The organism is Mycolicibacterium canariasense (assembly GCF_002101555.1).
In the GTDB taxonomy this organism is placed as follows: Bacteria; Actinomycetota; Actinomycetes; order Mycobacteriales; family Mycobacteriaceae; genus Mycobacterium; species Mycobacterium canariasense.
Genome location: NZ_LQOL01000066.1, coordinates 1 through 45,033, shown reverse-complemented (window position 1 = coordinate 45,033; position 45,033 = coordinate 1). Strand labels below are relative to the sequence as shown.

Annotated in this window: 37 protein-coding genes and 2 pseudogenes; 18 read left to right on the top strand and 21 right to left on the bottom strand. The window is 63.8% G+C overall.

The features are described 5' to 3' along the window. Positions 1–487: 487 nt before the first annotated feature. Positions 488–1,183 (bottom strand): TetR/AcrR family transcriptional regulator, encoded by a 696-nt coding sequence (locus AWB94_RS23710; RefSeq protein ID WP_062655116.1) that lies wholly within the window; start codon positions 1,181–1,183, stop codon positions 488–490. Between the two features lie 155 nt (positions 1,184–1,338). Between AWB94_RS23710 and AWB94_RS23705 the strand changes: the two genes are divergently transcribed. The 3 genes from AWB94_RS23705 to AWB94_RS23695 all read left to right on the top strand — a co-directional run bounded on the left by AWB94_RS23705 (position 1,339) and on the right by AWB94_RS23695 (position 3,005). Continuing rightward, positions 1,339–1,797: a PaaI family thioesterase gene (locus AWB94_RS23705; RefSeq protein ID WP_275991490.1), complete on the top strand. Its 459-nt coding sequence runs from the start codon at positions 1,339–1,341 to the stop codon at positions 1,795–1,797. Next, entirely contained in the window at positions 1,794–2,465 is a 672-nt protein-coding gene (locus tag AWB94_RS23700; RefSeq protein WP_062655117.1) for a TetR/AcrR family transcriptional regulator, read from the top strand. The genes AWB94_RS23705 and AWB94_RS23700 overlap by 4 nt, the downstream gene beginning before the upstream one ends. Before the next feature lie 75 nt (positions 2,466–2,540). Further along, entirely contained in the window at positions 2,541–3,005 is a 465-nt protein-coding gene (locus AWB94_RS23695; RefSeq protein ID WP_062655118.1) for a DUF6188 family protein, read from the top strand. Positions 3,006–3,052: 47 nt separating this feature from the next. Here AWB94_RS23695 and AWB94_RS23690 read toward each other — a convergent pair whose 3' ends face one another. Both AWB94_RS23690 and AWB94_RS23685 read right to left on the bottom strand, forming a co-directional pair. After that, entirely contained in the window at positions 3,053–4,102 is a 1,050-nt protein-coding gene (locus AWB94_RS23690; RefSeq protein ID WP_062655119.1) for an LLM class flavin-dependent oxidoreductase, read from the bottom strand. A 181-nt stretch (positions 4,103–4,283) separates the two neighbouring features. Next, on the bottom strand, positions 4,284–4,667 hold the full coding sequence (locus tag AWB94_RS23685) for a PaaI family thioesterase (protein ID WP_078281697.1): 384 nt from the start codon (positions 4,665–4,667) through the stop codon (positions 4,284–4,286). Between AWB94_RS23685 and AWB94_RS35230 the strand changes: the two genes are divergently transcribed. Next, positions 4,635–4,868, top strand: coding sequence for a hypothetical protein (locus tag AWB94_RS35230; protein WP_162291742.1), 234 nt, complete (start codon positions 4,635–4,637; stop codon positions 4,866–4,868). The genes AWB94_RS23685 and AWB94_RS35230 overlap by 33 nt on opposite strands. Positions 4,869–5,092: 224 nt before the next feature. Here the strand turns inward: AWB94_RS35230 and AWB94_RS23680 are convergent, their stop codons facing one another. From AWB94_RS23680 to AWB94_RS23645, 8 genes are all read right to left on the bottom strand, one after another. Next, entirely contained in the window at positions 5,093–5,761 is a 669-nt protein-coding gene (locus AWB94_RS23680) for a transglutaminase-like domain-containing protein (RefSeq protein ID WP_043985051.1), read from the bottom strand. After that, positions 5,758–6,858 (bottom strand): BtrH N-terminal domain-containing protein, encoded by a 1,101-nt coding sequence (locus AWB94_RS23675; protein WP_043985049.1) that lies wholly within the window; start codon positions 6,856–6,858, stop codon positions 5,758–5,760. The genes AWB94_RS23680 and AWB94_RS23675 overlap by 4 nt, the downstream gene beginning before the upstream one ends. 271 nt (positions 6,859–7,129) lie before the next feature. Further along, positions 7,130–8,236, bottom strand: a complete 1,107-nt coding sequence (locus tag AWB94_RS23670) for an NDMA-dependent alcohol dehydrogenase (RefSeq protein WP_043985048.1) — start codon at positions 8,234–8,236, stop codon at positions 7,130–7,132. Between the two features lie 46 nt (positions 8,237–8,282). Continuing rightward, a complete protein-coding gene (locus tag AWB94_RS23665; RefSeq protein WP_043985047.1) occupies positions 8,283–9,911 on the bottom strand; it encodes a fatty acid--CoA ligase in 1,629 nt (542 codons plus the stop codon). 36 nt (positions 9,912–9,947) lie between these two features. Continuing rightward, the gene (locus AWB94_RS23660; protein ID WP_043985046.1) at positions 9,948–10,358 is read right to left on the bottom strand and encodes an SCP2 sterol-binding domain-containing protein; all 411 of its coding nucleotides are present in this window, start codon (positions 10,356–10,358) and stop codon (positions 9,948–9,950) included. A 199-nt stretch (positions 10,359–10,557) separates the two neighbouring features. Continuing rightward, the gene (locus AWB94_RS23655) at positions 10,558–11,760 is read right to left on the bottom strand and encodes an NAD(P)/FAD-dependent oxidoreductase (protein WP_043985045.1); all 1,203 of its coding nucleotides are present in this window, start codon (positions 11,758–11,760) and stop codon (positions 10,558–10,560) included. Further along, complete coding sequence (locus tag AWB94_RS23650) at positions 11,757–13,145, bottom strand: cytochrome P450 (protein ID WP_062655120.1); 1,389 nt, start codon at positions 13,143–13,145, stop codon at positions 11,757–11,759. The genes AWB94_RS23655 and AWB94_RS23650 overlap by 4 nt, the downstream gene beginning before the upstream one ends. 26 nt (positions 13,146–13,171) lie before the next feature. Then, positions 13,172–13,492: a 2Fe-2S iron-sulfur cluster-binding protein gene (locus tag AWB94_RS23645; protein ID WP_043985043.1), complete on the bottom strand. Its 321-nt coding sequence runs from the start codon at positions 13,490–13,492 to the stop codon at positions 13,172–13,174. Positions 13,493–13,614: 122 nt separating this feature from the next. Here AWB94_RS23645 and AWB94_RS23640 point away from each other — a divergent pair, with 122 nt between their 5' ends. The 7 genes and pseudogenes from AWB94_RS23640 (at position 13,615) to AWB94_RS36340 (ending at position 22,290) form a co-directional block, all read left to right on the top strand. Next, entirely contained in the window at positions 13,615–14,628 is a 1,014-nt protein-coding gene (locus AWB94_RS23640; protein ID WP_165605269.1) for a helix-turn-helix domain-containing protein, read from the top strand. A 221-nt stretch (positions 14,629–14,849) separates the two neighbouring features. Beyond that, complete coding sequence (locus AWB94_RS23635; protein ID WP_043985041.1) at positions 14,850–16,358, top strand: carboxylesterase/lipase family protein; 1,509 nt, start codon at positions 14,850–14,852, stop codon at positions 16,356–16,358. Positions 16,359–16,744: 386 nt separating this feature from the next. Further along, on the top strand, positions 16,745–17,512 hold the full coding sequence (locus AWB94_RS23630) for an enoyl-CoA hydratase/isomerase family protein (RefSeq protein WP_011895438.1): 768 nt from the start codon (positions 16,745–16,747) through the stop codon (positions 17,510–17,512). A gap of 2 nt (positions 17,513–17,514) precedes the next feature. Further along, complete coding sequence (locus AWB94_RS23625) at positions 17,515–18,327, top strand: TIGR03084 family metal-binding protein (RefSeq protein ID WP_062655121.1); 813 nt, start codon at positions 17,515–17,517, stop codon at positions 18,325–18,327. Next, entirely contained in the window at positions 18,324–20,060 is a 1,737-nt protein-coding gene (locus tag AWB94_RS23620) for an acyclic terpene utilization AtuA family protein (RefSeq protein ID WP_011895440.1), read from the top strand. Before AWB94_RS23625 ends, AWB94_RS23620 begins: the two co-directional genes overlap by 4 nt. Positions 20,061–20,473: 413 nt before the next feature. After that, entirely contained in the window at positions 20,474–21,136 is a 663-nt protein-coding gene (locus AWB94_RS23615; RefSeq protein ID WP_062655122.1) for a TetR/AcrR family transcriptional regulator, read from the top strand. A gap of 7 nt (positions 21,137–21,143) precedes the next feature. After that, positions 21,144–22,290: pseudogene (locus tag AWB94_RS36340) on the top strand (adenylate/guanylate cyclase domain-containing protein). A gap of 109 nt (positions 22,291–22,399) precedes the next feature. Here the strand turns inward: AWB94_RS36340 and AWB94_RS23605 are convergent. Beyond that, complete coding sequence (locus tag AWB94_RS23605; protein WP_043985036.1) at positions 22,400–23,545, bottom strand: acyl-CoA dehydrogenase family protein; 1,146 nt, start codon at positions 23,543–23,545, stop codon at positions 22,400–22,402. A gap of 138 nt (positions 23,546–23,683) precedes the next feature. Here AWB94_RS23605 and AWB94_RS23600 point away from each other — a divergent pair, with 138 nt between their 5' ends. After that, positions 23,684–24,400, top strand: a complete 717-nt coding sequence (locus AWB94_RS23600; RefSeq protein WP_234711386.1) for a TetR/AcrR family transcriptional regulator — start codon at positions 23,684–23,686, stop codon at positions 24,398–24,400. Positions 24,401–24,423: 23 nt separating this feature from the next. Here AWB94_RS23600 and AWB94_RS23595 read toward each other — a convergent pair whose 3' ends face one another. From AWB94_RS23595 to AWB94_RS23560, 8 genes are all read right to left on the bottom strand, one after another. Then, positions 24,424–25,224 carry an SDR family NAD(P)-dependent oxidoreductase gene (locus AWB94_RS23595; protein WP_234711385.1) on the bottom strand — a complete coding sequence of 267 codons (801 nt, stop codon included), beginning with the start codon at positions 25,222–25,224 and terminating at the stop codon, positions 24,424–24,426. 163 nt (positions 25,225–25,387) lie between these two features. Beyond that, complete coding sequence (locus AWB94_RS23590; RefSeq protein WP_043985034.1) at positions 25,388–26,845, bottom strand: cytochrome P450; 1,458 nt, start codon at positions 26,843–26,845, stop codon at positions 25,388–25,390. 154 nt (positions 26,846–26,999) lie between these two features. After that, positions 27,000–28,589 carry a flavin-containing monooxygenase gene (locus AWB94_RS23585; RefSeq protein WP_043985033.1) on the bottom strand — a complete coding sequence of 530 codons (1,590 nt, stop codon included), beginning with the start codon at positions 28,587–28,589 and terminating at the stop codon, positions 27,000–27,002. 62 nt (positions 28,590–28,651) lie between these two features. Then, positions 28,652–29,614 carry an alpha/beta hydrolase gene (locus tag AWB94_RS23580; RefSeq protein ID WP_062655123.1) on the bottom strand — a complete coding sequence of 321 codons (963 nt, stop codon included), beginning with the start codon at positions 29,612–29,614 and terminating at the stop codon, positions 28,652–28,654. Next, the gene (locus tag AWB94_RS23575; protein ID WP_043985121.1) at positions 29,611–31,125 is read right to left on the bottom strand and encodes a flavin-containing monooxygenase; all 1,515 of its coding nucleotides are present in this window, start codon (positions 31,123–31,125) and stop codon (positions 29,611–29,613) included. Before AWB94_RS23575 ends, AWB94_RS23580 begins: the two co-directional genes overlap by 4 nt. 86 nt (positions 31,126–31,211) lie before the next feature. After that, positions 31,212–32,879 (bottom strand): flavin-containing monooxygenase, encoded by a 1,668-nt coding sequence (locus AWB94_RS23570; RefSeq protein ID WP_062655124.1) that lies wholly within the window; start codon positions 32,877–32,879, stop codon positions 31,212–31,214. Then, on the bottom strand, positions 32,876–33,799 hold the full coding sequence (locus AWB94_RS23565; protein ID WP_011895451.1) for a hypothetical protein: 924 nt from the start codon (positions 33,797–33,799) through the stop codon (positions 32,876–32,878). Before AWB94_RS23565 ends, AWB94_RS23570 begins: the two co-directional genes overlap by 4 nt. 31 nt (positions 33,800–33,830) lie before the next feature. Further along, positions 33,831–34,667, bottom strand: coding sequence for an SDR family NAD(P)-dependent oxidoreductase (locus AWB94_RS23560; RefSeq protein WP_011895452.1), 837 nt, complete (start codon positions 34,665–34,667; stop codon positions 33,831–33,833). Between the two features lie 141 nt (positions 34,668–34,808). On the opposite strand from AWB94_RS23560, the gene AWB94_RS23555 reads away from it, so the two are divergent. Beyond that, a complete protein-coding gene (locus AWB94_RS23555; protein WP_105386749.1) occupies positions 34,809–35,450 on the top strand; it encodes a TetR/AcrR family transcriptional regulator in 642 nt (213 codons plus the stop codon). Between the two features lie 147 nt (positions 35,451–35,597). Here the strand turns inward: AWB94_RS23555 and AWB94_RS23550 are convergent, their stop codons facing one another. Continuing rightward, positions 35,598–36,797 carry an acyl-CoA dehydrogenase family protein gene (locus AWB94_RS23550; RefSeq protein WP_372508921.1) on the bottom strand — a complete coding sequence of 400 codons (1,200 nt, stop codon included), beginning with the start codon at positions 36,795–36,797 and terminating at the stop codon, positions 35,598–35,600. Positions 36,798–36,903: 106 nt separating this feature from the next. Here AWB94_RS23550 and AWB94_RS23545 point away from each other — a divergent pair, with 106 nt between their 5' ends. The 5 genes and pseudogenes from AWB94_RS23545 to AWB94_RS23525 form a co-directional block, all read left to right on the top strand. Next, positions 36,904–38,505 (top strand): acyl-CoA carboxylase subunit beta, encoded by a 1,602-nt coding sequence (locus AWB94_RS23545; RefSeq protein ID WP_043985027.1) that lies wholly within the window; start codon positions 36,904–36,906, stop codon positions 38,503–38,505. Between the two features lie 5 nt (positions 38,506–38,510). Next, positions 38,511–40,526: an ATP-binding protein gene (locus tag AWB94_RS23540; protein ID WP_011895456.1), complete on the top strand. Its 2,016-nt coding sequence runs from the start codon at positions 38,511–38,513 to the stop codon at positions 40,524–40,526. Positions 40,527–40,584: 58 nt separating this feature from the next. After that, a complete protein-coding gene (locus AWB94_RS23535; protein ID WP_043985026.1) occupies positions 40,585–41,739 on the top strand; it encodes an acyl-CoA dehydrogenase family protein in 1,155 nt (384 codons plus the stop codon). A 127-nt stretch (positions 41,740–41,866) separates the two neighbouring features. Next, positions 41,867–43,423 (top strand): acyl-CoA synthetase, encoded by a 1,557-nt coding sequence (locus tag AWB94_RS23530; RefSeq protein ID WP_062655125.1) that lies wholly within the window; start codon positions 41,867–41,869, stop codon positions 43,421–43,423. 267 nt (positions 43,424–43,690) lie between these two features. Continuing rightward, positions 43,691–44,967: pseudogene (locus AWB94_RS23525) on the top strand (IS1380 family transposase); the annotation flags it as partial. Between the last annotated feature and the right edge of the window lie 66 nt (positions 44,968–45,033).

Genomic DNA, 45,033 nt, shown 5'->3' with positions numbered 1-45,033 from the left:
CCGACCTCAGACGGCGATCAGCATGCCGGAACGGAGGTCGCCTGAAACACCCGATCCACAGGTCTTGACAATTTCTCCTTGCCACCAAGCCACCCCCTGCCAGCCACTTCCTCCATTTCCCACACACCTCTTGCACTAAGGACCCCGAACTGTCCCTTTTCGACGGACGGAATGCGTCTACGCGTCCGCGCGCCGAGACAGCCAGACTCCCAAGAAGTACCAACCCGTGCATGCGAGGTCCCGCCGAAAGATAGGTGGTCGAGGCGGGGACGACTACTTCCCGATGCGGTCACCGGCGGTTAGAAGCCTGAAGTGGTTTGGTCGTTTTTGCCGGGCCTAGTCGTCAGCCGAATGCCCATGCAATGTACGCACCCGCCGACCGTTGATGATGGCAAACGGTCCGTTGCTGCCACCGCCGACACGACTTGGAGCACCGAGAAAGCGGGTCGCAGATCAGCCGGGCTGGGTGCTTTGAGATTCGTGGCGACTAAAGAGATAGACGCGGGGGTTGCGACGTCTGGGGGGTAGCGGCGTTTGTCTTATTGCTGGCGTCGTCGTCGGTCCTACGATGGGCGGCGAGAAAGCCATCGACGAGGTTCTCGCAGTCGTCGTGAGTGATGCCGCGAATCCCGGTCATCCGGGCAAACGCCACTGGGCCGACCAGTTGGCACAGCGCCAGTTCTCGGTCGAAGTTCTCCAACTCGGCTTGCGCCGTCGGGCTAGAGAGTATGGCGTCGAACGGTTGCCGGTACTGCTCGACGACTCGGGCCCGCAACGCGCCGGATGTGTGTCGATCATCGGCTTCGTTCGTCGGGCCGGTGGGACCAAGGGACAGCCATGCCAGCGTCGTGACATGCAGTGGCGCGTCGTTGAAAAGAGCGGCTTGGCGGCTTAGCAATTCGATCAACTGGTCACGCAGAGGGCCGCTGGTCGGTACCGGAGTCGTCACCTGGGGAAGCAAGCGTTCGAACGTGGCTGCGAGCAGGTGCGACGAACTTTGGAAATGGCGGTAAAGCGTGGTTCTGGCCACTTTGGACGCTTTGGTGACGGCATCGATCGTGACGGCTTCCACGCCGCCAGTGCTCAGAAGGGTCGCGGCTGCATCCAGCAGTCGATTTCGAGACCGGATTCGCCGCGGGTCCACGTCATCGTCAGGGACCGGCGCTGGCTGACTGTCGCTCACTCATTCACCTCGGCGGTCGATTTCACGCGATGCTGTCCTGGCAGTCTAGCAGTGTGGTACTAACGGTATCGAAGCGAAACCGATAGTATTGGAGCGTGATTGTGCCGGAAAGCGCGTCGCTGCCGAAGCGGTTACCTTCGCACACGACAACGTGCATGGGTTGCGGCCCCGACAATCCCCACGGACTGCAGTTGGTGGTGCACCGCCGCGGCGACGCGGTGTACTCCGACGTGATTTTCGACGAGCGCCACATTGGGGCTCCTGGGCTGGCCCATGGCGGAGCAGTTGCGGCGGCGTGCGATGACGTCTTGGGATTCACATTGTGGATCGCCGGCACACCAGCGGTGACTCGCAGCCTGACAGTGGAGTATCTGCGGCCGGTACCTCTGCATCAACCCCACAGGATCACCGCCCACATCCGGTCCCGCGAAGGACGGGCTCTGCACGTCATGGCGACGGGCACTGATTCCGATGGGGCCAACCGCTTCACCGCCACTGCGGTATTTGTCGCAGTCAGCACGGATCACTTCGCTGCGCACGGCGACGTCAGTGCTTTTGGCGGCCTTCTCGAGCAGTTCTCACGTCACGGCGGCCTCGACGACGGGCGATTATGACGCACGCTCTTTCTCGCAGCCATGGCAAAACCCGACCGCTGGAAGCAAATTCGGCTGGCGGTCAGACGCGGACCGCTGTAGCGCCCGCCTCGCGTTCATCCGCCCAGCGCCGGGAAGCGATTCTGGACGCGGCCCTGCTCGTGGCCACGTCAGGTGGCTATGAGGCGGTTCAGATGCGGTCGGTTGCCGAGCGGGCCGGTATCGCCGTCGGCACGCTCTACCGCCACTTCCCGGCGAAGACCAACTTGTTGGTGGCGGCGCTATCGCGCGAGTTTCGCCGACTCGACTCGGCTGACGACTGGGCTAGCGGTGACGGCACGCCATTGGAACGGCTCGAACGTCTCACCACACACCTACATGACCGCTGGCAGCGCGATCCCTGGCTGACATCAGCCATGACACGAGCGTTCGCCGTTGCAGACACCCGGGCAGCCGCAGAACTAGACTGCGCCGCCGCCGAAATTCAGACCCTGCTGGCCCGCACGCTCAGGGGCGGCGAACCGACTCCCGCCGATTTACACATCGCCGCGATCATCTCCGACGTGTGGCTGGCCAACCTCGTGGCCTTTTGTGGCCACCGAGCGTCGGCCGCCGATACTCGCGAACGCATCGACCTGGCCACTCGGCGCGTGGTGACCAGCCGCGCACGACCCGCGGAAACCGCATAACGCTACTAGTAGTATCGCAGCGCTACCTAAAGTACCCTTAGGGCGAGGCTCGATGACGCGGCGAAGGAGAGTGCCATGTATACCCAATGGATCGAAAATTGTGTCGTGCAACGCGTCTCCGTGCGCGACGGCCTGGTCCTGGACCTGGACGACTACAACGAGATTGTCATCTCGTGCCCCTTGCTGCTGACACTGCCTGCGGTCGACCCGTATCCCGCAGAAGCGGTACGCATCGATCCACTCAAGATCGCGACTGACGAACGCCCGTTGTTGAACCTCGCCGGCGCGGTGTGCACTCAGGCCTGGTCCGGCGACGATGGAGGGCTACACCTGAGGTTCTCGCGTGGACACAGCATCGACGTCGACCCCGATTCCGAGGAAACGGCATGGGAGTTGTACGGCAAGCGCCACGGCTACATGGCATGCCTACCCCGGGGGCGGGTACGCGTGGTCCGCCACGACCTCCCCGACAGCGACGACGCCAACATCCTCAACAACGCCGCACAACCGTCGGCGGGGTCGGCGCGACAGACGCACTAAATGCGACCGCGGACGGGGACGGGTCAACTTCGGCGGCAATGCGTGGATCAGATTGAACGTGGACCGGACTGCCCTGGCGACATCGAGGCGGGCGAGCATTCCCGAATGATGCTGTCGAGGTTTTGCTGCACGCGCTCGGGAGCGATGCCAACCGATGGTGAATACAGCATGATGTGGTCGAGGACGCCGTCGTAGCGTCTCAGCTGTTCACGGACCTCGTGTGCCGTCCCCGCGACGCCCATGGTGTCGATCATCTCCTCGGACACCGCGGCGAACATCGCCGGGAAATCGCGCTGGGCGAATGCTTCCCGGATGGTTCGGCCTTCGCTGGCGAAGCCGTTCACATCAAGTACCGTCTCGTAGGATTTGACCGAGGAGTAGAACGCAATCTGCTGCGCCAGTTCGCGCCTGGCGACCTCGGCGTCGTCGTGGATGGCGCACATCACCATGGAAATGATTTCCACGTCATTGGGGTCGCGGCCGGTGTGCGCGGCACCCCTGGCGATAGCGGGCCGGACGATCTCCTCGACGTAGGTGGTGGTGAACAGGGGATGTCCGGCCAGCCCGTCGGCCACCCGCCCGGCCGCCTCGCACATCCGAGGCCGGACACCGGCGGTGACGATCGGGATCGGCCGGCTGGAGGGTCCCACGTCGCCGGTCGGCGTGAGATTCATTCTGTAAAAACGACCCTCGTGATGGATCGGGCCTTCATGCAGGTTCCATATCCGGCGCAGCAGCATCACGAGTTCTTCCATCCGCAGCGCGGGCGCGGAGGTGTCGGGCACGCCGTGCCAGTCGCTCATCATCCGCTTGGTGCCGTTGCCGATGCCCAGCACCAGCCGTCCGTTGGAGAGTTCGTCGAGATCACGCGCCTCGGTGGCCAGCACCAGGGGGCTTCGGCCGACGCCGTAGAGAATGGAGGAACCGATCCGGCAGTTCTGTGTGCAGTTGGCCATCGCGGCCATGGAGATCGAACCCGACCGGGAGTAGAACTCCGAGGCCCATACGGCGTCGAACCCGGCCGCATCGGCGGCGTGTGCGGTCTGGGCCAGTGACTTCAAATCCGCGCCGAGAACCGACAGGCCGTAGGTGCTCATGACCGGTCTCCTGTGCGCGGGCGCGGGCCGTCGAATACGACGGCGCTGACCCGTGGCCGCCGTCTGGTGGAGGTGATCCTCGGCGACCAGGTACATGAGTGCGTTGATGATGTTTGCGTCGAGCGGGGTAAGAGACGTGGAACGCGCGCGGCCAGCCGTGCGCCACCTCCAAGGCTGGTGCTCAGCATCTTCCCTCCCTGGGTGACCGCACAATGCAGGGTGTCGAAGTCGCCTTCTGTATGGAACTAGTGAAGTGCGCCATCGTGACGACGACGAATAACCCTGAGGCGGACGCGACTAGCTGACCGGTAGTCTCCTCGCGCAATTCTGTCCGGACTTCGAGTTTCCGGCCGGTCTTGGACACCAGCTCCGCGCTGACCTCGTAGGGGACCCCCAGCAACACCGGCGCGTAGAACTCGGTATCGAACCTGCGGGTGACGGCCATCTCACCGACGACGTACAGCAACATGCCCACCATGTCGTCGAGTACGGTCATGACTGCGCCGCCATGTGCGATACCGGGTGCGCCGCGATGTCTGCCGTCGAAGATATGCCTGGCACCCACCCCGTCGCCATGCCGACGCGCTCGCAGGCGATGACCGTGCGGATTGTCTGTGCCGCAACCAAGGCACCACGGGTGGTGCGCATCAAGGTAGTCGCCGTCGGCGGCGACAGCACGATCCTGAAAGCTATGCCACCATGCGATGGCCGAATCTTCTTCCGCTTGCTCTTCGATGACGAAACCCTCCTAAATAGACCCTCGTAGCGCGTGGTTCACCACACGACTGAAGAATTGCGCCGGCGTCGACTGGGCTGATCGCCGGTAGATATGTATGTAGGACTCGTTAGCCCGCCGAGATCATCGCTGCGACACACCTTCCGATTAGGACACTGTCGGCTATCTGGTCCTGCCCGTAATCCCTTGGACTGCAGTGTATTCATAGCCGGCCAGATCGCGTCACAATGAACTGGCACACAGTCCGCAGCGCCTCACAACTCCTGGGAGAAGGCGTCACGCTGGGCTCCAGCACCAGCCATGAGCGGGCCGTACCGGTGATGCAACTCTGTAACGATGTCGGTGAAGGGGAGATCGTGGTACCAACCGCGGTCGTTGAGGTACTCCATGTGTTGGCTTCCCCCACCGTCGTAGGCATGGAGGAGCGCATCGGTGTGGCCGTCGAAGTCGATCGGAGGTACACCGAATCGCGCGCAGAGCTCGGCATTGAACGCCGGAGTAGCCTTCACCCAGCGGTTGTTGAGTTGTAATTCGCTATATCCGTGGTAGACGAACACGTCGGTACCTCCCATCCGGGCACGCAATGTGGTGGTCTGCAGATGGTTGCGCACGTCCGCGAATCCGAGCCGGGCCGGAATGCCCGCCGCACGAGCTGCCGCGGTCAGCAGCACCGCCTTCGGTATGCAATACGCCCTCGACGCTGTCGCTACATAGCTCGCCCGATAATGCTCGGGATCGTCGTCGGTGCTATAGGGATCGTACCAAATCCTGTCCCGCACAGCGGTGAAGATCAACCTCGCCTTCTGCACAGGGTCACGAACGTCACCGACCGCGTCCTCGGTGAAGCGCTGTACATCGTCGTGCTGCCAATCGAGGAACCCAGTTGTCTCCAGGAAACTCGATTCGTTTGAAGTGTCGCTCACAGATAGCCTTTCAGATAAGCCTCGAGGCCGGTATCGACAGTGCCAACGGATCGACTGGCCGTTTCGAGGGCTTCGACGAGGCGTGTTTCGGAGTCCGGGATCGTCGCGGCGATTTTGGCCGCAGCGAGACTACGACTCCGTAGCGATGTGCCGGCATCGGTGGCTGCGGCCGCAAGCTCAGACCACGCTTGGGAAGCGTGTCGGGCCGCGGCCGCCGCTTCGGCTGCGGCGGCGTCCCCGAGGAGATCGGCGATATTCTGGCAACCTTGTGCTTGCAGCATACGAAAGAGCCCGCCACCGGTTCCGGCTTTCTCGATGAACGCCCCGAGCCCGAACAATGCCGCGGTCAGGGCGTCGTCATCAAACACCGTTGGCCAATGCCGTACGTCATCGGCGAACTCCTGCACACCCTTCAAACCGGAAGCCTCGACTTCAGCTGCCTCGATGCGCAGTAGCGGCGCACCTACGGCACCGCCGCGCATGAAAGCTGCGCTCGCGGCTAATGCAGTGGCGGCAATCGGCCCAAGGTCGGGCACTCGCTCCGGCCAGTCGACGTGATATGTGGTGTGCCGGGTCGGTGTAGGGAACCCTACCGAGGACCGCGCCCGGCGCAGGTCATCATAAGCCACCGTTTGGGTGGTCTCGCGGTCATTATCGACCACATAGGCAACCCCTTGTTCGTCATCATATCCGGTGATGACGATGTCGTGACGGCTCATGTGCAATCGGACGCGCAGGTAAGGAAGTTCGCCGATGTCAGCCCAGACCATGACGGGTCGGCCCTTGTCGACTTCGTCGGTAACAAATGACCATCCCACGTCTGCGTCATCGGTCGATCGCACGACGCAGTTTGCACCAACTCGGGAGAGGTAGTCTTTTTCCAGGTCGCTTCCTCGTCCTACCAGGTAGATCTGGGGAAACAATTGCGTAGAGCGGACGTACGAGAAGTCCAAGGCTCCGCCGAGGGTGAAGACCAATCCTTCACTGAGTGTTTCTGTCCCCCATCCTAGTTGTGCCCATTCAGTAAGGTCACGCAGCGCACCGGAACCACAGTGCCCTCCTCTCCTATGGAGATAGGGAATTTCAATCCTCGCCATCGCCGCTTCCTCTCTTATCCAATAGCACTGTTAACACTCATCGAAAGCTACATACCATCAAGGCGTCCCGGCTGGCGGTAGGTGCCAGAACTGTTCGACCGCAGCCAATCTCACCCGCGCAGCTCGAGCGCCTATGACTATGGGAAACATTGCTTTCGATCGCTATCCCGCATCGAAGCGTCAACGGTGAGAGCCCCTGACCCGCAGCATCGCCATCGTTGTACTGAGCTCGCTTGGTGCCGTTTTGCGCTTCCCTGCTTTGGGTGCTCTGTCAGAATCGGATGAGTCCTCGGATGTTGCGGCCTGACCGCATGTCGTCGTAGCCCTCGTTGATCTGATCGAGGGTGTACTCACGGGTGATCAGCTCGTCGAGTTTGAGGTGTCCGGAGTTGTAGAGTTCGACGAGCCGCGGGATGTCGTGGGCGGCGTTGGACGAGCCGTAGAGGGCGCCGCGGATCTGCTTTTCATACAGCGTTAATTCCAGCAGTGAACCCGACATCGATGTGTCTTCGGGGTGCCCGATCGCGGTAACGACCACACGACCGCGTTTACCGACCAAGGACAGCGCCTCACCGATGTAGGACCCTTCGGCGACATCGGTGGTCAACACGCAGACATCGGCGAGTTTGCCGCGGGTGATGTCACTGATCAGTGACCAGGCCTCGTCGACCGTGCCAACGGCATGCGTCGCACCGAAACCACCGGCTTGTTCACGCTTGAACGCCACCGGATCGACAGCCACGATGTTCAACGCGCCCGCGATGCGGGCACCCTGAATCGCATTCATACCGATGCCACCGGCTCCGATCACCACCACGGTGTCCCCGGCACGCACCTCACCGGTGCGCACCGCCGACCCGTACCCGGTCGTCACACCACACCCGATCAACGCCGCCTTGTCCAGCGGTGTCCCCTGGTCGATTTTGACCAGAGACGCCTTGGGGACCACGGTGTATTCCGAGAACGTGCCCAGCAGGCACATCTGGCCGACGTCCTCACCGCGGGCATGGAAACGGTACGTCCCGTCGATCTGGGGTCCCATCATGAGCGCCGCACCCAAGTCGCACATGTTGCCCATCCCCCGCGCGCAATAGGAACAGTGCCCACACGACGGCAGGAACGTCAGGATCACCGAATCGCCCTCGGCGACGTTCTCGACACCCGCACCCACTTCGACCACGGTGCCGGCACCCTCGTGGCCACCGACGACGGGCAGCGGAATGGGCAGGTCACCGGTCACGAGGTGCTCATCTGAATGGCACAACCCGGTCGCGGTCAACCGGACCAGCACCTCATCGGGGCCGGGCGGATCCAACTCGACCTCCTCGACCTCCCACTTCTCTCCCAGGCCCCAGAGCACTGCAGCGCGTGTCTTCATATGTGTCTCCTTAACATCGATGTTTCGGTCGCAGTGGATTGATGATTCACGCCAGTGTCTCGACGGTGAGATCACCGTCGGCGTACTGGCGGCGCAGCTTCTTCTTGTCGAACTTGCCGGTCGAGGTCAGCGGAATGTCGGTGACGAACGCCCACCGTTCCGGTAGCCACCACTTGGCCACCCGCGGACGGAGGAACTCGGTCAATTCCGCGGCGGTGGCGGTGCGGTCGGCAGCCAGGACGACCACCGCCAGCGGTCGTTCCTGCCACTTGTCATCGGGAACCCCGATCACGGTGGCGGTGCGCACCGCAGGGTGAGCGGCCAAATCGTTCTCCAGCTCCACCGAGGAGATCCATTCGCCCCCGGACTTGATGACGTCCTTGGAACGGTCGGTCAGCGTGATGAACGCATCCGGGCTGATCGTCCCGACGTCTCCGGTGCGCAACCACCCGTCCGGCGACACCGCCGAAGTGTCATGCTCGTAATACGACCCGGTGATCCACGGGCCGCGGATCTGAATCTCCCCCACCGACTTTCCGTCCCAGGGCTGCTCGGCGCCGGCGTCGTCGACGATGCGGGCTTGCACACCGGCCACCACTCGGCCCTGGGTTCCGCGCAGGTAAAGGGACCTCTCCGGGGTGTCGCTGTTCCGCGGCAATGCGACCGCGGCCAGCGGGGACGTCTCGGTCATCCCCCAGGCCTGCACAATGCGGACGCCCAGCTCGTCATAGGCGGTCATCAACGACCGCGGAACCGCCGAACCACCGCAGGCCACCATCTTCAGCGAACTCACGTCGTGGCCGGGATTGTCGCGAAGATAGTGCAGAACGTCGGTCCAGATCGTCGGCACAGCGCCCGCCATCGTCGGGCGCGCGGCCTCGATCATCTCCACCAAGGGCGCCGCCTGCAGGAAACGGTCGGGCAGCAGAAGCTGCGCGCCCGCCATCATCGCCGCGTACGGGAGCCCCCACGCGTTGGCGTGGAACATCGGAACGATCGCCAACACCGTGTCGTCAGGACCGATGCCCAAGGCATTCGTGGTGCACGCCGCCTGAGAGTGCAACCACGTCGAACGATGACTGTAGACAACGCCCTTCGGGTGCCCGGTGGTACCGCTGGTGTAGCACATCGCGGCGGCCGACTGCTCGTCGACGTCGGGCCAGTCGAACGTGCTCGGCTGGTCGGCCACCACGTCGTCGTACCGAAGGACGTCCTTGCCGCACCCCTGGACCGCGGCGAGGTCACCCGTGCCGGTCACCAGCACCGTGCGGACCGAGGTCATCGACGGCAACGCCGTCGCCAACAGGCCCAGCACCGTACCGTCGACGATGATCACCCGATCATCGGCGTGATTGGCGATCCACGTCAGCTGGTCCGGCGGCAGCCGCAGGTTCAACGTGTGCAGCACCGCGCCCATCGACGGCACCGCCGCGTAGGCATCCAGATGCTCCTGGTTGCTCCACTGCAGCGTCGCGACACGCTCGTCTCCACGAATGCCGATCTCGCGCAACGCATTCGCCAGCCGTGCCGCGCGCTCCCCCACCTCGCGGTAGGACACCCGAGAGATCTGTCCGGGCCCTCGCGCCGTCAGCACATCGCGATCGCCGTGGATCGTCGAGGCGTGGCGCACGATCCCGGCCACCGTCAACGGAACATCCTGCATGGTGCTCTTCATCGCACGCCCGTCCTGCAGCCCGCGGTGAAGCGTCGTTCACGCATCGATGAGGTCCTGCCGATTCTCGTTCTGCAACAGCAACCGGTACTCCGGGAACAGGTTCTTGGCCTGCGGGATCATTTTGATCAGCTTCGCCGCCGGGCCCTTTGCGCGCACCGTTCCCCTGGCCATCGCCATCGTCAGGTTCACCTTGCCCAACCAGAACTTGTTCCCGGTGTCTGCCGACATGAACAGCTCGACATTGGGCACCGCGGTGCTGTCCGCACCCGTCTCCACCACCTTGTTCGCCATGTCCACTGTCACCACTGCGTCCGGATCGGTGTAGTGCACCCGCAACACCACACCCGAACTCACGAGCTTATCGGCCAGCCCTTCCTTCTCCAGGCCCCGCCGAAAGATTCCAGCCAGAAAGGTATAGACCTCGTCCTCATCCTTGAAAACCGCCATCGTCAACCTCCACCAATCTCGTTGTCAGCATTAAAATATCGCGAGCATCGACTCCATCACGATGCCCTCACTGGATAGTAAACCGTCACACCGCTTCGCAAACCCCACTCGGTCCTCATGCCGGACGCCGCCCAGAACGCGGGCGTACGACCGGGGTCCGCACGAGGCGGGGCGGCCGCGCAGCGGCGGGGTCTTCGCCTCAGGCCGAGCCGGCGAGCACCAGTTCGGCCCGGTCGACGGGGACCTGCTGCGTGATGACCCGCTTGCTGAACATGAAGTCGCGGGGGCGGTTGACGCAGTCGGCGGCGATGAGCTCGCCGGCGCGCAGGTAGAAGCAGGTGAAGTCGCGGTCCCGGGTCGGGTCGCCGCTGAGGACGACCTCGTCGTAGCCGGTGTTAAGACCGGCGATCTGGAGCTTGAGGTCGTATTGATCTGACCAGAACCAGGGCAGCGCCGCTATCGTCTTGGACTTCCCGCAGATGGTCGCCGCGGCGACTTTGGCCTGCTCGGCCGCGCTGGGCACGGACTCCAGGCGTATGCGGCGCCCGTAACGGGCCATGTCGTGGCTGACGCAGTCCCCGGCGGCCACGATCGCGGGGTCGCTGGTCCGGGCCTGGTCGTCGATCACGACGCCGTTGTCGACGACCAAGCCCGCGGCGGCGGCGAGCTCAGTGTTCGGCTCGACGCCGATGCCGACGATGACGAGGTCGGCGGGAATCGATTCACCACCGGCCAGGACTACTTCGCGGACCCTGCCGTCGCCGGACAGAGCCTCGACCAGCGCACCCGTCCGGATGTTGACGCCCTCCTCCCGGTGGATCCGGTCGAAGAACGCCGATACCTCCGGGGCGGTGACCCGTTCGAGGACACGCTCGGTCGCCTCGAGCACGGTGACCTCCAGGCCCAACGCACGCAACGAGGCGGCCGTCTCCAGTCCGATGTAGCCGCCGCCGACGATCACGGCTCGACGCCCCGGTCTGGTGGCGTCTCGGATCTTCTCGACGTCCGCCGCGGTGCGTAGGTAGAAGACTCCGGCCAGGTCGGCTCCCGGGGTGGGGAGCCGACGAGGGCGGGCGCCCGTGCACAGCGCGAGCCTGTCGTAGGGCAGCGACTCGCCGGTGCTCAGCGAGAGGTGGCCCGCCGCACGGTCGACCGCCTCCACCGTCGCATCCAGGAGTTGGATTCGCTGCTTGGTGTAGAACTCGGCGCTGCGGATCGCGAGCTCCTCGAGGGTGCACTTGCCGGCCAGGTATGCCTTCGACAGCGGAGGGCGTTGGTAGGGCAGCGCCGACTCGTCGCCGACGAGGACGATCTCACCGGTCCACCCTTCCTGGCGCAGACTGGCCGAGAGTTGGGCCCCGGCATGGCTGGCCCCGACGATGAGCGCCCGCTCCAATGTCATGCGTCGGATTTCGGGGTGAGGCGGACCATCAGCTTGCTGATACCCCTCACGAAGTTGGACTGCACGTACTCGGGTTCGCCGACGACCTCGATGTTCTCGAAGCGAGGAAGCAGCTCCTCCCAGAGAATCCGCAGCTGCAGCTCGGCCAGCCGGTTGCCCATGCAACGGTGGACACCGAAGCCGAAGGAGATGTGGTTGCGGGCGTTGGCCCGGTCGATGATGAAGTCGTCGGGCTGATCGAATACGCGCTCGTCGCGGTTGCCCGAGGCGTACCACATCACCACCTTGTCGCCCTTGCGAATGAACTGCCCGTTGAGCATGGTGTCGGCCGTGGCGATCCGGCGCATATAGGCCAGCGGCGTCTGCCACCGAATGATCTCCGAGTTCATGTTGGGGATCAGGTCGGGGTTGGCCTTCAGCTTCTCGAACTGGTCCGGGTACCGGTTCAACGCGAGAACACCGCCGCTCATCGAGTTCCGGGTGGTGTCGTTGCCTCCGACGATCAGCAGCACGAGGTTGCCCAAGAACTCCATCGGTCGTTTGATCAGATCCTTGGTGCTCTCGTTGCTCTGCAACATGGTGATCAGATCGAAGCCGGGTTCCTCCCCGGCAGCGGTCCGGGCCGCCTTGTCGTGCCAGTGCTCGCTGAGACCCCGCGCCATATCGCGCATGCCTGCGAACGTCTCGTCAAGGTCCGAGGGACCGCCATTGGCCTGCTCCATCGAGGTTGCCAGATCTGACCACTCGACGAGCTTGCGACGCTGCTCGTACGGGAAGTCCAGGAGGGTCGCAAGCATCCGAGCGGTCAGCTCGATCGAGACATTCTGCACCCAGTCGAACGGCTGATCCAGGGGCAGATCGTCCAGCACCTCCTGGACGCGCGAGCGGATCAGCCCCTCCATCTCACGCAGGTTCTTGGGCGCGACCACCCCTTGGACGGCGGCCCGCTGCCTGTCGTGGCGTGGCGGATCCATCGCGATGAACATCGCGACATCCAGGAAACGAGGGGGGGACCCGATGACGATGAACGGCTCGGAGGAGAAGACCTCATGGTTCTTCTCGACGGTCACGATGTCGGCATGCCGCGTGACCGACCAGAACGGACCGAACGGACTGTTGGGCTGGTAGTGGACCGGAGCTTCGTTGCGCAGGCGCTCGTAGTACGACTGCCAGAGCCCCTGACGATAGAGGAAAGGGTTGCTGAGGTCGATGTCGGCGAGTTCGACGTCCTCGACCGGCGGGAGGGGGCTCTCGACGAAGATCTTCTTGCCGTTCGTTCCGGTCACCAAACGCCGGGTCTTGTCATACAGGTGTGCACCTTGAATCTGCAGGTCGATCGGGATGGTCGCCTGAACTTTCTCGGTGATTGCTTCAGAAACCTTCATTACGTCTTATTCCTTTTCGCTCGTCATTACATCTGGAACTCGGGCAGTTGGACGATCAAGCCGTCCCACTCCTCGGAGACCGGCATCTGACAGGACAGCCGGGAGGTCGGGTGACGCTCCGGGTTCATCGCGAGCATCTCTTCTTCAGCGGGGCCGGAGAGGCCGACCTTGTCGGTCCATTGCGGATCGACGATCACATGGCAGGTGCCGCACGCGGCTTCGCCTCCGCAGTCGCCGTCGATGCCGGGTACCGCATTGTTGGTCGCGACCTGCATCAGTGACTGGCCTTCATCGAGAGGCACCTGGTGCTTGTCGCCGTCGTGGGAGACAAAAGTGACAACGGCCATTACCGACTCCTCTTAAGTTGCCCTGAATGTGAATACTTGTTAACAGGATTGTCCAATCCGAGCGCTTCCGCTATGTTTGCGCGGATCAGGAACTTGTGGATTGGGCTCAGGGGGCACGATCGGTGAAGTTCAGCAACGCCGGTGTGCCTCCGGTCGCGTTCGTGCAAATGCTGGAGAGCCAGGCACTCGACCCGGACGCCGTCGCGCGGCTTCGCACCATCATGGCGCGCGAGGGAACCGACGAGGCGACGCTGATGCAGCACGATGTCCAGGCGCCACTGCGGTGGTTTCGCGATCTGTACCCCGATCTAGACGTCGACCGGGCAACCCTGCTCGGCTTCTCGTTTGCAGGACAGGCACAGTTGACATCTTTCGGCCCGTTGAGCGTCCCGCTGGTCAGCGCAGGCTCGGTAGCCGAGATCGTCGAGCTGCTCACCTATCTACCGTTGATCACCACGGCGATCAATGCACAATTCCGTCCAAACGACCAAGGTCTCACCGTCGGGCTCTGGGGGCACACAGGCGATCGGGCCCTGGACTGCTTAGCAGTCACATATACCGGCTTGGCGTTGTTACGACTGCTGGACATGCTCGTCAGTGACGCGCTGACCGTCACGCTCCACTTGAGTTGGTCAGCGCCGGTCTCCCTGAACAAACTCGCGGCAGAGATGGTACTAGCCGGGCGCCTGTTCTTTGACGCACCGATGTCCTACCTTCATGTTCCCGTCAACGCGCTCAATGAAGTGTGCCGGTTCTCCGATCCCCTTGCGTATCGACTCGCCGTCGCCGAGCTGAGGCGGACCCTCGACGAGCAGAGCGGAGCCACGTCCTTCTCCAAGAAGGTGAGACGGTTGTTGGACGAGGATCCCGGACAGCGAAGTTGCCAGCGGGTCGCAGACGAACTCTCGGTATCCACCAGCACACTCAAACGCCGGCTCGCCGAAGAGGGCACCACCTTTCGCGAGTTGCGCCAGTCGTGTCTGCGGGAGAGCGCGATGATGCTGTTAATCACCCGATCAATGTCGGCAAGCCAGATCGCGACCGAGCTCGGATACGGCGATCTTGCTAACTTCTCACACGCCTTCAAGCGATGGACCGGCCGCTCTCCGAGCGAGTACCGACGCTCACAACGCTGAGGATGTCCCCGCACGCCCGGAGATAGCCGGTCATGGGTAGCTTCTTCTTCTGAAAAGATGTAACCGGTGCTTAAGAATCAGCCACGACGTCACCGAACGGCCGTGGAGGCCGCTGACCGAAGTCGAGTGAGTCATCAGTAGCAGGCCAAACCGTGCCCGACACGGCGACTGAACGGCAGAGCCGGGCGCTGGTGTGAATAGTCATTCGCTATTGTCGATACATGCCAGCGAAGACAGTCCGCACCGAACTCACCTCGGGCGCCATCGAAGGATTCACGCGGGACGGCGTCAATCGCTGGCGTTCCATTCCCTACGCCAAGCCACCAGTCGGCGCGCTGCGGTTCAAGGCTCCCCAGCCGGTCGAAGCGTGGGACGGCGTCCGACCCTGCCACCGATTCCGCTACTGCGCTCCACAGCCCCGCCGATACACCATCGTCGGTCCGGGCAAGTTCCAGCCCATGAGCGAGGACTGCCTCACCCTCAATGTCGTTGCACCCGACGGCGGCTCGGACCGACCTCTGCCCGTGATGTTCTTCATTCACGGCGGGGCGTACTTCCTGGGCAGTTCCGCGACACCGATCTATGATGGCGCGTCGCTTGCCCGCAGCGGTTGCGTGTACGTATCGACAAACTACCGCCTCGGCGCGCTAGGGGCTGTCGACCTGTCGTCGCTGTCCACCGCAGACATCCATATTGACGACAACCTCTACTTGCGTGACCTCGTGTCGGCGCTCAGGTGGGTACGCGAGAACATCGCGGCATTCGGCGGCGATCCCGATAACGTGACGATCTTCGGAGAGAGCGCGGGCGCGCACGCCGTTACCACTTTGCTGGCCGTGCCAGCGGCTAAAGGGCTTTTCGCACAGGCTATCTCACAAAGTCCGGCCGGCGCGCTATCCCGCTCCCAGGAGCTGGCCGCGGAGTTCGCCGCCAAGTTCGCATCCATTCTCTGCGCCGACGAGCGGGAGCCCGCCCGCCTCCTGTTGGCGGCGCGTCCGGCTCAACTGGTGAATGCATTCGATCGCTTGCTCACCACGAGTGCATCGGACCTTGCTGGCGGTTACCCGGTGGGATGCACATTCGGAACCGACTATCTACCGTCCGAGCCCATTCAAGCGATGCGCGACGGCAAGGCGTACCGTGTGCCGCTGATCGTCGGTACGAACGCCGACGAGGGCCGGTTGTTCACTCGCTTCCTCAAACTCCTCCCGACGAACGAAGCCAAGATCGAAGCGTTACTAGCGGGAGCGGAACCCACCTGTCGCGAGCGAATTACTGCTGCCTATCCCGAATATCCGGCCCCCGATGCCTGTATCCGACTGGGGGCCGACTTCACATTCGGATCGACACTGTGGCAGCTCGCGGATTCCCACAGTCGGCACGCCCCCACATATCTGTACCGCTATGACTTCGCCCCGCGAACTCTGCAATGGGCCGGGCTGGGTGCCACCCATGCGACGGAGCTTCTTGCGGTGTTCGACGCCTACCGCACGCCGCTCGGTCGGCTACTCAGCGCCGGAGCCGATCGCCGCTCGGCCCTACGCGTGAGCGACGACATGCAAGGGCGCTGGGATGCTTTCGCACGCACCGGAGTTCCAGGAGACGGCTGGCCGCGCTACACCAGCGACGCCCGTCCGGTCCTCGTCTTCGATCGCGCTTCGCGAGTGGACAACGACCCCCACGCCGACCGCCGGAAAGCATGGGAAGGTTTTCAAGTCCTCGGACGCTGACGAGCGGTTCCCCGCGGCGACGCATGCGTTCACAGCATTTGGCACCGATTGTTTCTGGGAGCCAAGGGTGAAACGGTGGCAAGGAGCACCTCCGGCGTGCCAATCCCAAAAGGCCGAAGAGGGCCACATTCTTGCCGAGGACTTGACGTACGAATGCAACCCCGTGTTGCGGCCTTGGGATCCGATCTCGTCAATCGCTCGAACCGAATGCGGCCGACGAGGTGGCGAACCCAACATTTACGGAGCTGGCCACGCCGGTCGGGTTGCGCCGCCGGACGCAACGCGTTCGCTCACCAACTGGTCCTCGCGACATTCTGCCGGGTAACGTACTGCGAGTGAACGAGCCCTCACATCGGGAGGGCGGGTGCCGATCAGGACGGGGATTGATGAGCGAGGAAGCGATCACCTACGAGGTCGTCGACGGGGTGGCCTGGTTGACGATCAATCGCCCCGAGGCACGGAACGCGCTCAACGGGGCGGTCCGGCAGGGACTGTTCCACAGCGTTCACCGCTTCAACGCCGACGACTCCGCCAAGGTTCTGGTGCTGACCGGGGCAGGCGATAAGGCGTTCTGCGCCGGAGGGGACCTTAAAGAGATGGCGGAGACGGCGCTCACGGTTCCGCCGCCAGACTTCGCGCCGCAATTCGGGCGCAACATCCAGGTCGCCAAGCCGACCATCGCCGCGGTGAACGGCGTCGCCTTCGCCGGCGGATTCCTACTGGCCCAGCAGTGCGACCTCGTCATCGCAGCCGAGCACGCCAGGTTCGCGGTCAGCGAGGTCAAGGTAGGCCGCGGCTCGCCATGGGCTGTCCCGCTGTCGTGGCTGCTGCCGCCGCGGATTGCGCTGCAGATTTTGATGACCGGCGACCCGATCACTGCCGAGCGCGCCCGCGAGGTAGGCATGGTGAACGAGGTCGTGCCCGCAGCGGAGCTGCGGGTACGAGTTCAGGAGATCGCCCTGCGGATCGCTTCCAACGCACCGCTGTCCGTACTCGCGGCAAAAAAGACCGTATACCTCTCCGCAGCGCACCACCTGACGGAGGCCTACGCCCACGCCGACCAGATATGGGAGCCGGTGTACCTCAGCGCCGACGCGCTAGAGGGTCCCGCCGCGTTCCGCGAGAAGCGCACACCGGTTTGGAAGGGACGTTAGACGTGGCCGTGCCGATGGAGTCCTTGATCACCGACATCGGGGCGGAAACGGCCGAGCTGTGGTCACTGATCGCCGAGCTGCCCGAGGGGCAAGCCGGGTGGGACGCGCCCACCCCCGCGGCAGGCTGGGCGGTCCGCGATCAGATCAGCCATCTTGCGTTCTTCGACGACGCCGCGGTGCGCTCAGCCACCGACCCCGAAGGGTTCACGGCCGAGGTGCTGCCCATGCTCGCCGACGGCCGGATCTCCCCGGACACCATCGCCGAGCGCTACCGGCCGATGCCGACAGCGGAGCTGCTGTCCTGGTTCGACGGCGCGCGCCGCGCCCTCGTCGCTGCCTTCGCAGCGATCGACCCCTCGATGCGGGTGCCGTGGTTCGGCCTCCCTATGAGCGCGGCTTCCTCGCTGACCGCGCGGATCATGGAGACCTGGGCGCACGGTCAGGACATCGCCGACGCGCTGGGAGTGACCCGTGTGCCCTCGGCCCGGTTGCGCCACGTCGCCCACATCGGCGTGGGAGCGCGGGCGTTCAGCTACATGGCCAACGGCCTGGAGGTGCCCGAGGAACCCGTCCGTGTCGAGCTCACCGCACCGGGGGGCACGCTGTGGACCTGGGGCCCCGACGGCGTGCCCAACCGGGTCACCGGCACTGCGCACGACTTCTGCCTGCTCGTCACCCAGCGCAGGCATCGCGACGACACCGCACTGCACGTCACCGGTCCGCTCGCCGAACAGTGGCTCTCCATCGCGCAGGCCTTCGCCGGACCTCCCGGTGGCGGGCGCACCGCAGGACAGTTCGACGGAGGTGTGTCGTGAGGGACCCGGTACGCATCGGAAATTGCTCGGGCTTCTACGGCGACCGGATCGCCGCGGCGCGGGAGATGGTCGAGGGCGGGACGGGCGAGCAGAGCATCGACGTGCTGTGCGGGGACTACCTCGCTGAACTGACGATGCTCATCCTGGCGAAGGCCCAGGCGAAGGATCCGGCGGGCGGTTACGCGCGCACGTTCCTGACCCAGATGGAGCAGGTGTTGGGCACCTGTTCCGACCGCGGTATCAAGATCGTGGCCAACGCCGGTGGGCTCAACCCGGCCGGGCTGGCCGTCAGATTGCGCGAGCTTGCGGACCGGCTCGGTATCACCGTCCGGATCGCCCACATCGAAGGTGACGACTTGCGCGGGAACCTCTCCGCGATCACCCCTGCGGTCGGTGAGGTCAAGCCGGTCTCGGCCAACGCCTACCTCGGGGGTTGGGGTATCGCCGAAGCGCTGGGTGCGGGCGCCGACGTCGTCGTCACCGGACGGGTGACAGACGCCTCGCTGGTCGTCGGCCCGGCCGCCTGGTGGCACGGGTGGGAGCGCACCGACTGGGACCGGCTCGCCGGTGCCGTCGTGGCCGGCCACGTCATCGAATGCGGACCACAGGCCACGGGCGGCAACTACGCCTTCCTCGACGAGATCACCGACCGTCGCTACCCGGGCTTCCCGATCGCGGAGGTGGCGGCCGACGGCTCGTCGGTGATCACCAAGCACGCCGACACCGGGGGGCTGGTGTCGGTCGGTACGGTCACCGCCCAGCTGCTCTACGAGATCGCCGAGCCGGCCTATCTGGGGCCCGACGTGGTGACTCACTTCGACACGATCTCGCTGGCCCAGCAGGCCGAGCACCGGGTGGCGATCACGGGTGTCACCGGCAGCCCGCCACCGGAGACGCTCAAGGTGGCGCTGAACGAGGTCGGGGGCTACCGGAACACCATGACGATGGTGCTCACCGGCTTGGACCTGGAGGCGAAAGCCGCGTTCGCGCAGCAGCAGCTGTTCGACATCCTCGGCGGCCGGGGATCCTTCGCCGAGGTCGACGTCCGGTTTCTGCGTTTCGACACACCGGACGCCCCCACCAACGACCAGGCGTGCGCGCACTTGCGGATCACGGTCAAGGACACCGACCCGCGCAAGGTCGGCCGGGCGTTCTCGAGCGCAATCATGGAGATCGCTCTGGCCGGGTATGCCGGCTTCCACACCACCACGCCACCCACGTCGGAGTCAGTGTTCGGCGTGTATCGCCCAGCGACCGTGCCCCGGTCGAGCGTGACGCAGGTCGTGGTGCTGCCCAACGGTGAGCGCCGGAGGATCGCCGATCCGCCGACCGGTAGCGTGCCGGCCGCGAAGGTCCGGGGCAGCGCGGCAGCCGCGCCGCCGACCGAGCCGACATGCCGCGCGCCGCTGGGCGCGGTTCTGGGCGCGCGGTCCGGCGACAAGGGCGGCAACGCCAATATTGGTCTCTGGGCCCGCGACGACGCCGGCTATGCCTGGGTGCGCGAGCACTTAACCGTCGAGCGACTGCGCGGGCTGCTCGGCCCGGAGGCTGCGCAGCTGCGCATAGAGCGATTCGAGCTGCCCAACCTGCGTGCGCTCAACGTTGTGGTGCACGGGCTGCTGGGGGAAGGCGTGGCATCCTCGACCCGGCCGGATGCCCAGGCGAAGGGCTTGTGCGAGTACCTGCGCTCCCGCATCGTGGACATACCGCAATCCCTTGTCGGCGCGACCTGACAAATCCCGAATTTGGAGTAGCCGGGCCACTCTGTCGACGTATCGCCAATCAAGTCGCCGTCCTCTGCCTGCTGCTTGACGTAGCCCCTTTGCCAAAGCCGTGTTGCCGAACGATGTGATGACGATCGGATGACGCCAACAGCGTCCGGCAGACGGAGAGATGGCTTTGTCCAGTTCCTTGCCGAACTGGACATCCAAAGAGGGCGCAGCGATCTGCCCACGCGGTTGCCGATCTTGGCCAATGAGCGGGCACATCCACGAATGGGGATCACACGCGCAGGCGCCAGCCACCTGCCACTGGGCGTCTACATTTCAACTCAACCTGGGATTGTGAGCAGGTGTTAACGTTCGTAGTGTAGCTCCCGGCGCTGCAGTGCTGCGCGAGCCCTGGTTGCGAGCGAAGGAAGGTAGTAGTGAACAAGGTGGTCGTTGCCGGACGTACCCGGGTCGGCGGCGAACGTCGGGAACGGATTCTCGCCTCTGCCACCGAGTTGATTGCCGAGCGGGGCTACCACGCTGTCTCCATGGCCGACATCGGCGTTGCATCAGGGGTTGTCGGGCCGGCCATCTATCGCCATTTCAACAGTAAGAGCGATCTACTGGCGGCCCTCTTCGAGCGAGTGGTGGACAAACTCCTTAAGCGTGCGACGGCGATCGTCGAGCAGTCCCGCGACGAGGCGGAGGCGCTGACCCTGCTGGTGTCAGACCAAGTCGCCTTGGTAATGGATCAACGCGAGCTGGCAATGGTGTATTACCGCGAAGTGCACAATCTGTCGGATCAGCACCAGAGCCGGTTGCGCCGAAAGCAGCGACTCTATCTAGAAGAGTGGGTACACCTCGTCGGAGAATTGCGGCCCGCGGTCGATGAGATTGAACTTCGGGCGATGGTTCATGGAGCGATCGGAGCCATTCAATCGATCTTGCACTACCGCGGCACTGGCCTGGCTCCCGAACAGACCTCTGCGCTGCTCGTTGCGATGGGTCACGCCGTGCTCGGCGTCCCCGCGTCTAGCTACCAGATGGGTGCCGTGACCACTGCTCGATCCTGTCCTCGTCCTGGCACGCCGCAGCACTAGGGACATTCTGAGGGTGTCAGCAACACACGAAGACGACTTCGCTCAGTATGGTCTGCTCGACGGTCTCGAGGGCAACAGCCGCCAGGAGAGGACTGATCTTATTGCCTGGCTGCATGCCCAGGGCTTCACGACTGATCAAATCCGACTGGCGGCTCCAACCCCTCTCCTGCTTCCTACCAGCCGCGTACTGGGTGATGAGGGGCGGTACATCTCTCTGCGCGAGCTGAGCACAGAAACCGGAATGGACCCAGAGCTCCTCACACGGCTGCTCGATGCTGCCGGCCTCCCTCGACCGGAAGACCCCTGCAACGCGGAACTGCTTCGTGCCGACGGTGACGCAATCGCACGCGCACGACACTTCATCGACATGGGCGTTAATCCAGACGAAACAGTCGCCATATTGCGGGCCCTCACGGCAGGCATCGGGCAGGCCACAGAGATGATGCGTGACTTCGTGCTGAACATGTTGCTTGTTCCGGGGGGGGGGGAGCGAGATCCAACTCGCTGACGCCCTCCAAGAGTTCGCACGACGAGCGAGGCCAGACTTGTTATCCGCGGTTGGCGAACTTTTCCTCATGAGTCTCCGCAGTTCGTTGGAGGCAGAGGCGATCACCGCCGCAGAACGAGCAGCAGGACGGCTGCCGGAAGCGCGCGAGATAACCGTTGCATTCGCCGACGTGGTGGGGCTTACCGAATTGGGCGAAAAGCTTCAGCCCGACGATTTGGAGAGGCTCGCGAATCGACTTGCGACTGCTGCGCGCGATGCAGCCAACCCACCGGTGAGATTCGTAAAATCCATCGGGGACGCGGTCATGCTGGTCTCGTCACAACCGACGCCGCTGGTAACGACGATGCTGGACCTGGTCGACAGCGCGTCGGCAAACGACCTGCCTTCCTTGAGGATTGGCGTGGCGTCCGGGTCAGCGGTCTCGCGGGCGGGCGACTGGTTCGGCAACCCCGTGAACCTGGCCAGCCGAGTGAGCGCGGCGGCGCGGCCAGGGGCAGTGTTGGTGGCGGACTCGACGCGGGCGATCGTCGACGACGACGCAGGCCTCCGGTGGTCGTCCGCCGGCGCATACCGTCTGAAGGGCGTCAGCAGCAAGGTCAACCTGTCGCGGGTGAGGCGCGCCCAGGCGGCTGAGTACCCCGTTTGAATCGAGCTCACTAGCGCCCGCCTAATGAACAAGTCAAGACCTACTTGATAAGCCGAACGCCACCTCGCTATCGCGGCCCCTCGTAACCAATCTAGCGGTCGAATTCGATCTAAAGCGACCGAGCAATGATCTCCTTCATAATCTCGTTTGTCCCACCGTAGATCTTCTGAACGCGAGCATCGGCCCACATCCTGCCGATGGGATACTCGGTCATATAGCCGTAGCCGCCGTGGAGCTGCAAGCAGTCATCAAGGGCGACCATCGCACGCTCAGTAGTCCACCACTTCGCCATCGCGACAGTGGGGATGTCGAGTTCACCGCGCAGATGGCGGGCGACGCAGTCGTCGATGAAAACGCGGCTGATATGGGCATCGGTGGCGACCTCGGCAAGTTTGAACTTGGTGTTTTGGAAGGCGAAGACAGGCTTGCCGAAGGCATGCCGATCCTTGGTGTATTCAACAGTGAACTCGAGCGCTGTTTCTAGTACTGTCACTGCACCAAGCGCAAGGATCAATCGCTCTTGGGGAAGTTGCTGCATCAACTGAATGAATCCCAGTCCTTCAGTCGTACCCAGGAGGTTCTCTACGGGAATGTGCACGTCTTCGAAATAGAGCTCGGAGGTGTCCTGGCCGCGCTGACCGACCTTGTCCAACACCCGACCCCGCCGGAAGCCCGGCCGATCGCCTTCGACCAACACCAACGAGATTCCGTTAGCTCCGGCAGTCGGGTCGGTCTTGGCGACGACGATGATCAAGTCGGCCTGAGCGCCATTGGTGATGAATGTCTTGGAACCGTTGACAACGTATTCGTCTCCAACGCGCAGTGCCTTGGTCGTAACAGATTGGAGATCGGAGCCCGTGCCTGGCTCCGTCATCGCAATCGCGCCAACCATCTCACCAGTTGCCAGTCGGGGCAGAAAACGTTCCTTCTGCTCGTCGGTGCCATACTCGAGCAGGTAGTGGGCGACGATTCCGCTATGCAGCGCCGCACCCCATGCTGAATCACCGATGCGGGCCTGTTCCTCGATCAAGACCGCCTCATGGGCGAATGTTCCACCACCTCCGCCGTACTGTTCGGGGATTGACATGCACAGCAACCCCAGATCACCCGCCCGGGTCCACAGGTCTCGATCCACGTGGTGCTGCTCGATGAAGCGGGCACTGTGCGGCGCGATCTCCTTCTCACAGAACGTGCGCGCCAAATCGCGGAGTGCATCGAGGTCGTCGTCCATCCAGCTAGAGCGATTGGCTGCCATTAGAGAGTCCTCACTGTTATTACTTGCGCACCGATCCCGCAATGGGTCTCGCTACACGCTTATGGGTACATGGTGTACCACGAAACGGACACTGGGTACAACACGTACCCAGAACTTTCCAGAGCGCGGGGCGCTACGGTGAGCATCGTGGAGCGAAAGCAATGGGCGGACACCACAGCGGGACGCCGTGCAACCAGTAAGTTGCCAGGCCGCGAACTACGTCGTGAACAGATCATCGAAGCAGCGCTCAGCGCAATCGAAGACAACGGACCCCACGCACTCACCGGCCAGATCGCAGACAAGGCCGGTTTAGTCCGCACGCACTTTTACCGCCACTTCGCAAGTAAAGAAGAACTCGATCTGGCCGTCGCCCGCCACGTCCACCGCGAACTCACTGCAAAGATTCGCCTAACTCTGGATGTGCAGGGATCACCGCTAGACGTGATTCGCGCGCCGGTCACACAGCACGTCATATGGGCTGACGAACACCCCAACCTCTATCGGTTCTTGGTGAACCGACACTATCGGCGCAGCACCGAGAAAACCTCGCCCGGCACCAGTGCATTCGCCTCCGAACTCGCCGTCGCGGGTGCCCGTTACTTTCCTCGCTACGGCGAGGACTCAGAGGCGGCAGACCGCAATGTCGCCGCCATCATGGGCCTGATGGACGCTTCGGTCCTATGGTGGCTGGACCATCGCGACTCCACTCGTGACGAACTCGTCGTTCGATTGACACGGCAAACCTGGTTGATAATCAATGACAGGCTGCAGGAACTGGGATTCCAGCTTGATCCCCACTTACCACTCTGCGAACCGAAAACCTCATCAGGTACAACTCGAGCCTCCCCACGCTAAACCCTCCGTCTTAGACACCGCCATCAACGATGATTGCGTTGGCGCCGCTCACCAACGCCGCGCATCAACGCGAAAGCTTTCAACCCGAGCGACGGCGCAGCATCGCTAGTGCGCGCAACTACGCCGCGCCACCGAGGAACTACCCGGAATATCTGGCGACTCTCCAGCAACTCGAGTCCTGCGCGGGCCACGGCCGCCGCATCCATTGGACGAGGTCCGGCGAACAGTAGCGCCGCCCCAGGGTCGGCGACTCGGTCGGTGACCATTTTCGTACTCACCACGTCGGGGCATAGCGCCCGGGCACGGATTTGCAATCCCGCATGGTCAAGATCGCCTTGCAGCGATGTGGTGAACGACAATACGGCGGCTTTAGTGGCTGCGTACATCGCGAGTCCAGGGATGGGGGCCAGAGCCGAGAGCGACGCGATGTTGAGGATCGCACCCCCACCTGCGCCCATGGCGGCAACTGCCGCGTGTGACCCGGCAACGACACCTCGTACATTTACATCGAGGATCGACGCAATCTCGGCATCGCTGTGACTCCAGCTGTTACCCGCGATTAGGATCCCAGCGTTGTTTACCCACACCGCCAGAGGGCCAGCGGCTAAAGCCTGAGCAGCGACTTCCCGATGACCCGACGGATCTCGTACGTCGTGCGTGGCGCTCCAAGCGCCACCGCCGACCTCGGTGGCAGCGCGCTCCGCCGCGTCGCCATCGACATCCGTGAGCAAAACCTTGTGACCGGCAGCGGCGAGTTGTCTCGCGATCTCCAGACCAATCCCTCGACCTGCTCCTGTGACGACGGCTGTTGATGGTTCTAGCATGACCATCCTTTCCGGCAGTTTGCGTAGGTTTGCCGACTACGGTTCGCCGGGGTTTGTTGAGGATCTCCGAGGCCACTTGGAGGACTGCGTCGATTCTGCCGGCGCCCTGTGAGGGCGATGTGCTCGGCCAAGCACTCAAAAGTCTCGTGGAATGACCTAGATATCATCGGCGACACAACGTAATAGGTAGGCCGTCGACAGGGACAGGCAGGGACGTATTGTCCCACCGAACGCGGTAGCCGTCATCCAGACTCCAGGTGAATTCCCGCAGCATCTCGTGCAGTATTGCCTTCACCTCCAAGGTGCCGAAGTGCATCCCGATGCACTTGTGCGCGCCTCCTCCGAACGGAAGCCAGGCGAAGCGGTGGGCGTGATCCTCGCGCCGTGGCGGCTCGAATCGCGTTGGGTCAAACCGGTCCGGCTCGGTCCACACTGTGGGCGCAAAGTGGTTGACCGCAGGCGTGATGGCGACAAGCACTCCGGAGGGGACGTAGTAGCCATCAATTGCGGTGTCGGTCACCGTCTTACGCATAACCAACGGTACCGGTGCAACTAGTCTGAGCGACTCCTTGATGACCAAGTCCATCGCCGTGAGCCCCTCCAGGTCCTCAATGTCCGGCAGATCGTCGCCTAGACGGTCAGACTCAGCACGAAGTCGATCCTGCCATTCAGGATTCTTCGCCAAGAAGTACGCCACAGCGGCAGTGGTGATCGTTGACGTGTCATGAGCGGCCATCATCAGAAAGATCATGTGATTTATGATGTCCGCATCAGTGAAGCGTTCGCCGTCCTCGGCGCGCGCCTCACATAGCGCGGCGAATAAATCATCATTCTGCCCCGAGCGTGCCGCCGGTAAGTGCCGGGCGAAGTACGCCTCCAGCAACCGGCGACCGCGCACTCCGGCGCGGTACCGCGTCCCGGGCAGAGGAGCACGCACGATCGCACTGGCAGCGCGGACGGTTGCTACAAAGGCTCGATTTACTGAACGGCTGTCCTCTTTCCCGCGGCCGCCCATGAACACATCGGTTGCCACGTTGAGCGTCAAATCCTTCAACAGGGGATACAAGCGGACACCCGAACCGGTCGGCCACTTCGGTACGCTAGAACGAACCGATGGCCCGACCTGCTTGACATAACCGGTTAGTCGCGGACGTGTGAACGCCTCCTGCATGATTCGCCGATGCATCAGATGCTCATCGAAGCTCATCAGCATCAGCCCCCGATGAAAGAACGCATCGATGAGAAAACCCCAACCATCTTGCGAGAAAGCCTTGGCTTTGGTGGTGAGTGCTTCTTGAGTTGCCTGCGGTCCCGCAATGACGACCATCTTGGTGCCAAACGCCCCCATCCACGAGACCGAACCAAATCTCTCGTACCGCTCTCTACTGAGGTCAGAGCCGAAGCGAATGTAGTCCAGTGTGTGGCCAACGAGAGGCAATCCCTGATCGCCGATAACTGGCTTCAATCCGCTACCTGTCGGCGGCGCGGCAAGTTCGCGAACCGGCCATCGTCGACTCACCTCCTGGATAGCGCGCTCGACGCGCTGCGGGAGGGGATTCAGTAGTACCGACGACAGACGGTCACGGGACTTGCTTGCCGAACCGGACGGCGATTTGGTCATCGAGTGCCCCCTTGATGTTGTTTCTCGCATTATCGGAAGGATTTCACCCATCGTTTACACCGGTGACCACCCTGTCAACGGCGATCACAGTTGCCGCTCGAATGTCAGCGACTCCCCGCCGTCCTCGGATACCCGTCACTGAACAGAGCCGCCACTAGTCGACGCTATCGGCCCCGCTGGGGGCATAGGGCATGTCGGCCAGATGGGTGTTGGCCGGCTCGGGTGTCCCCCTGCGCGACGAGTTCGCGGGCGCGGGACGCGACAGGACGTAAGCGCGCCGCTTCGGCCTGCGCGCACGAAGGCGATACAGGAAGGTCGGGCTGGGCCAGTTGGTGGATATCGAACCGCGCGCCGAGCGATACCAGCTCGTGCACATAGTCCACACGGATTTGTCCAGGCGGCGACCCAACCGGTCGTTGAAGCGCTTCTCCACGTCGGCACGCACCTCGATGACACTTCGCGGATGGGCACGGAGAACCTTCATCAACCTGACGATGTGTCGGGCCTGCGACTCGAGCATGTAGACAATCGACCCGGATCCCACGTTGGTGTTCGGCCCGTACATCATGAGGAAATTCGGGAAATCTGGCACCGACAGGCCGTAGTAGGCGTGCGCGCCATCTGCCCACACGTCCGACAATGTTCGGTCCGAACGGCCGTGGACCTCCATCGGGGAAAGAAACTCGGTGGCACTAAAGCCGGTGCCGTAGATGATGACGTCGGCGGCATGGAATTCGCCGTCCACCGTGCGAATTCCGCCGGGTTCTACTGCCTCAATATCGTCGGTCACCAGTGCGACGTTGGGACGGGCGAGTGCGGGGTAGTAGTCGCTGGAGAACAGGATCCTCTTGCATCCGGGCGCATAGTCCGGTGTCAGTTGGGAACGCAGCCGCGCGTCGTGCACCTGGCGACCTAGGTGCCTGAGGGCGACGCCGCCAAGGACTCGCGCCACTGGCTTCGCATCGACGAGTGCCAACGCCAAGAACTCGAATATCGTCCAGATCATCAGACGTTCGCTGAGCCGCAGAATGGGTAACTTGCGCAGCAGTTGGTGATGCCGCCCACCGTACTGACGATCGAATTTGGGCAGCACCCATGGGGCTGACCGTTGGAAAACATCCAAGTGCGCGGCGCATGCAGCGACCACCGGGACGAATTGCACCGCACTTGCGCCAGTGCCGACGACCGCAATGCGCTTGCCGCTGAGATTCAGATCGTGGTCCCAATTGGCGGAATGAAACGACGGGCCCGCGAACCCCGACATTCCAGGAATGTTCGGGATCGAAGGGCGCGACAGCTGTCCCACGGCCGAAATGACGACATCACACTCCAATTCTTCGTTGGAAGTCGTGGTCAGACGCCATGTGTTCGAGCGCTCATCGAAGGCTGCCTTGGCGACTTCGGTCTTCGTCCGAAGGAGGGGCAGCAATCCACTTTCGTCGACGACGCGGCGAAGGTAGGCGAGGATGTCGCGTTGTTCCGCGTAACGCCGGCCCCACGTGGGATTTGGCGCCGAGGAGATCGAGTACAGCTGCGACGGGACATCACAGGCCGCCCCCGGGTAGGTGTTCTCCCGCCAGACTCCCCCGACACCATCGCCCTTTTCGACGATGAGGACCCTGTCGAACCCCGCGCGTGTGAGGCGGAGTGCCAGGGTAATTCCGGCGAAGCCGGCGCCGATGATGACGATCGAGGGGTTACCAGGGGGATTGTCCTGGGTTTGTTCAAGTTTCACGGGTTTCATCGTTAGCTCATACAACCTTCGTGCTGGGGCGCCTCGTGGTCAAGGCGTGCGCAGGGACGCTGTCAACGGACGGTGGCCGAAGTAGCCAAGAACTCGCCACCGAGCCTGAGGGCCTCACGCGCTTCTGGCAGTAGGCGAAACATCGCCTGGAAGACATGGATCTGGCCGCGGAAAACTTGCAACTGCGAGGAGACCCCTGCAGTTTGCAGACGTTTGGCAAAGACTCTGGAGTCGTCGAGCAACATCTCTCGTCCGCCGACCTGAATCAAAGTTGGTGGCATGTCCGTGAGATCAGCATCGAGCACGCTTATCCTCGGGTCGGCTGGATCGGCGCCCGCCACGTACAGACCCATTGTTCTCGACGCAGAGATGGCGGACGCAAAGGGGTCCCGTCTGCGCAGATCACGGTCCATCGCAAGTTGACATGTCAAATCCAGCACCGGCGACATCAGCAGCATGGCATCCGGCGTCGGCAGTCGATGTTCCCGAGCGCCAAGCGCCGTCGCCGCAGCAAGCTGGCCGCCTGCGGAATCTCCGGCGAGCGCCACCGTGCCAGAAGACGCGGTGATCGCGCTTCCCTCTGTCAACCATCGATAAGCGATCAGTGCATCATCTGCGGCCGCCGGGAAGGGATATTTCGGGACCAATCGATAGCGCACGGCAAATACCGGCCTGCGGGCGGCCGCGGACAGTTCGCTGATGAGGCCACGGTGGGTCTCGGGAGAGCACATAGAAAATGCGCCGCCGTGTATATAAAGAATCGGCGGAGCATCCGAGGCCACGTTGGCCGCCTTGACCCAGTCGCCTCGCACACGTTCACCGGCGAAGGGCGTGTCTACCTTCTCGACACTGATTGCGCGCCTTGGCCGCGACACCACGAGTGTTCCCCGTAGCACGCGGTCCATGACCGCGAAGCCATGCTCGTTGGCCGGAATCACCTGCGTGAGAGGTCGAAGAACGCCTCGCGCCGTTGCCGCGACCAGGTGGCTCGCCATGCTCGGATTCGGCCTGGCAGGTGAACTCATCCGGCGGTGACCACCTTCTGTGGGGCAGTGTCCGCCTTTTTCGCCGGTCGTCGTTCGAAACGGTAGTCGGCCAGGTCGAATCGTCGACTGCGCCAGATCGACTCGACCGTCGTCGTCGGACGCAGAGGCACGTCCCCATGCTTGTCGAAGTAATAGCTGTTCGCGCCCGCGCAGCTGTCCTGCCAGAAGACCTGCGTATGCCGCCGTGCCAGCATCTCCGCGAAGAAGCGTTGATTCGCCTCCTCGCGTACCTCGACGTAGTTCGAGCCGGCCGTCCTGGCCTGCCGGAGGCAACGGAGAATGTGACCCGCCTGTGCCTCGATGAGTGCGAAGTAGGACGAGCCGTTGTATCCGTACGGGCCAAACACTGAGAAATGGTTCGGGAATCCTGGCACGCTGACGCCCTCATATGCCTGGAGTCGGTTCTCGTCCCACCACTGTGCCTGGTCTCGGCCGGCGACACCTCTGAGCGAGTAGGTGGGCATGCTGTCCGATTCCATGACCTTGAATCCCGTTGCCAGCACGAGCACGTCGATCTCGTGTCTGGCGCCATCGGCCGTAATTACCGCGGTCTCATCCACCCGGGTGATGGGGTTGGTTTCAAGATGGACGTTGCCGCGGTTGAACGTCTTGAGATATTCGTTGTGAAAGCTTGGCCGCTTGCAGCCCAGCGCGTAGCGCGGTGTCAGCTTATCCCGAACGACCGGGTCTGTGACCTGCCGACGCATGTAGCTGATCGCTGCACGCTCGATCGCCGACGCCAGCGGTATGGCGGTATGGAAGTGCGCTGCGACGGGAAAGGTGAGTTCGACAAACGCCTGGCTGGCTGCCCGCGCGGCGATCTGCGCTCCGGGTGCGAGCCGGAGAAGAGCACTCAGCGGGCGGGGCACCGCGAAGTCGAATTTCGGTAGACACCATATCGGGGTGCGCTGAAAGACGGTGAGTGTGTCCACGTCCTTGGCTATCGAGGGGATCAGTTGCACCGCCGAGGCGCCCGTCCCGATGACGGCGACCCTCTTTCCGGTGAGGGTCTGCTGGTGGTCCCAGCGCGACGTGTGCATCGTGACCCCGCCGAAGTCCCCGACCCCCGGTATGTCCGGCGTTTTTGGTCGCGTGAGAACCCCGGAGGCATTGATGACGAACCTGGCTGTCAGTTCCTCATCTGTCGAGGTGAACAAACGCCACAATGTCGATTCTTCGTCGAACTCAGCCCTCACAACCGTGACTCCGAAGCGGATGCGCGACGCGAGGCCATATTTTTCCACGCAATGCTTCGCGTAGTTCTTCAGTTCGATCCCCGGCGCATAGGTACGTGACCACGACGGGCGTTTCTCAAAGGAGAATTGGTAACTATATGACGGAATGTCTACTGCAATCCCCGGGTAGGTATTCCAGTACCAGGTTCCACCCACCCCTTGGGCCTCATCAACGATGAGGAAGTCTGAGAAACCTTCCTTCAGCAGCTTGATGCCCACCCCGATCCCGGAGAATCCAGCCCCGATGACCAATATCTCGTGGGTGGGGACCTCGTGGGTGGGGACCTCGTACGTAGAGGCTCCGGAGGTGGGGGCATTCTCGTCGCCCGCGACATGGACACTCAAGCGTCTTTCCTCACTCTCGAGGCTGCGCGCTTAGGCGGTACTTTCCCGACGCCCACGTCCAGGATGTCGGCTTTGACGTCAGACCGCGTTGGCAGGGCGCCTGCGCTTTTTCGGCCCTGGGCTACCTTGGCCTTGCGGCCCTGGGCAACCTTGGCCACATTCGAGCCGTTTTGGGCGTGTTCGGTTGGGTGGTGCTCAGTTCGTGCGGTTGTCGGGGTCGTTACATAATCACCCATGTCGACCTTGGACAGTGCGCGCACGAACTGGGTGGCGAAACCGGGGTACATGGTGCCGTTGTATCCGTCATTCGTGAGGTACCAGCTCTTGCAACCCGAATTCCAAGTCGTACTTCCCAACCGCTGCTGTACCTCGCCGTGGTAATTATTTTGCCGATCTTCGCGGACCTCGAGCGTACTGAGATCATTCGCGATGATCGCGCCGATGGCTTTGACGATGTAGTTGATCTCGGCCTCCATGTACACGAGGGCCGAGTTATGGCCGGGCCCTGAATTCGGACCGAAGGTGAAGAACAGATTGGGATAGCCCGCAACGGTGACGCTCCGGTACGCATAGGCGCCCTGGGACCACTCGTCGGAGAGCTCACGACCAGCTGCGCAGATGGGAAAAGGCGTGCCGGCCTTGCATACATCGAAGCCGGTGGCAAAGACGATGCAGTCCACTTCGTGTTCGATGCCATCTGCGGTCCGTATGCCATTCGGCGACAGGGTCGCGATCGGCCATGAGATGAGCTTGCAGTTGTCGCGTTGAAGAGCGGGGTAGTAATCGCTGCTCATCAGCATCCGTTTGCAGCCGGCGCGGAAGTTCGGCGTCAGCTGGCGCCTGAGCCAAGTATCCGATACCTGCCTCCGTAAATTCGCCTTCGCCACCAGCTGGATGCCGGTGGTGACCGGGGTATCCCAGACCATGCCGACGGCCATGAGCTCGTGCACCCAGAACCACGCCTGCCGTGCGGCTTTCTGCACGAGAGGCGCTCGACGAAACGCCGTGCGCGCCCACTGCGGATGGGAGAAGTCGGGCCGAGGGAGGACCCAGCCGGGGGTGCGTTGGAAGACCTTCACCGACCGCGCAGTCTTCACCAGTTCGGGAATGATCTGAACAGCGCTGGCTCCGGTGCCGATCACGGCGACACGTTTGTCGCTCATGTCGTAGTCGTGATCCCAACGCGCACTGTGGATCTTGTGACCATCGAAGGTGTCCAGTCCGCGGATGTCCGGCAGGCTCGCATTCGCCAGCGGCCCACTGGCCATCACTGCGGTGCGCGCCGTGAACTGCGAGCCGTCAGCTGTCTGCGCCGTCCACAGTGCGCTTTCCTCGTCGAACTCCAGACCGGTGACGTTCACTCCGAACCGGATGAAACGCGACAGCGAGTACTTGTCCACCATCGTCTTGATGTAGCCGAGGATCTCGGCGCTGCCCGAATACGCGCGGGACCAGTCCGGATTTTGCTCGAACCCGTAGGAATAGAGCAGCGACGGGATGTCGCACGCCGCGCCGGGATAGGTGTTGTCCCGCCAGGTACCACCCACCTCGTCGGCACGTTCAAGGACAACGAAATCGTCGATACCCTGTTGTAGCAACCGGATTGCGGTTCCCAGGCCGGCGAAACCCGCACCGACGATCAAGACGGTCGTGGTGTCGCTCATCTGGCCACCGGTTCGTAGGTCAGCTCTTCTGTCCACGTCGGTGACTTACCGAGCACCTCGGTGGGGAAGTGGTCGATCGCGGTACCCAGCCGCTGCGAAATGAAATGCAATGGCTGAGAACGCTTGATGCTGGCGGACATGTGAGCCTTCAAGATGTGGTAGCCCGGAACGCGGCGCGTGAACTCACTACGATCTCCGACGTTCTCGTACCGCATCACCGCGTTGTAGAGCTTCTCCTCCGACAATCCCATGGCGTTGAGATTGGTCAACATCCTGGTGAGCAACGGCACGTAGAGGACGCCGCCGAGAAGGATTCTCGGGTCGATGAGCGCCCCCATCGTCTGAGTCGCATGAATGCGCATGGGGCTGGCGCCGAGGTCGTTCAGAACCTGGAATCCCACTGCCAAGTGCCGCGATTCGTCGTTGTTGACCTTGTTGAAGACCTCGGCGCAGAGCGGATCCTGCACCTCGTCGAGAAGGAACTTGAGCAATGCTCCGTCGAGCGCAGTCTCCAAGGCTGGGATCGCCGCTCCGATCACCGTCAGCGGGAGGGCCTCGGCGTATCGGTCGATCCACTCGATGACCAGTCGAATATTCTTGTTCGGCACCGGGATTTCCCCTTCCTCGAGCATCCCCCACCGCTGCATGAGCGCCAGCTCCGCGTTGGCGTGCCGCTGCTCCTCGGCATGGAAATACCGGTAGATGTCACCTAGAGCCTCGAACGGCGCTTTCGGCGCCATGGCGGCGAACGCGCGTGCACCGACGTGTTCTATCCACACCACGTCAGCCATGAACTGCTTCAGTTCGGGCCGCTGCTCATCAGTGATTTTATCGGCGCCCGGCGCATCCCAATCGATGTCGGCCAGCGCCCACTGCCGATTCTTGATCGTCTCGAGCATATCGCTGTATTTGAATGCCATTGGAGTCTCCTTTGTCTTTGTCTGGAATGACTTAGCGCGCGATTCGCTCAACCAAACCGAGCGCACGGGTATACGTGGCAGGCACTGCCCGCTTAAATAACCAGAGAATCTTCGCGTCGACTTGGGGTAGGACGTGCAACTGACCGCGATCGTTCGCGTCCAACGTTTTGCGCGCCACCGATTCCGCCGACACGCCGGTCCACTTCATCAAATTCGTTGCCAGCTTGGCGGCCGACTCCTCAATACCAGGGTTATCGACGATGTTGGTCTTGACAAATGTCGGGCACAGTACAGTCACCGCCACACCAGTACCACTCAGCTCGGCCGCCAAAGTCTCGGATAGCGAGAGCACGCCGGCCTTGCTGACGTTATAGGCACCCATCCGGGGCGCTGCTCCAAAACTTGCAGCCGATGCGACGTTGATAATTCCCCCGCTGCCCTTCGCACGAAGTCGCGGTACGAAGATCTCGCAGCCGTAAATCACTCCCCACAAGTTGACTGAAAGTGTCGCTTCCCAGTCCCGCTTGGGCGTCGCGCCGATGACATTGCCACCGATTCCGATGCCCGCGTTGTTGATCACCAGGCTGGCTGCCGCGCCGAACCACTTCTCGGCGCTGTCGGCGAGTTCGCGGACCTGCTCTTCGTCCGTGACATCGCATGCGATGTCGAGCCCCTCGCCGCCGGCTTGGACGACGAGCCCGACCGTCTCCTTGGCACGCACCGGGTCGATGTCGGCACACACCACTCGTCCACCTCTACGGGCGAGCTCCACCGCGAAGGCACGGCCAATTCCGCTGCCCGCTCCCGTTACGACCGCGTTGGCGCGGCGGCTCAGGCGAGGCGGTCTGTCCCACCTCAAGATATCCATCACTACTGAATCCTTTGCAGATTACGGCGACGCCTGACCTGTGAGACAAGCCGGCCTGCAGCCATCTGGTGGCGGCGAACACAATTGTGGTCGCCTGCCACCAGTTTGATGCGGCGCTCCTGCCTTTGTCAAGATGTATTCGTGCGGACAAAGGCAGCAAGGTGGGGCGGGCGTACTGGCGCCGAACGACGGGCTGACCGGCGGCGGCGCCTAGTGAACGCGGCGACGGAGATCTGGACGGAAAGCGGATGGGCTGCCGTGACAATGCGTGGGGTCTGCTCCAGAGCCGCGCTGAACGACCGATATTTCTACGAGGAGTTCAAGACGCGCGATGAGTTGCTCGTAGCAGCGTGGGACAACGTGCGGGACGAGATGCTCGGCGAGGTTTCGGCAACATTTGCCGAACGCGTCGGTCAACCACCGATCGAAACCATTCGCGCCGCAATCTCGATCGTTGTTCTCCGCATCGCGCAGGATGCCGGGCGAGCACAGATCCTGCTGACACAGCACGTCGGCAGTTCAACATTGCAAGATCGCCGAGCGGTGGCCTTGCAGGAAGCAACCCAGCTCGTCATGGCCGCCAGCAAGCCGCATCTGAAGCCTGACGCAGACGAAATGGCCTTGCGCATGGACACGTTTGTAGCGGTCGGCGGCTTCGTCGAACTGATCAGCGCCTGGCACGCAGGACTACTCGTCGACGTAAGTCAAGTCGACATCGTCGAACATACGAGCAGACTTGCTGAAACACTGGCTCGCCGCTACGTGGTTGATACGTCTCGCTAGCTGGTACTCGGGATGCAATTTCCCGGTGGCGAAGGCTGCATTGGCCGCAGGGGGCGTGACACACCGTTGACTTACCTTAGAAACGGTGGAAGGTCCGTCTCGTCGACCTGCCAAGCCGACGCTCCTGCTGTCGAATGGCGGCTTCACTCAGAGGCCAATCTGCTTGGCGATGATCTCCTTCATGATTTCGGTGGTGCCGCCCCCGATACCCAGGATGCGCGAATCGCGATAGTGCCGTTCGACCTCGGTCTCGCGCAGATAGCCCATGCCACCGTAGAGCTGCACGGCGGTGTCGACGGCAAGCGCACAGGCTTCCACGGCCTGGTTCTTCGCCATCGAGACCATCCGCACGTCGGTGTCACCCGCGATGATGCGGTCCACGGCGGCGCGGGTATAGGTACGGGCAACGTCTACGGCCGTGGCCATGTCGACGATCTTGTGCCGCACCACCTGTCGGGTGGATAGCGGTCGACCGAAGGTTTCGCGCTGCTTGACCCACTCCAGCGTCAGGTCGAGGCAGCGCTGGGCCGTGGCGTAGCACTGGACGGCGATGAAAGCACGTTCGACTTGGAACTGTTGCATGATCTGCAGGAATCCGCTGCCTTCGGGGCCAACCAGATTGACCACCGGCACGCGCACGTCGCTGAATCCGAGTTCAGCGGTGTCGGAGCACAGCCAGCCCATCTTCTTCAGTGTCCGCGAGACCGCGAAACCCGCGGCGCCACGCTCCACCACGAGCAGTGAAATCCCCGACGGGCCCGGGCCGCCGGTACGCACGGCGGTGGTCACGAAATCGGCGCGGACACCCGAGGTGATGAACAGCTTCGCACCGTTGACCACGTAATGGTCGCCGTCGCGCCGTGCGGTAGTACGGATGCCGGCGACGTCAGAACCGGTGTCGGGTTCGGTGATGCCGAGGCTGCCGATCTTCTCCCCGGCCAGGGTCGGCACCACGAAGCTGCGGATCTGCTCGGGATCGCCCTGCGCGGCCATATGGGGCACTGCGATGTGATGCGTAAGTAGGCTGGCCAGCAAGCCCGAGGAGCCGCCGGCCTCCATCACGGCCTCGGTGAGCAGCACCAGGTCGCGCAGGTCACCGCCGGAGCCACCGATCTCTTCCGCGAACCCGATGCCCAGCAACCCCGCTGCGGCTGCGCGGCGGTGGAGTTCTCTAGGGAGTTCTCCGGCGTCCTCCCAGTCTTGCAGGTGAGGAACGATCTCCTTCTGGGTGAACGACATGGCGAGGTTGCGCAACGAGATGCGCTCGGGCGTCATCCACGGGTCGGCTGCGGCCGCCTCCGCTTCCCGCTGATCCGGCTGTTTCATGTGAGTTGCTCCTGCTGTGATCACTCGGGGACGGCACGATTGCCACGTCGACCCCATTGTCGTCGAATGTTAATGACCGATAACGTAGCGTGTCAGGAGATCGACGTTGATGTCACCTGGAGGAAAGTTGATTGACGTCCTGCCCGACCGGGTCGACACCCGCGCGCCGGTATACCTCGAGAATCGCGAGGGACTCATCGCGCAGCTCCATGCGCTCGCCGAACAGCTGGCGTTGGCCAACGGTGGCGGCGGCGAGAAGTACGTCGCCCGGCACCGTAGCCGCGGCAAGATGCTGGCTCGGGAGCGCGTCGAGCTGCTCATCGACCCCGACACGGCCTTCCTGGAACTCTGTCCGTTCGCGGCGTGGGGCACGAAGTTTCCGGTGGGCGGCAGCGTTGTGGTCGGCATCGGCATCGTCGAAGGCGTCGAGTCGATGATCATCGCGCACGACCCGACCGTGCGCGGCGGAGCCTCGAACCCCTACACCTTCCGAAAAGTGTTCCGGGGCATGGCAGTCGCCCGCGAGAACCGGCTGCCCATCATCAACGTCGTCGAGTCGGGCGGGGCGGACCTGCCCACGCAGGCCGAGATCTTCGTGCCCGGGGGCCAGCTATTCAACGACCTCACCCAGCACAGCGCGCAGGGCCTGCCGACACTGGCGCTGGTATTCGGTAACTCGACGGCAGGCGGCGCGTACATCCCCGGCATGTGTGATTACGTGGTGATGGTCCGCAACCGGTCCAAGGTCTTCCTCGGTGGTCCGCCGCTGGTGAAGATGGCGACCGGCGAAGTGTCCGACGACGAGTCGCTCGGCGGCGCCGACATGCACGCCCGCACCTCCGGGCTGGCCGACTACATGGCCGAGGACGAGCAGGACGCCATCCGGATCGGGCGGCGCATCATGGCCAGACTGAACTGGCGCAAGCTCGGGCCCGGCCCGACACAGCCACCGACCCCCCCGCTGCGAGACCCCGACCAACTCCTCGGGATCGCTTCGGTGGACCCGAAGGTTCCCTTCGACCCACGTGATGTCATCGCCCGAATCGTGGACGGGTCCGCCTTCGACGAGTTCAAGCCGCTATACGGCACCTCGCTGGTCACCGGTTGGGCCTCGATCCACGGATACCCGGTAGGGATCCTTGCCAACGCGCGCGGAATCCTGTTCAGCGAGGAGGCGGAGAAGGCCGCCCAGTTTATTCAGCTGGCGAACCAGATCGACACGCCACTGGTGTTTCTGCAGAACACCACCGGCTACATGGTCGGCGCGGAGTACGAGCAGGGTGGCATCATCAAGGACGGCGCGAAGATGATCAACGCCGTCTCCAACAGCGCTGTCCCACACCTGACGATCGTGATGGGCGCGTCCTACGGTGCGGGCAATTACGGGATGTGCGGGCGGTCCTACTCTCCCCGCTTCCTGTTCACCTGGCCCAACTCGCGTTCGGCCGTCATGGGCCCGGCCCAGCTCGCGGGCGTGCTGTCGATCGTGGCCCGCGAGTCGGCCGCCGACCGGGGGCTCCCGTTCGACGAGGAGGCCGACGCCCAGATGCGCGCTGCCGTCGAGGGCCAGATCGAGCGTGAGTCGTTGGCGCTGGCCAACAGCGGCAGGCTCTACGACGACGGGATCATCGACCCGCGCGACACCCGTACCGTTCTCGGGTTCTGCCTTTCCGTGGTCCACAACAGCGAGATCCGTGGCCAGCGTGGCTACGGCGTGTTCCGGATGTGATGGCGATGCCCGTGATCAAGAAGCTGCTGGTGGCCAACCGGGGAGAGATCGCCCGACGCGTGTTTCGCACCTGTCGCGAACTCGGCATCGCGACCGTCGCCGTGTACTCCGACGCCGACGCCGACGCCTGGCACGTGGACGATGCCGACGAGGCCGTCCGGCTACCGGGTTCCTCGCCGGCGGAGACCTACCTCGACGGTGACCGGGTGATCGCCGCCGCCCTCCTCACCGGCGCCGACGCCGTGCATCCCGGCTACGGCTTCATGTCGGAGAACGCCGGCTTCGCGCGGGCCTGCGCCGACGCCGGGCTCGTGTTCGTCGGCCCGCCGCCGGATGCCATCGACGCGATGGGTTCCAAGCTGACGGCCAAGGCGATGATGGCCGATGCGGGCGTGCCGGTTCTCCCGGGCGGCGACGCGACCGGCCTGGACCCCGACAAGCTGCGCAAGCTCGGCGCCGAGATCGGCTACCCGCTGCTGGTCAAGGCGAGCGCGGGTGGCGGCGGGCGCGGCATGCGGGTTGTCGAGTCGGCCGACGACCTCGACGGAGCCGTGGCCTCGGCCTCGCGCGAGGCGATGTCGGCGTTCTCGGACGGCACGGTGTTCCTCGAGCGGTACGTGCAGCGTCCCCGCCACGTTGAGATCCAGCTGTTGGCCGACATGCACGGCACGGTTGTCTCGCTGTTCGAGCGGGAGTGCTCGGTGCAGCGCCGCCACCAAAAGGTCATCGAGGAGGCGCCCTCGCCCGTCGTCGACGACGACCTGCGCGCCCGGATGGGCGCGGCGGCGGTCGCGGCGGCACAGGCCGTGGGTTACGTCGGGGCCGGAACGGTCGAGTTCGTCCTCGACGCGAACGGCGGCGATGACGACGGGACGTTCGCCTTCCTGGAGATGAACACCCGGCTGCAGGTCGAGCACCCGGTCACCGAACTCGTCACCGGGCTCGACCTCGTGCGCCTGCAGTTGCTGGTGGCGATGGGTCGGCCACTGCCTGCCGAGGTGAGCAAGCCGCGGATCACCGGCCACGCGGTCGAGGCCCGGCTCTACGCCGAGGACCCCACGAAGGGCTACCTGCCGCAGACCGGAACGCTGCGCACGATGCAGATCCCCGACCACGTCGGGGTCCGGGTGGACTCCGGCGTGCGCGACGGCTCGGTGGTCAGCCACCACTATGACGCCATGCTGGCCAAGGTGATCGCCTGGGCGCCCACCCGCGCCGAGGCGCTCGGCGCGCTGTCCGCCGCGCTCGCCGGCGCCCGGATCCACGGACTCACCACCAACCGGGATCTGCTGGTTCGCGTTCTGCGCCACGACGAGTTCGCCGGACGCGGCACCGACACCGGGTTCCTCGACCGCCACGACGTGGCCGACCTCGGCGCAGCCCTCATCGACCGCGACGGGGAGGGCTTGCACGCCATCGCGGCCACACTCGCCCAGGTCGCGGGACGCCGCGCGGCGGCCCCCGTCCAGCCGACGCTGCCTGCCGGGTGGCGCAACAACCCGTCCCAACTGCAGTCCACCGGATGGCTGACCGCCGACGGCCGCGAGCGTCGGGTGGGCTATGCGCTGCTCCGCGACGGCGTCGAGGTCGAAGTCGACGGCAAGCCCGTCGAAGACGTCAGCGTGCTCGTGCAGCGGCCGGACCGGGTGGTCCTGGAGACCGGCGGGGTGCGGCGCGGCTACGACGTCGTCCTCGACGCCGACATTGCCTATGTCGACAGCCCTGCCGGGTCCACTGCGTTTACGCAGGTACCACGGTTCCTGGACCCGAGCGCGCTAAAGCCGGCGGGCTCGCTGACGGCGCCTATGCCGGGTTCGGTGATCCGGCTGCCCGTCGCCGCGGGCGACGTCGTGACGGCCGGGCAGGCGCTGGTGGTGGTGGAGGCGATGAAGATGGAACACACCATCGTCAGCCCAATCGACGGGATCGTCGCCGAGCTTTCGGTCGAGGTGGGTCAGCAAGTGTCCACCGGCGATGCCCTCGCGGTGGTCGGAGCGGCCGCCGGTGCAGATCAGGATTGAGCACCATCGGACCCGTCACCGGCCCCGGTGGCCGGTGACATCGAAGTAGGAGAGCGGTATGGAACTGCACGAGACCGAGGAGCGGCGAGCGCTGCGCAAGGCCGTGTCCGAGATCGCCAAGGACTTCGGGCACGACTACTACGTGGCCAAGTCGCTCGGCGGGGAAAAGAGTTCGGAACTCTGGCACGCCGTCGGGGAACAGGGGTTCCTCGGGATCAACATCGCCGAGGAGTACGGCGGCGGTGGCGGCGGCATCTACGACATGCAGATCGTCGGTGAGGAACTGGCCGCGGCCGGCTGCCCGCTGCTGATGACGGTGGTCTCCCCCACCATCTGCGGCACGATCATCCAGGCTTTCGGCAGCGACGAACTCAAGGCACGCTGGCTGCCGGGCATCGCCAGCGGCGAGGTCATCATGGCGTTCGCGATCACCGAGCCGGATGCGGGCTCGAACTCGCACAACATCTCCACCTACGCCAAGCGCGTCGGCGGGGATTGGATACTCAACGGCACCAAGTACTACATTTCCGGCGTCGACGAGGCGGAGGCCATCCTGGTCGTCACCCGCACCGCGACCGACGACCGCGGACGCGGACGGCTGAGCCTGCTCGTGGTCCCGACCGACGCGCCCGGGCTGACCAAGACCCTCATCCCGGTACAGGCGGTGACACCTGAAAAGCAGTTCACGCTGTTCTTCGACGACGTGCGGGTGCCGGCCGAGAACCTGATCGGCGCGGAAAACGACGGTTTGCGTCAGGTATTCATGGGCCTCAACCCCGAACGCATCATGGGCGCCGCCCTGGGAAACGGCATCGGCCGCTACGCGCTGGACAAGGCCTCTGCCTACGCGCGCGAGCGCAAGGTCTGGGACGTGCCGATCGGAGCCCACCAGGGCCTGTCCCACCCGCTTGCGCACGCTAAAATCCAGCTGGAGCTGGCCCGGCTGATGACCCAGCGGGCGGCCTCATTGCACGACGCCGGCGATCCCGGTTCCGCGGAGGCGTCGAACATGGCCAAATACGCTGCGGCCGAGGCGGGCATCCTCGCCCTCGACCAGGCGATCCAGACCCACGGCGGCAACGGGTTGGCCACCGAGTACGGGCTGGCCACTCTCTGGGGCCCGGCACGGCTGATGCGGACCGCGCCGATCAGCCGAGAGATGATCCTCAACTACGTGGCACAGCACAGCCTCAACCTGCCACGATCGTACTGAGCATCCTTCATCCGTTCCTGTCCGCTTCCGTCTACCAAGACGGACAGTGGTGATCGGTCGCCCGCCGGGGCCGGGTCCTGCCTTAACGAGCATTTGTCAACCAAAACTGCCGAGGAGGCAAATCAACATGGATCGCGGTATCGGTCAGTGGGTCACCAAACGGGCCTTCCTCAACGGGCAGCGCACAGCGCTCGTCCAAGGTGACACCAGCTTCACGTACTCCGACTTCGATCGGCGCACCAACCAGGTGGCCTCGAGCCTGTTGCGTCTCGGTGTCCGTAAGGGGGACCGGGTGGCCATACTGCTGGTGAACTCGGTCGAGTTCCTGGAGGTCCTCCTCGGCTGCGCGAAGATCGGCGCCATCACCATCCCGATCAACGTCCGGCTCGCCGGCCCGGAGATCGGCTACATCCTCGCCGACTCCGGCGCCGACGTGTTCGTGTTCCACGCGCCGCTAGCAGCGGCGGCGGTCAGCGCGCTGACCGAGCCTGGGGTCCGGGTCCGCCACACCCTCCGGGCCGGGGGCGCCCCGGCCGACGGCGAGATCCCCTACACCGACCTGCTCTCCGACGGTGCGCCCGCGCCACTCGACAGCGACGTCGAGGGCCGCGACCCCGCGTTCATCATGTACACCTCGGGCACCACCGGCCGCCCGAAGGGCGCCATCCTCACCCACGACAACCTACTGTGGAACGCCATCAACGTGCTGGGCGCCGAACAAGGCCTGACCGGCAGCGACGTGACTGTCGCAGTCGCCCCGATGTTCCACATCGGCGGGCTCGGGGTACATACGTTGCCGTTGCTCTACGTCGGCGGGACCAGCGTGATCCTGCCGTCGTTCGACCCGGTGGGCACGCTCAAGGCGATGGCCGAGAGCCGGGCCACCGTCCAGTTCATGGTGCCGGCGATGTGGTCGGCGCTGACCCAGGTGCCCGACTTCGACTCCTACGATCTCTCCGCGTTGCGTCTGGCCATGGGCGGCGGCGCACCGATGCCGCTGACTGTCATCGACTTCATGCAGCAACGTGGCGTCCCCTTCACCGAGGGATTTGGGATGACCGAGACTGCACCCATGGTCTCGGTCTTGGACGCCGCCAACATCACGACGCGGGCCGGATCAATCGGCCGGGTCGCCATGCACGTCGATGCCCGCATCGTGGACGCCGACGACCGGGACGTCCCGGCCGACACCGTCGGCGAACTCCTGGTGCGCGGACCCAACGTGTTCGTCGGGTACTGGATGAAGCCGGCGACCACCGCCGAGGCCTTCCGGGGCGGCTGGTTCCACACCGGCGACCTCGGCCGGATCGACGCCGACGGCTACATCACGCTCGTCGACCGCAAGAAGGACATGATCATCTCGGGCGGGGAAAATGTCTACCCCATCGAGGTCGAGCAGGTGCTGTTCCGTCACCCCGGTGTGCTCGACGCCGCGGTGGTCGGCGGTCCGGACGACAAGTGGGGTGAGCGCGTCGTCGCGGTGGTGGTGGCCGACCCAGCCGCCGAGCAGGAACCCAGCGCCGACGAACTGATCGCCTGGTGCCGCGAACGGCTGGCGCATTTCAAGTGCCCCCGCGAAGTGCACCTCCTTCCCGAGCTGCCCCGCAACGCCACCGGCAAGCTCCTCAAGACCGAGCTGCGCAAGCGATTCACCGGCGTCGAGGGCGGCGTCGTCCAGCGCTGAGGCACGACACCGGAGGCGGAGCGCGGGTTTGGGAAGTGTTGTCACGACGAGTAGCCACGGTCGCCGCTGCAAATAGCTGAAGATGTTAATCGTCGCTAACGTCTAGCGCGTGGCAAGACCACGCGCGCCACTTGTCGGATGTTCTTATCCTCGATCCACCGATGAATTGGCTGGTCGTGGGGTGTCGGAATGAGGAAAGTGCCCTCTGAGCTGCGATGATGAGTGTTCTCTACGCACTTATCGGCACAACTCGGAAAGGCACTTCCGGTGCAAGTGTCCCATAGGTTCGCCGCATCGTCGGCGGTCTTCGATGATGAGCGTCTGGTGTCGTGCGCAGGCCTGGTACCGGTGATGGCCCTTGCCGAGCAGACCGGACTGTCATCGTCATTGGCCGACAAAGTTCGGTTCAGCTGCGAGCGGGTCAAGTCCGGTGCGGCCAATCCGTCGCCGAAGCTGACCACGCTGATCGCCGGGATGTGCACCGGCGCGGACAGCATCGACGACCTCGACGTAGTTCGTAGCGGCGGGATGAAGACCCTGTTCGGCGAGGTGTACGCCCCGTCGACCATCGGAACCTTGTTGCGGGAGTTCACCTTCGGCCATGCCCGGCAACTGGAGTCGGTGCTCAGTGAGCACGTGGGCGCTCTGTGCGAGCGTGTCGATCTGTTGCCCGGCGCCGACGGGCGGGTGTTCATCGACATCGACTCACTGCTGCGCCCGGTCTACGGCCAGGCCAAACAAGGTGCGAGCTACGGCCACACCAAAATCGCCGGCAAGCAGATCCTGCGCAAGGGTCTTTCCCCGTTGGTGACCACCATCAGCACCGAACACTGCGCTCCGGTGATCACCGGAGCACGACTGCGGGCGGGCAAGACCAACTCGGGCAAAGGCGCGGCCCGCATGATCGCCCAAGCCGTCGCCACCGCCCGCGGCGCCGGTGTCACCGGGCGCATCCTGGTGCGCGGCGACTCGGCCTACGGCAACAGCAGCGTGGTCACCGCCTGCCGCCGCGCCGGTGCCCGGTTCTCGCTGGTGCTGACCAAGACCGCCGCAGTCGTCGCGGCCATCGCCGACATCAATGACACCGCGTGGATCCCGGTGTGCTATCCCGCCGCGATCCCGACACCGGTGCCTGGATCTCCGATGCCGAAGTCGCCGAAACCACCTGCACCGCTTTCAGTTCCACGAAGACTCCGATCACGGCACGGTTGATCGTGCGCCGGGTCAAAGACGCCCGATACCCCGACGCCCTGTTCCCGGTCTGGCGATATCACCCGTTCTTCACCGACACCGACGAACCCGTCGACGTCGCTGACATCACTCACCGCCGCCACGCGATCATCGAAACCGTGTTCGCCGACCTCATCGACGGACCCCTGGCCCACATGCCCTCGGGACGTTTCGGGGCGAACTCTGCCTGGATACTGTGCGCGGCCATCGCCCACAACCTGCAGCGCGCCGCCGGCATCCTGGCCGGCGGTGCACACGCGGTGGCTCGCGGCGCCACCCTGCGCCGACGCCTCATCACCATCCCCTTCCGCGTCAGAGATCGGTAACCAGGACTCGGTTTTAATTCTCCGCATTTTTGCTGGTTCGATCACCGGACCGGA

Coding starts and splice junctions, on each gene's coding strand:
- AWB94_RS23665 (WP_043985047.1), bottom strand. CDS start 9,911: ATGAAGAGCACCATGCAGGATGTTCCGTTGACGGTGGCCGGGATCGTG.
- AWB94_RS23635 (WP_043985041.1), top strand. CDS start 14,850: ATGCCAGCGAAGACAGTCCGCACCGAACTCACCTCGGGCGCCATCGAA.
- AWB94_RS23645 (WP_043985043.1), bottom strand. CDS start 13,492: ATGGCCGTTGTCACTTTTGTCTCCCACGACGGCGACAAGCACCAGGTG.
- AWB94_RS23670 (WP_043985048.1), bottom strand. CDS start 8,236: ATGAAGACACGCGCTGCAGTGCTCTGGGGCCTGGGAGAGAAGTGGGAG.
- AWB94_RS23585 (WP_043985033.1), bottom strand. CDS start 28,589: ATGAAACCCGTGAAACTTGAACAAACCCAGGACAATCCCCCTGGTAAC.
- AWB94_RS23560 (WP_011895452.1), bottom strand. CDS start 34,667: ATGGATATCTTGAGGTGGGACAGACCGCCTCGCCTGAGCCGCCGCGCC.
- AWB94_RS23580 (WP_062655123.1), bottom strand. CDS start 29,614: ATGAGTTCACCTGCCAGGCCGAATCCGAGCATGGCGAGCCACCTGGTC.
- AWB94_RS23660 (WP_043985046.1), bottom strand. CDS start 10,358: ATGGCGGTTTTCAAGGATGAGGACGAGGTCTATACCTTTCTGGCTGGA.
- AWB94_RS23650 (WP_062655120.1), bottom strand. CDS start 13,145: ATGAAGGTTTCTGAAGCAATCACCGAGAAAGTTCAGGCGACCATCCCG.
- AWB94_RS23675 (WP_043985049.1), bottom strand. CDS start 6,858: ATGGCGAGGATTGAAATTCCCTATCTCCATAGGAGAGGAGGGCACTGT.
- AWB94_RS23700 (WP_062655117.1), top strand. CDS start 1,794: ATGACGCACGCTCTTTCTCGCAGCCATGGCAAAACCCGACCGCTGGAA.
- AWB94_RS23530 (WP_062655125.1), top strand. CDS start 41,867: ATGGATCGCGGTATCGGTCAGTGGGTCACCAAACGGGCCTTCCTCAAC.
- AWB94_RS35230 (WP_162291742.1), top strand. CDS start 4,635: ATGTCTGCCGTCGAAGATATGCCTGGCACCCACCCCGTCGCCATGCCG.
- AWB94_RS23655 (WP_043985045.1), bottom strand. CDS start 11,760: ATGACATTGGAGCGGGCGCTCATCGTCGGGGCCAGCCATGCCGGGGCC.
- AWB94_RS23705 (WP_275991490.1), top strand. CDS start 1,339: ATGGGTTGCGGCCCCGACAATCCCCACGGACTGCAGTTGGTGGTGCAC.
- AWB94_RS23540 (WP_011895456.1), top strand. CDS start 38,511: ATGCCCGTGATCAAGAAGCTGCTGGTGGCCAACCGGGGAGAGATCGCC.
- AWB94_RS23695 (WP_062655118.1), top strand. CDS start 2,541: ATGTATACCCAATGGATCGAAAATTGTGTCGTGCAACGCGTCTCCGTG.
- AWB94_RS23690 (WP_062655119.1), bottom strand. CDS start 4,102: ATGAGCACCTACGGCCTGTCGGTTCTCGGCGCGGATTTGAAGTCACTG.
- AWB94_RS23570 (WP_062655124.1), bottom strand. CDS start 32,879: ATGAGCGACACCACGACCGTCTTGATCGTCGGTGCGGGTTTCGCCGGC.
- AWB94_RS23605 (WP_043985036.1), bottom strand. CDS start 23,545: ATGGCAGCCAATCGCTCTAGCTGGATGGACGACGACCTCGATGCACTC.
- AWB94_RS23535 (WP_043985026.1), top strand. CDS start 40,585: ATGGAACTGCACGAGACCGAGGAGCGGCGAGCGCTGCGCAAGGCCGTG.
- AWB94_RS23590 (WP_043985034.1), bottom strand. CDS start 26,845: ATGACCAAATCGCCGTCCGGTTCGGCAAGCAAGTCCCGTGACCGTCTG.
- AWB94_RS23565 (WP_011895451.1), bottom strand. CDS start 33,799: ATGGCATTCAAATACAGCGATATGCTCGAGACGATCAAGAATCGGCAG.
- AWB94_RS23595 (WP_234711385.1), bottom strand. CDS start 25,224: ATGCTAGAACCATCAACAGCCGTCGTCACAGGAGCAGGTCGAGGGATT.
- AWB94_RS23630 (WP_011895438.1), top strand. CDS start 16,745: ATGAGCGAGGAAGCGATCACCTACGAGGTCGTCGACGGGGTGGCCTGG.